Origin of the sequence: Campylobacter sp. JMF_06 NA1, assembly GCF_027737785.1 — a bacterium.
GTDB lineage: Bacteria > Campylobacterota > Campylobacteria > Campylobacterales > Campylobacteraceae > Campylobacter_B.
Genome location: NZ_JAOVUA010000007.1, coordinates 1 through 57392, shown reverse-complemented (window position 1 = coordinate 57392; position 57392 = coordinate 1). Strand labels below are relative to the sequence as shown.

Sequence of the window (57392 nt, the reverse complement as noted above, 5' to 3'; positions counted from 1 at the left end):
GAGCCTTTAAAAGCTCTCTTTTTTCATTTAAAATTTACTATTTTCAGTTAAAATCTCGCTTTTTTAAAAAGGATAATTTATGAAAAAAATATTTTTCGCACTTTGCGTGGCATTTAGCCTAAATTTCGCCGTATCACTTGATCCAAATTTAGCACTGAAATTTGACGCCAATGTCACCACAGGCACGCTAGAAAACGGCCTAAAATACTTCATACAGCAAAACCCCGTCCCCAAAAACAGCGCATATTTTTACCTAAATGTAAATGCTGGCAGTATCGACGAAAACGACGATGAGCAAGGATTTGCGCACTTTGTCGAGCACATGGCGTTTAACGGCAGCGAAAATTTCGACAAAAACGAGCTAGTCAAAAAATTAGAAAGCCTAGGCGTGAAATTTGGCGCAGATTTAAATGCCCAAACTAGCTTTCAAAACACGACCTACAATATCCAAGCAAGCGTGAGCGATGAAAATTTAAACGACATTTTCACGGTGTTTAGGGATTACGCTAGGGGCGTGAAATTCGACCCAGCCGAGGTCGAAAAAGAAAAAGGCGTGATTTTAGAAGAAGCAAAAAAGGATTATAAAACTAGATTTTACGAGCAAAGAGCCAAGTCTTTGTATCCAAACTCGATCTTTCAAAGGCGCTTCCCAATAGGCAAAAACGAAGCCATAGCGGGCGCGACGAGTGCAAGTTTGCGGGCGTTTTATGATAGAAATTATGCGCCAAATTTAATGAGCGTCATCGTCGTGGGCGATGTAAATTCGACGCAAATCGAAAATTTAATCAAAGCCAAATTTAGCGATTTAAAACCTCGCTCTAAAAAAATCGCGCGCGATACGAGCCTGCAAAAATTCGGCGCAGGTTATGCAAACATCATAGAGCCCCAGATTGGCACAAATGCCGTAAATATCGTGTTTGCCGGCGAGCACAGCCCCTTAAACAGCGTAGGCGAAATGAAAAAAGCCTGGCTTGATACCTACATCGCAAAACTTCTTAGCCTTAGCTACGATGCCCTAAACATAGGCGCGAAAATCCCCCTAAAAGCGGGATTTGATAGCGATGATTTGTTTGGTGAGCGCAGACTTTACTCGTTTGGCGCAAACATTTTTGATTTCGACGCAAATGCCACGCTGACTAGCCTATTTAGCGCGATTAAGGGCGCTAGGGAGCATGGATTTTCGGCTGGGGATTTTGAGAGTGCAAAGGCGGAATTTATCAACTCCGTCCAAACCAATCTCATCAAAAACGATACGCAAAATAAGCAAATTTATGAAATTTTGGATTTTGTAATAAACGGCAACACCAAGCTTGGCAAGCAGGATAAACACGATTTAAGCCTTGCGATTTTGGGCGAAATTTCGCTTGGCGATGTCAATGAATACTTTAAGCAAATCACGAGCGGAGCGCACTTTACGGAGATAATTTCGACGAAAGATCTAAATTTAAGCGCAGGGGAAATAGATAAAATTTATCAAAACGCAACCCCGTTTGATTTTAGCAAAAACGGCCTGGGCGAGAAAAAACTTTTAGAAAACGAGCCTTCGCCAGCCAAATTTAGCCAAAATTTCGACAGTGACAAAAACATAACCACGCTAAATTTCGATAACGGCGTCAAGGCGATTTTAAAGCGAAATTTGGGCAAAAAAAATAGCATACAAATCAGCGTGAAAAAACTAGGCGGAATTTCGAATTTTGCGAGCAAGGCTGAGGCTGAAATTTTAAGCGCATTGCTAAATTCAGGCACTATTGGCGAGTTTAACGAATACGAGGCCAGGAGGCTAACTAGCGGGTTTAACTACTCTTTGCGCTTTGGTATAAACGAGCTTTCTAGCGGGTTTAGCGGAGAGTGCGCTAGCAAGGATTTCGAGGCGATGATGAGGGAGCTGTTTGTGAAAATGAGCACGCCAAAAATCCACGCAAATTCGCTAGAAAAATACCAAAGTAGCGCCATCTCTAACCTTGCGCTCAGAGATGAGACGATAGATTTTCGCTTCAACAAACAAATCGTAAATTCGCTATTTAGCGGGGATTTGCGCTTTAAGACTCCGCTTGAAATAAGCGATGTAAAAAGCGCGAATTTAGCGCATTTTGGGGGCTTGGCAGATAAAATTTTCGCTAATGGGGGCGAGTATTTGTTTGTGATAAGTGGCGATTTTGACGAGGATAAAATCACCGAAATTTTAGCCAAATACGCAGGAAATTTAAAAGGCAAAGCTGGCAGGGGCGAAATCGCCCAAACAAAGCTTAGCGCAAACGCCGTAAAAATCGAGGAAAACTACGGCGATAGCGATAAAAGCGAGGTTAGAATGATTTATCTAAACTACGATTTGAGCGAGTTTGACATTTTAAACTCATACAAGCTCAAAGCCTTCGAAAGTGCCGTAAAAACGCAAATCACCGAAAAAATCAGAGAGGCCAAAGGGCTAATCTACTCAGCCAGCGTGAGTGCCTCATACGCGCAGTTTCCACAGATAAAATCTGGGTTAAATATCTCGTTTTCGTGCAACGAAAAGGACAAAGAAACAGTAATCGAGGGAATCAAAGAAATCGTCGCCGATATCGCGCACAACGGCACTAGCGCAGATCAGCTAGAAAATTTCAAAAAAGCGCAAATTTTATCTATGAAAAGAGCCAGCGAAAACAACGATTTTTGGCTAAGCAACATCGCTTCGCACGAGCTTTTCGGCTATCCGTTTTACGATGATGAAATTTATGCCGCGCGCATAAACGCCCTTAGCAACGAGGATGTGAAATTTGGGGCAAATTTAATCGCAAAAGAGCCGTTTATCGCGATTTTAAATCCGAAAAAGTAAGTAAATTTAGCCTTTTAACGATACTGCGCGCGCCATAAATTCGGCAATTTGCGCAGTGTCGAAATTGCTAAATTTACCATTTCCAAATAAACTCAAAGTGATTAAATATCGCTTTGGGTTACATTTATAAATATTCTTTACGAATTTTGTCTATATTTATATTTTTTCTTGTCAAAAAATATTTTTTAATTTCCAAATAATCATTTTTGTTAAAAATATAAATCGTGTAAAATTCAGAATTAAATATAGTTGCATTTAGGGCTGATTTTATATCTGGCGATTTTGGTTCATCTATAACAATATTTAAAAATGGCGTAAAACCTTTTAAATTTCCGTTAATTTTATAAAAAACTAGAATTTTTACAATCAAAATTCCAAGATAAAAACAAATAAATAGTGTGATAAAAACCACTATATATTTGCTTGTTAGCATTAAATAAATAAGAATTGCCATAAAAAAATACTTAATAACTTTTAATTCTCCTTTTAAGTGCCAATTCGTAAAAAACGGCTTACAAATATAATTTTCTACATTTGAAAGATAGGTAATACTTTTTAATTTTAATCCGTCATAAAATTCAATGGAATTATTTTTAAAATGTATCGTTGATTTGCTGTTTTCTACATATAGTATGTATGTAATGATAAATTCTGACGATAAAATAAATATCATCATAATGCCAAATGAAATAACACCGCTTATAGTTTCATATTTATCAAATAAGCTTCTAATACTAAGCGCGATAGTTAATGCAAATAAAAACGGAAATATAAATAGATTATAGACAAAAAATCTCTCATAGCTTTTGATAATTAACGGCTCTTTGTCGTAATCTCTTTGCATAAATTTATAATCTTATCGCCCTAGACATTGCGTTTAAAATCAAATTTTTATCAAATTTATTGTCATAAAAAAGATTAAACGCTAATGCGCCTTGGTTGATTAGCATTTCGCGTCCGTCTTTTGTGCGAACGCCGTGAGTGCTAGCCAAATCCAAAAACGGCGTAATCTTGCCATAAATTGCGTCAAATGCGAATTTTGCTTCTTTAAAAACAGCGTCTAAAATTTCGGCTGGGGCTGGTAAAAAATCATCTTTTAGCCCTGCACTTGTGGAATTTACGACTAAATCATAGCTTTGAAATTTGAAATTTTCATAGGTATAAAAATTCTCGCATTTAAAATTTTCTGGCTCTTTTTCGCTGCGGTTTAAAATGTCAAATTTAACGCCATTTTTCGCCAAAATATAGCCAATCGCCCGTGTCGTGCCACCAGCGCCCAAAACAAGCACGCGCTTTAAGCTTCCAAACTCCCTAATCGCCTCGTAAAATCCGGGCGCGTCAGTGTTGTATCCGTAAAATTTGGAGTTTTTTCGCACGAGAGTATTCACTGAGCCGATCTCGCGCGCCGCCTCGCTTAGCTCGTCGCTTATCCTGTGAGCTTCTAGCTTAAAAGGCACGGTGATGTTCGCGCCATTTAAACCTAAATTCAGAAATTTTTGTTTCAAATCCGTGGCTGTTTCTAACAAAACCCGCCCATAAAAGGCATCAAGGCCTAGCTCTTTAATCGCTAAATTGTGCATTAAAGGCGATATGGAGTGGGATATCGGATTGCCAAAAACGGCAAATTTGTGCATTATTTCACTCTGTAAATGTATGCGCCACTATTAACCGCACGCATGTCGCTAATAGCCTTGTTTAGCTCTTCTCCACTAAATGGACCGACCAAAATTTTAACCACATCTTTGCCATTTACTTGGGTTTTTAAACCCACTGGATTATAGCCTTTGGCTGTGATTTTGCGCACATCTGAGCTATTTGGATCGTAAGAGTTCGAAGCGAAAACTTGGATATAATTTCCAGCCCCCACGCTCGAATTCGCAGTTTTTGCCGCGGTGCCTACTTTGGCAGGTTCTTTTTTAGGCTCGATTTTTGGAGCCTCTTTTTTTACCTCGGCTTTTTTGATTTCCTCTTTTTTAGGTTCAGGTTTTTTCGCCTCTACCTTTTTAGGCTCATCTTTTTTGACCTCAGCCTTTTTCACCTCTGCTTTTTTAGGCTCGGTTTTTGTAACCTCTTTTTTAACTTCGGCTTTTGGGGCTTCTTTTTTGATTTCAACCTTTGGAGCTTGCAAGTGCTCTTTTACGGTTTTTACCTCTTCTGGTTTTGGTTCTTCTTTTTTAACCTCGATTCTTTGGACTACGACAGGCTTAGGCTCTTCTTTGACCTCGGGTTTTTTAATCTCTACCTTTGTTTGAGAGGCAGTGTTTTGTATCACTGGCTTTGGCTCATCTTTTACTTCGCTTTTGATTTCAACTTTTGAAATTTGAAGCTCGCTTGGTTTTGGCGCAGGGGCTGGCTCTACCTTTGGAGCTAGGGTTTGAGGCTGCGCGTTAGAAGTATCACTGCTAACCACATTGATCTCTGGCTCTTTTTTTACCTCTTCTTTTTTAGTAAGTTCTTCTTCGCTAGGCATTGTTAGGGCTGCGTTTGTGTCAATGTCGTTTTTGTTGATAGCTTTCATTATTATAAGAACTATCAAAAACAAAACTATAATTCCGGCCGCAATAGTCAAAAGCTTTTTTAGGCTAGCTGTGCCGTCTCCTGGCGCTCCGTTCATAGTGATATCGCTCATATCAAATTTATCTGTCATAATATCTCCTAAAAATTTATTTACCCTTTTTAAAAAATTTAACAAATCTTTTAAAAGGGGCAATAAGGCGCACGAAGCGCCTTAAAATCAATACATCGCTTTATCGTAAATGATAAATTTATGTGCCAAATCAACAATCTCTTTTTTAACTTTTGCTTGAAGTTCGGTGTTTGTTATGTCGCTAAGCACATCTGCGATTTTATTTGCAATAAACTCAAACTCAGCCTCTTTCATACCACGAGATGTCAGAGCAGGGCTTCCGATGCGAATTCCGCTTGTTACAAATGGACTGCGAATCTCGCCTGGGACTGTGTTTTTATTTACGGTAATTCCAGCGTTTCCAAGAGCTATATCGGCGTCTTTTCCGCTAAATTCTTTATTTAAAAAGCTTACTAAGATTAGGTGATTATCCGTGCCGCCGCTTACTAAATCAAATCCCCTTTTTACCAAAGTTTCGCCTAAAATTTTTGCATTTGCTTTGACCTGTTTTGCATAAACTTTCCACTCAGGGCTTAGATTGTGTTTAAAGCCAACAGCCTTTCCTGCGATGACATGCATTAAAGGACCGCCTTGAATGCCCGGGAAAATAGAGCTATTGATTTTTTTAGCGAATTCTTCATCGTTTGTCATGATGATACCGCCGCGTGGTCCGCGAAGTGTCTTGTGAGTGGTAGAGCTAACTACATGGCAGTGCGGGAACGGATGAGCGTGCTCGCCAGCTACAACTAGCCCTGCGATATGCGCAACATCGGCAAAAAGATACGCACCCACGCTATCTGCGATTTCTCTAAATTTAGCAAAATCTATCTCCCTTGTATAGGCACTTGCGCCACAAACTATCATTTTTGGTTTTACGATATTTGCTATGTCTGCTACGCGGTCGTAGTTTATGCGACCATCTAGCTCGACGCCGTATTCAAAGCTCTCGTAATACTTTCCGCTACTTGAAACCTTTGCGCCGTGTGTTAGGTGTCCGCCGTGGCTTAAAGACATGCCCAAAATTTTATCACCCGGTTTTAAAAACGCTCCATAAACGCCTTGATTTGCTTGTGAGCCTGAGTTTGGCTGAACATTTGCAAATTCGCAACCAAAAAGTTTTTTACATCGCTCAATAGCGATTGTTTCGATTTCATCGACAAATTCGCAGCCGCCATAATATCTTTTGCCGGGATAGCCCTCTGCGTATTTGTTTGATAGCACTGAGCCCATTACCTGCATAACTTCTGGATATGTAAAATTCTCGCTTGCAATCATCTCCAAATGGTCACATTGACGAGCCAACTCTTTATTCATCAAATCAAAAATTTCTTTATCAAAATCTGCCAACATTTTTACTCCTTATCTGAATTTAACGGCTTCATAGCCGGAAATAAAATAACATCGCGAATCGATTTTTTATTTAGCAAAATCATCACAAGCCTATCTATGCCTAGTCCCCAGCCAGCAGTCGGTGGCATAGCGTAAGATAGGGCACGCACATAGTCTGCATCCATTTCGTGCGCTTCGTCATCGCCTGCATTTTTAGCGTCGATTTGCGCTTTAAATCTCTCGAATTGATCAAGCGGATCGTTTAGCTCATTAAATGCGTTTGCAATCTCCTTGCCAGCGATATATAGCTCAAATCTCTCGGCGATTTTTGGATTTTCGTCGCTCCTTCTTGCAAGCGGGCTAATCTCGATAGGAAAATCCACGATAAAGGTCGGATCTATGAGCTTGGCTTCGACATAATTATCGAAAAGTTCGCTTTGCAAGTGGCCCAAATCTAGCTTTTCATTGACTTCGAATTTATCAGCTCTAAGCTTTGCTAAAATTTTGTCTTTATCATTTATAATCTCAGGATCCAATCCGCCTATTTCAACCAACGCGTCAAGGTATTTTATGCGCGCAAAAGGCTTGGTAAAGTCGATTTCAAGCTCGTCGTATTGAAGCTTTTTATCAAGCCCTAGTTTATCCATCACAGCCCAGATTAAATTTTGTGTCAGATCCATGACATCATTATAATCATGCCATGCCCAGTAAAACTCAATGCTGGTAAATTCGGGATTGTGCGTTAAATCCATGCCCTCGTTGCGGAAATTTCTATTGATTTCAAAAACAGCTTCCATACCGCCTACGATTAGACGTTTTAGATAAAGTTCAGGTGCGATTCGCAGGTATCTATCCACATCAAGAGCGTTGTGGTGCGTGATAAAAGGCTTCGCGTTTGCGCCACCTGCGATTGGGTGCATCATCGGAGTTTCGACCTCCAAAAATCCATGCGCCTCGAAAAAGTTGCGAATTTCACGGATTATGACAGAGCGTTTGATAAAATCGCTTCTAACCTCTGGGTTCATTATCATATCGAGGTAGCGTTGGCGGTATCGCATTTCGATATCTACTAGGCCGTGGAATTTCTCAGGTAGTGGAGAAATCGCTTTTGAAGCTAGTTTGATATTTGAAGCATGTATCGAAAACTCACCAGTTTGCGTGATAAAGGCGTATCCTGTAACGGTGATGATATCGCCTACTTCGAGATTTTTCTTAAATTTAGCGTAATCTTCCTCGCCGATACTGTCGCGCGAATAATAAATTTGAATATTTCCGCTTTCGTCTTCAATATTTGCAAATGTCGATTTTCCCGCAACTCTTTTTAGTTTCAAACGCCCTGCTAAAACGACAATCTCATCTGATTTTTTTTCTTCTGTATTTGCAATACTAGCGAATTTCTCACGAAATTCTACGATTTTCATATCTCGCTTTAAAAAATGAGGGTATGGATTTACCCCTAAATTTCGCAATTCGTTTGATTTATCTATTCTTTGGATTTCTAATTGTGAGTCGAACAAATTATTTCCTTTTTGCCGCGCAATCAGCGCAGATTCCGTAAAGCTGCATAATATGGCCAGTTAGGACAAAGCCATTTTCTTTGGCGATTTGGATTTGTTTTTTCTCGATACTAGCGTCGCGGAATTCGACGATTTTGTTGCAACTTTTACAGATTAGGTGATCGTGGTGTGGTTTGTTTGCAAGTTCGAATTTTTTGCCTTGCGCGCCGAAAGTAATCGATGTCGCCATGCCTGATTCTTCGAGCAAATTTAGCGTGCGATACACTGTGGCGATACCTACATTTAGCTCAGGATTTTTCGCCTTGATCTCGCTGTGCAAAGCCTCTGGCGTAAAGTGCGTATTGCTATTATAAAGCGTTCTTAGCAAAACCTCTCTTTGTTTTGTATATTTTAAGCCATTATCGCTAAGTGCTTTTTTAAATTCAAGCAAAAGCGCGTCAAATTCTAAATTTTCGATTTTAGCGTCCATTACAATCTCCCTTCACTTACATTTAAATCCAAGCTTTGATTGATATCAAAAACCTCGTTTGAAATATTGTTTTGAATTTCTGTCATATTATCTTCGCTTGGGGTTAAAATTTCACTAGCTTTTTGCTCTAAACTTTGCAAATTTTCTTTGACTACTGGGTCGTCTTTTAAATCCATAATCCACTTGCCCACGCTTAGTAGCACCGGAGCGACTGCGCTAGTTTCGAAAAATTTCTTTGTCTGCTCATTTAGCATCATAGGACCTCTTGCAAAGGTTACGATAACGGCAAAAATTAAGAAAATTTTAGCCACGCTAAATGCAAATCCACCGATTCTATCGACAAATCCTAGCCCACTCCATTTAAAGAGTTTTGAGATAATTTCGCCTAAAATCAGGCAGATAATCCACACGCCAAAAAGCACAGCCAAAAATCCGATTAAAGTCTGAGTAGTATCGCCGGAGAAAATTCCATTTGCATTTTGCAATGCAGGGACTTTGCTAGCTATCCACGCTCCCGCCATCTCTTTGTAGCGCACAGCGATCCACAAACCACCAATCAAACCTAAAATTCCAAAAATTTCCTTCATAATGCCATTTGTAAGGCCTCTTAATCCAAAAAGGATTATCAGACCCACTACAATGGCGTCAAACCAATTTATACCTTCCATGATTACGCACCCACAACGCCGATAAGCTCTTGTAAATTTGTAGAATAGCGCAATGCCGTTTCTTTGGCAATTTGATTTGCTCTGATTGCCTTAACCATAGCCTGTGTTTGCGTAATCATACCAGTGCTTTGTTGGTTAAGTTGCATTTGTGAGTAAATTTGATGAACTTTGTTTTCGCGGATTAGGTTGGCAACCGCGTTGTTGTTAATCAAAATTTCATGCACTGCGATACGACCGCCACCAAGCTTTGGAAGCAAAGATTGCGAAATAACCGCAGTTAGTGAAACCGAAAGCATGTTTCTAACTTGAAGTTGCTCGCCACCGTCGAAGCTATCGATGATACGGTTGATTGTTTGAATCGCTGAGTTTGTGTGAAGTGTGCCAAAAACCAAGTGTCCTGTCTCAGCCGCAGTAATCGCAATAGAAATCGTCTCCCTATCACGCATCTCACCGACTAGGATAATATCAGGGTCTTCACGAAGTGAGAATTTCAAAGCTTGCGCATAAGAGTGGGTATCCGTGCCGATATTTCTGTGAGAAAATAGAGATTTTTTGTTTTGATGCACGAACTCGACTGGGTCTTCAACCGTGATAATGTGCTTGCGCTCTTTTTCGTTGATTTCATTTAGCATAGCCGCCAAAGTCGTTGATTTACCAGATCCTGTCGGACCAGTGACTAAAATCATACCCTTTTCGCGTTTTACAACCTCTTTAAAAATGCTTGGGGCTTTCAAATCATCAAGGCTAGGGATATCAATAGGAATAATACGAAACGCAGCGGCCAAATCGCCGTTCATAGTGTAATAGTAGTTTCCACGAAAGCGTCCGATATTTGGCAACTCAATCGCGAAGTCAAGCTCTTTGTTTTCCTCTAAATCGCTTTTTTGTTGATCTGTAATCATCGCATAGCAAATATACTCGATATCACTTCCACTAAGGCTATCCATAGCCAAAGGACGAAGCGTTCCATCTATTCGGATTTGCGGTGCTGAGCGAGAAACTAGGTGCAAGTCAGAAGCTTTATTAAAAACAACTGTCTTTAATAAGGTTTCGATATCTACTAAATTTTTTCTTGGATCTTCCATACTTTTCCTTTCTAATCAATAATTTTAGGCACTACAAAATAATCACCCTCGCTTGAAGGTGCATGCCCTAGGATAATAGAGCGAACATCGCTAGCGCGTGGCTCATCCTCGCGAAACGGAGTTCCGCCCTTTAAAGTAGTTATAGCTACTTCCTCACCATCTAATTTTAATTCGTTTAAAATTTCGACAAAATCTACTACCTTATTTAACTGACCGATAAACTCATTTCGTTTTTCATCAGGGATTTTTAAAGCAGCTAATTTTTCGAGCCTTGATAATAAAATTTCATCTATTATCATAAATTTTCCTTTTCTGATAAATGCGACATTATATCATAAAAATTCTTGTCTTTGGGCATATTTAAATTTTTTTATGCTACAATTACCGCCAAATTTAATCACAAAAGGATACTACTTTGGCTTTAAAAGACGACATCGAAGGCGTTAAAAAAGAAATAGGCACAGAAGAGCAGTTTTTAGAAGGCGTTATCAAAAGCGAAATTTTCATTAAAAAATACAAAAAACCTTTAATCTTTTTTGCTACCCTTATAATGGTGATTTTCGTAGGATACTGGGCGAACGAATTTATCCAAAATTCTCGCATAAACAGCGCGAACGAGCTATACTCAGAGCTTTTAGAGGCGCGAGATGACGCAAAACTAGCCAAGCTAAAAGACAAAGATTTCAATCTATATGCGTTATATATGCTAAATCACGGCACAGCCGATGATTTATCGGCTCTTGGAAACGATAGCAAGGTCGATTACTTGCTAAAAGAGATTATCAGCGTGCAAAACGGCAAACAAAGCCCGCTTTTGCTTAACGATTACGACGCTATCGTCAAGGGATACGAGCTTTTGAAAACAGGTCAAATCGAGGCCGCAAACGCCGAATTTGACAAAATCGCCATAGATTCGCCAGTGCGAAATTTAGCGTTAAATTTAAAACATTACAAAGGAAATAAATAATGAAAAAATCAATCATATTCACACTTCTGCTTTCGTTTTTATTTTTCGGTTGTTCGACCAAACGCCAGTATTTCGACCCAGGCGATGACAATATCACAGGCGAAATGGCCTTTAACGGCTCGCTTCCAGCTAAGATTGTCTATGCTGCCAAAGAGGGCGCCACACTGTCAAACGGCGCAGTTATCACCAAATCAGGCGTAAATGAAAATATCAAACTTAACAAAAACGAGCGATTTTTAGGCGAGTATAATGGAAATTTCATCGTCACAGACACAAACGGCACGACTAGGGTTTTGGGTAGCGATGGTAGTGTGAAATTTGAGCGAGATCTCAAACGCTATGCCCTAAGTGGCGCGATTGATGGCGATGATTTAGCGCTTGTGATGAGCGATAATAGCGTAATGCTCTTTCGCCTAAGCTCGGGTGCTATGGTGCTAGATGATAAAATCGGCGACGCATTTGCCATAGATTCACGCACAGCCGCTCCGCTTTTTATCAACCAATTAGTAGCCTACCCAGCACTTGATGGCCTGGTAAATATCGTAGAGCGCACAGGCGGCCGCTCTGTGAGGGATTTCGTCGTATCAAATCAACCATTTTTTAACAACATAACCACGCTTCAAGCCCGTGGCGACGACCTTTATGCAGGCACAGGCACAAGGCTAGTTCTCATCAGCCCAAATGGCAACAAAACCTACAACCGCGACATTAGAAATGTCCTATTTGACGGCGATAGAATCTATCTTTTGCTAAAAGACGGCACGGTCGAGCTTTTGGATAAAAACCTAAATTTAATAAAATCTCGCAAATTTACCTTCGCTCAGCTATTAGAGGGTGTATTTAGCGGAGAATACCTTTATATCGTAGAGCGCACAGGTTTTGTTATCCGCACGGATAAAAATCTGCAAAGCGAGGCGATTTTTGAGCTAAATGATGAGATTGACTCTCGCGCATTTAGCGCAAATTCATCATTTTACTACGATGATAAAGTGCTAAATTTTGCTAAGTAAAATTTCCAATCTCATGGTTAGCCATGAAATTTTGCTTAAAAATTTCAAAACCATAGATTTGAAAATTTTCACTCGCTCCCGCGCATACAGCGCCTATTTTGGCGTGGATTTATCTGGGTTTAATACCCTGATTTTCATGCGCGAGGCATCATCTCGCTTCATTATGCGAGATAGCGAATTTTTATTAAATTTAACCGAACAAATTTGCGCAAATTTAGGCAAAACTATCAAAAAACGAGTTTTGTTTCACAACAGCCAAATTTGCTCAAAAAGTAAAAAATTTTTAGAAGAAAACGGATTTAAAACCTATGCTTTTATGTGATATCGGCAACACACATGCCAAATTTTATGATAACGGCGCAACCTTTGCTATGGGTATCGACGAGTTTTTGAACTACGAACCAATCGAGAGAGTGTATTGTATAAATGTAAATGCCAGAGTGCAACGCAAGCTAAACAATCCCCTATTTATCGACATTACGCACCATTTCCACATAAACACCACCTACCAAGGGCTAGGAATAGATAGAATCGTCGCGTGCAGTATGGTCGAAACTGGCGTCATCGTCGATGCAGGCAGCGCTATCACGGTCGATGTCATGGAAGAAGGCACCCACCTTGGCGGATTTATCCTACCTGGAATCCACGCTATGCTTCGCACTTATGGCGAAATTTCATCTGTTTTAGATGTCAATCTCTCGACGAAAATTTCCCTAGACTCGCTCCCACAAAAAACTAGCGACGCTGTGAATTACGGCATTTTCAAACCAACAATCCTAGCCATAGCCGACATTGCCGGCGACAAGCGCATACACTTTACCGGCGGGGACGGCGCGTTTTTAATGCGACATTTCAAAAACGGCGTTTATGATAGGGATTTGATTTTCCGCGCTATGAAAAATTTAATCTCACAAAAAGGACTTTTATGATTACGATTGCGCTACCAAAGGGTCGCATTGCCGATGATACACTCAAAATTTTCAAAAGCATTTTTGGGCTAGAATTTGCCTTTGAAGACCGCAAATTAATCATGCAAGAGGGTGATTTTAAATTTCTTTATGTCCGCAACCAAGACATTCCCACCTATGTCGTCGGAGGCGCAGCAGATATCGGCGTAGTGGGGCTAGATGTGCTCGAAGAGCACAAACCAGATGTTTTGCGCCTGCTAGATCTCAAAATCGGCAAATGCAGAGTCTGCGTGGGCGTGCCAAACGAAACCGAGCTTGATTACAACACCCCAGGTATCAAAATCGCAACCAAAATGCCAAATATCACGCGCGAATACTTCGCCACCAAAGCCGTCGCCACTCAGGTCATTAAACTATACGGCTCGATCGAGCTAGCTCCGATTATCGGGCTATCAGACGCTATCGTCGATGTGGTCGAAACAGGCGCTACGATGAAGCAAAACGGCCTTAAAGTCGCCGAGGTCATCATGCACAGCTCAGCGCACCTCATCGCCAACAAAAACAGCTTTGTCATCAAACGAGATGAAATTTTAGATTTACGCGACAAACTCCAAACTGCTATCGCCTGAAATTTTAATTTGCCATTGCGAGCGAGCACGCCAAATTTGTCATTATAAGACGGCAACGCCAAGGGAGCAATCCAGTAAAATTCCCTAATCCTAAATCTGTCATTGCAAGAAATGCGAAGCATTTCAATAAAATTAAATCAGCTAAATTTAAAGCGAAGCTTTAAATTTAACCACTTCTAAGGTTTTACAGGGGTGGGGTTGGTAAGGGGGAGGGTAGCGTCTCCTAAAAAGCGCGCCCTCCCCCTTACGAAAAAAACACAGCACAGGTTAAATTCAAAAAATCGTTCAATGCTAAATTTAAATAGAATTTTGAATTTAAATTTTTCTGGATTGACTTCGCCTACGGCTCGTCCAAATGCCCCTTCGCTACGCTCATTTTGCTTCGCTCGTTACACTCGCTCGCAATGACAAAATAGGCAAAATTTGCAATTTTTCCGAAAAAATTTTAAAATTAAAAACTAAAAATTTAAAAAAGGAAAAAAATGAAAAACCTAATCCTACCCTGCCTAATCGCGCTAAGCTTCACAGGTTGCGCCTTTTTCGCGCCACGCACCACGCCACTTTGCCCAGACACCACCGCCAGCAAAATGCAGATTTCTAGCTACACAAGACAGAGCAAAGTCGCATATACATATAAATTTATAAACGCCAGCGAGCAATGCAGTGCCAAATCAAATAAATACTTCGCCAACCCAGGCGATGTCGCACTTATCAGCGTTGCAAATGGCAGTGTTTCTAGCGCGCAAATACTCTCTCGCAAAATCACCCCGGGCAAGAAAGAGAGCTACACGCCGACCAAAATCATCAAAAAACAGGTCCGCAAAAACGAAAATATCAAAGCCCCAACCGAGGAAAAAATCAGTTTTTGATAACTTACGCCCGAATTTCGCCCTTTAAATTTAACGAAAAATTAACAAAAAGGGCAAATTTCGCGCCAAAAATTATAAATTTCGCATAAATTTTACGAATTTTATCAGCCAAATTTAGTTTAACTGCAAATTTTTCACTATTAAAAATAATTCTCATTTGTTGCCATATATTTACTCAAATTTAGCTACAATCACCCTATCGAAATCAAACTCCTTTCAATATTTGCGAAGTGTTAGCGCACTTCGCTTTTTTTATGCAAAATTCAGCGATTTTGGTTAATACTCGGTAACAAAATGGTTATATTTCAGTAAAATTAAGATTGTTTTAAGCAAATAATTTAGTATTTTGTGCTACTATTACGACCATAACTTTTACAAGGAGTTCAAATGAAATTATTCAAACTTAGTTTAGCAGCTGCAATCGCAGCAGGTGCATTTGCTACATCAGCAAGTGCTGTTGCATTAGAAGATGCAATCAAAGATGTAGATGTAAGCGGTTTCGCTTGGATGCGTATTGATTCTACAAAAACAGATGATGGTCTAAAAACAGAAAACGATCACAGATGGAGATTCAAAAGCGTTGTTAATACAAATGTAAAAATCGATGACAACTTCTTCTTCGTAGCTGGTATTCGCTATGCTCACGACAATGACTGGGCAGAAGGCAGAACAGCTGATGCGGTTACAACAAAATTTGATTTATACCAAGGATACCTAGGATATAAAATCGGTGGCACTACATTCCAACTAGGTCGCCAAAAACTAGGCACATTCTTCACAGATGATATGTTTGGTGATGGTTTGAAAGTCGTTAATCAAGATATCGAGGGCTTAACTCTTGCAGCTCTATATATGGATACATTAGAGAGCGATGGCGATATCGATTTAAATGCGGCAGCAGCAACTCTTGCAGCAGATGGCAAAAGACTAGATCAACACGACCTATGGGGCGTAGCTGCTATCGGTTCTTATGATCCAGTATCTTTCCAACTATGGTATGCTGGCCTAGAAGATGTTGTTGATTTATTCGCAGTTGAGGCTGGTCTAAGCTTCGATGTTACAGAGGATATCAACCTAGGCTTAACAGCTCAATATGCTTACTCAAATTTTAGCGATGAGTATGTTGCAATCGGTGCAGATGATGCTGATTTCTTTGGTGTAGAAGCTAGCACAAGCCTATTTGGATTTGATTTAACAGCTGGCTATGTTCAATACGATACAGATTCACAAGTTCATTCAAGAGTATCTTTTGAAGACCAAGGCTCTTTCATCAGCCCAGGTGAAGACCTACTTAATTACAGAGATTTCAGAGGCGACAACCACGCTTGGTTCATCACAGCTGCTTATGCTATCGCAGACACTGGTCTAACAATCGGCGATGACTTCGTTAGCGGTGAATTCAACGATGAAGACGCTTGGGAAAATGTTGTTAGAGTTAATTACAAATACAACAAAAAACTTAGCTTCACAACTTTCTGGTCACATGTTAAATATGACGGCAAAGCTGGCGTAAAAGATAGCGAAGAAGATCACATCAGATTCCAAGCTAGATACGCTTTCTAATCATTTACTCTGATTAGGTATAATCTAGGGCGAGGGCAAAACCTCGCCCTTTTTAAATTCTATCGACAAGGTATCAAATGAAGACTTTAAAACTTTCGTTTTTAGCATGTTTTTGCGCGGGTGCGCTTTTGGTGGCCAATGAGCCAGAAGAAAGCTATGTGTTTGAGGCAAAAGGCGAGTTCGCAAAAGAGCTAAAATCCCTCATCGAAAAACATTCCAAAGACGAAAATATCACAGTCAATGTCTATAAAAACGACGGCTCAAAAGGTGGCGTGTTAAATAGTATTAAGCATAACCCTGCCGCTGCCAAAGAAGAGGGATCTAAAATTTTCGCACAAAAATGCGCCTCATGCCACGGCGCAAACGGCGAAAAACGCGCTCACGGTGTCTCTAAAAAAATCAAAAATCTATCCGCAGGGGAGATTGCTATGGCTGTGAGCAACTACGGCACAGACCATGAATTTGGTGGTAAAAAAGCATATTTAATGAACTCTGTCGCACTATCTACAACCTCGACAGAGATAGGCTATATCATCGCATTTTTGAAGGGCGACACTTCGTTCTTGCCTGGTGGTTCAGGCTCTGCGCGTGGTGGCAATACCGATATTTCGACCACTCCAAGCGAGCAAGGCTCATATCTAAAATAAAGGACAAAAATGAAAGTAGCCGTTATTTTAGCTAATGGCTTCGAGGAAATCGAAGCAATAAGCGTGGTTGATTTGCTAAGACGAGCTGGGATCGACGCGAAATTTCTCGGTTTAGAGAAAAAATGCGTCACAGGCTCTCACGGCGTGGAAATCATCGCCGATGATTTACTCGTAAATTTAGACATTAACGAATACGAAATGATAGTCTTGCCAGGCGGTTTGCCGGGTGCCGAGCATTTGGCAAAAAGCGAAAAACTAGGCGAAATTTTACGCAAATTTGACAAAGCCGGCAAAAAAATCGGCGCAATCTGCGCTGCACCTTGGGCTCTTGGCACAGCCGGGGTTTTAAAGGATAGCTACACATGCTACCCAGGCTTCGAGGGCACGATCGCGCACGCTGGCTACACCGCTAGCGCAAATGTCATAATAGATAAAAATATCATTACATCTCGTGGTCCAGCCACTGCAATGGAGTTCGCACTCGCAATCGTGCGCGAACTAAAAGGCGAACAGGCTTTTAGCACACTAAAATCCGAGCTACTTTTTAACTAAAACAAATATTTTCACTAACTCTCAATGACAAATTAGGCAAAATTTACGCCTTGATTTGTCATTGCGAGGCGACGCAGTCGCCGTGGCAATCCAATAAAATTCCATTATCTATAATCTGTCATTGTGAGAAATGCGAAGCATTTCAGTTAAACAAAATCAGCTAAATTTTAAAAAGCAACGCTTTTTAAAATTTAGCCACTTCTAAGGTTTTACAGGGGTGGGGGTTGGTAAGGGGGAGGGTAGCGTCTCCTAAAAAGCGCGCCCTCCCCCTTACGAGAAAATCAAAATTTAGCCTAAAATTTACAAAATCGTTCAATGCTAAATTTAGGTTGAATTTTGCTTTAAATTTTTCTGGATTGCTTCGAAAACTTCATTTTCTCGCAATGACAGCAAATTTAGCGTTTGGTTATTTTTACTCATAGATTGCTTCGTCGCTTTGCTTCTCGCAATGACAATAGCGAGCAAAATTTGTTTAATTTGTCATTGCGAGAATTTTGCGTTAGCAAAATTCGTAGCAATCTACAAATATGAAATTTAAGCTTAGTGTTTTTGCAGAATTTATAAAATTTCGCCTAAAATTTTAGTGTTTGTTCAATGTAAAATTTAGGTTGAATTTTGCTCTGAATTTTACTGGATTGCTTCGCTTTCTGCGAAAGCTCGCAATGACAAAATTAAGCAAATTCTCCAAATTTCAAAAAGCCAAAATTTAACCCCTTTTTGCTAAAATGAGCGCAAAATCAAAGGACATTTTATGAGCGAATTCACACATTTACACCTGCATACAGAATACTCATTGCTTGACGGTGCCAACAAAGTCAGCGAACTAGCCAAAATCCTAGCCGAGCGTGGCGCCAAGGCCTGCGCAATCACAGATCACGGCAATATGTTTGGGGCGATCGATTTTTACCAAACCATGCGCAAAAACGGCATAAAGCCGATAATCGGTATCGAAGCCTATATCCACAACCACGATGATATCGGCGATAAAAGCGACAAAAATCGCTTCCACCTAATTTTGCTAGCCAAAAACGAAATCGGTTATAAAAACCTAATGTATCTTAGCTCGCAAGCCTTTTTAAACGGATTTTACTACTATCCACGCATAAACAAAAAACTACTTCGCGAACACAGCGAGGGGCTTGTTTGCTCATCTGCCTGCCTTGCGGGCGAGGTTGAGTTTCACCTAAATTTAAGCGAACGAAACCTAAAACGAGGCGCAGGCGGATACGAAGCCGCCAAAAAGGCCGCCGCAGAATACAAAGAGATTTTTGGCGATGATTTTTACCTAGAAATCATGCGACACGGTATCGGCGAGCAACTAAATGTCGAAAAAGATCTAATCCGCATAGCGCGCGAGCTTGATATCAAACTCATCGCCACCAACGACGCCCACTACGCCTACAAAGAGCGCGCCACAGCCCACGATGTGTATCAGTGCATAGCCATGGGCAAAACCATAAACGACGGAGATCGCCTAAAACATGTCGTAAGCGAATTTTATGTCAAATCAGATGAGGAAATGCAAAGGCTCTTTGCCGATATGCCAGAGGTCATCACAAATACGCAAGAAATCGTCGAAAAGTGCGATTTGCACTTTGCTTTCGAGGAAAAGGGCTACGCTCCCACGCCACCAAATTTCAAATTTACCCTCGAATACGCTAGCAAACACGGATTAAACTTGCCTGAACCAGAGGCTAGATATAGCTTTGCCAATGATGATTTTTTGTTTGATTATCTATGCCGTGAGGGTTTAAAAGAGAGATTAAAATTTATTGATGAGGCAAAACACCAAATTTACGAAGAAAGATTAAACAAAGAGCTTGAAATCATAAAAAGTATGCACTTCTCAGGCTATATGATTATCGTGCAAGACTTCATCAACTGGGCCAAAGACCACGATATCCCAGTAGGACCCGGCCGTGGCTCTGCGGCTGGCTCGATTTGTGCGTATGCGCTTCGTATCACAGACCTAGATCCGATACCTTATAATCTGCTTTTCGAGCGATTCTTAAACCCTGCTCGTATCTCTATGCCAGATATTGATGTGGATTTTTGTCAAGCAAGGCGTGGCGAAGTAATTGATTATGTCATAAAACAGTATGGCAAATACAATGTCGCCCAAGTAGCGACCTTTGGTAAATTGCTAGCCCGTGGCGTAATCCGTGATGTCGCCAGAGTCTGCGATATGCCCCTCTCACAAGCTGACAAAATGGCAAAACTTATCCCAGAAGGTCCTGGCGTAACCCTAACTGGCGTCGGCGATCCAAGTAGCGATAAATACAAACCGGGTGCTTACGAGCAAGAGCCAAAAATCGCCGAGCTTTTGCAAAGCGATCCCACAGCCGCGCAAGTATGGGAGTTCGCGCTTCAATTAGAGGGCTTAAACCGCAACGCTGGCATGCACGCAGCAGGCGTGGTTATCTCAAACGAAGAGTTATGGCACAAGGCTCCACTTTTCAAGCAAGATAAAGGCGACGATGCGCGTATCGTCACACAGTATATGAAAAACTACCTAGAAGATGTGGATCTCATCAAATTTGACTTTTTGGGGCTTAAAACTCTCGATGTCATCGATAGCGCGCTAAAACTCATAAAAAGGCGATATGATAAAGAGATAATCTGGGAAAAAATAGATTTTAACGACCCTGCGACTTATAAAACAATCCAATCAGGCAACACGCTTGGAATTTTCCAAATCGAGGGCGCTGGCATGCAAGATTTAGCCGTAAATTTAAAGCCAGATAGATTTGAGGATATCATCGCGATGATTTCGCTATATCGCCCAGGTCCAATGGATCTAATCCCGCGCTTTATCGATATCAAACACGGACGCGAGGAAGCCTCGTATATGTTCCCACAAATCAAGGAAATTTTAGAGCCGACTTACGGAATCATCGTCTATCAAGAGCAGGTCATGCAGCTAGTGCAAACTATCGGCGGATTTTCGCTTGGCGAAGCTGATTTGGTGCGTAGAGCCATGGGTAAAAAGGACGAAAAAAAGCTAGCCCACATGAGAGAGCAGTATTTGGAGGGGGCTAAGACAAACGGCTTTGATGTCGCTAAGGCAAACGAGCTATTTGATATGATTATGAAATTTGCCTCTTATGGATTTAACAAATCCCACGCGGCGGCTTATTCGATGATTACATTTCAAACAGCCTATCTTAAAACCTACTATCCAGCCGAATTTATGGCTGGTTTGCTCACATCTGAGGAGGGAAACACAGATAAAGTTGCAAAATATATCGATGAAGCAAAACGGCTTGGTATCGGCCTCAAACAGCCCTCAATCAACCAAAGCTTGCGCGGATTTAGCGTAATCGACGATGAAGCAAGCGAATCAGGGCAGTCTATCATCTACGGACTTGGTGCGATTAAGGGCGTGGGTTCGGCTGCGATTGAAAATATCTTGGAGCTTCAAAACGAAAGGCTTTTTGAAAATATCGATGATTTTGCCACCAGAGTGGATAATTTCAAGGTCAATAAAAAGGTCATCGAGTCCCTAACATACGGCGGTGCGATGGATTGCTTGGGTAAAACTAGGCTTAGTATTATCCAAAACATGGAAAATATCCTAGATGTGATGAAAAAAATCACAGAAATCAAAAAAGACGCTCAAAGCTCGCTATTTGGCGAAGATGAGGAGATGACCGAGGGGATAAAAGTAAGCTTCGTGGAAAACGCAGAAGAATTCGCGCAAAGTGAAATTTTAAAATTCGAGCAACAAACCGTGGGCGTGTATCTCTCTGGCCACCCGCTCGATGATTATAAAGAGCAAATGAGCGGTATAGATTACCTGCTCTCATCGCAATTTGGCGAGATTACAGGCGATAATGCCGAAATTTTAAGCGTTGGGCGGATCGAGGATATCACTACTCGTATCACAAAAACTGGCAAAAAAATGGGAATTTTGACTATTTTGGATTTGCACGGCTCGTATGAACTAGCCGTATTTGACAACACGCTAAAAACTATCGAAAATTTAAGCCCCGCTGAGCTTGAAAAACCATACGCTTTTATGATAAAAATCAGCAAAAGTGCCGCTGGCGAGGGAGCGTATCAGGTCTCCTTCCTTTCAATGCTAAGCCTAGAAAACGCCAAAGACGCTGGGTTTAGACCACGCTCTGGCGTATTTTTAGAGGGAAATCCACTCAAAGTTTTCGAAAGCGAAATTTCGCCTATCGCACACAGCAAATCGAGTGAATTTGATGAAATTTTGCAAAATGATGGCTCATCAATGAAGCTTTTGTGTATCGGCAAAATCGAAAGCGTAAATTCTCGCACCACAAAGTCTGGCTCGCAAATGGCGAATTTAACCATACTCGATTTATCAGGAAGCTTCGAAGTCGCGGCATTTGGCGATGTGTGCGAAAGCGTGCTGGCCCTAAGCGATAGCGACCTAGAACGCCCGCTGGCATTTTGGGTAAGGCTTGCGAAAAACACAGGAACTTACGGCGGAAAATATCAAATTTACCTAGATGAAATTTTATCGCTCGATGAGGCGCGAAATGTCGAAAACTACGCCCCTAGCGAAGCGAAGGCTTACGGCGGCTCTGCGCGCAAAGAGAGGCGAAATTTCGGCGATAATGGCTTTGAAAAGGGCGAAAACGCCGCACTTGTGGCCTTGCAACAAAGCAAAAAAGAGCGCGAAGAACAGCGCAAAAAGGCTGTGGATTTCGAGTTTGAAATAAGTGCTAGCGAGCTAAACCGCGACAAAATTCAAAAAATCTACTCCCTAGCCTTCAACGACAGAGATTTGAAAAACTCCAAACGGCTAATTTTGCGCGTGAGGTTTGAAAACGAGGTTTTGATCTATCCTACCGAATACATCGTCGGCGACGATTTTGGCGCGAAAGTGGGCGAAATTTTAGCTGCGTGAAATTTCTGAAATTTACGAATTTTAAGAATTTAAAATCTAAATTTAGCCCAAAATTTGGGCTAAATTTATTAAATTTGATTAAATTTGGCTACGAACGGGCAAATTCCACAATCGCGCGCGCAAGTTCAAGCGTAGCGTCAAGGAAAACCTTATCCGTCTCAATAAGTGGCAAAAACAGCGGGATCTCCGTGCAGCCAGCGATATAAACATCCGCGTCAATGCTATCTAGCACGCTTTTGAAAGTCTCAACATATTCTGCGGTTTTGCCAGCTTTCACACCTTTGTAAATGCAATCCATTAGCTTGGCTTGATTTTCCTCGCCAAGCTCTACGCTGATTAATCCAGCATTTTCGAGGTGCTCATCATACACCCTAGCCTTTTTTGTGCCAGAAGTAGCCAAAACTGCGATTTTTTTGGCATTTGGATAGCGGGTTTGTATCGTGCTAACTGCGTTTTTTGCGATATGGATTAGTGGCAAATCCACAGCCTCCAAAACCCTTGGCGCAAAATAATGCGCAGTGTTGCAAACCATGACAAACGCCTCACAACCTGCATTTTTAAGGCGAGTTGCGCTTTCGATTAGCTTTGGCGTAGGATCCTCGCCCTCGCCGAAAATGCACGCCGTCCTATCCTCGATTTGCGGATAGCTATCGATTAGAAGCGGAATATTTTCTTGATCGCTTCTAGCCCCCGTTAATTCTATTGTTTTTAGATATAAATCAGCACTTGCTAGCGGTCCCATACCGCCGATTACTCCGACTCTGCGCATTTAATTCTCCCATTTTGAGGTATCTAGTTTGCCCTCTGTTTTAGCCACATATAGCGAAGCTACGACATCACCTGTAACATTCATAGATGTTCGTCCCATATCTAGTATCGCGTCGATTCCTAGTATCATACCATAAGCCACTGCCACGGTTCCAGTTACGCTGATACCTACTGATTCTAATATCAAAAGTAGCATTAGCGCGCCAGCACCAGGCACGCCGGCTGTTCCGATAGCCGCTAGCATAGATGTGATGATAATCGTAAAGTAGTTTTGAGCAGTGAGATCGATACCGCACGCATTAGCGATAAAAAGCGTGCAAACGCCCAAATATACGGTCGTTCCGTTCATATTCACAGTCGCACCCACAGGCAAAACAAAGCCGTAGATTGATTTTGGAATTCCCATTTCCTCATCAGCTGTCCTCATTGTAATCGGAAGTGTGCCGTTCGAGCTTCTGGTAACAAATGCCGTAAGCATAGGCGCGCGGACTTTTTTTAAGAATTTCGCAGGATTTATGCCAATTAGCATACAAACCACGCAGTATATCGCAAACACCTGCACCGCAAGTCCCACATATAGCGCAATCGTAACGGTCAAAAGCGAACTAATCGCGCCAATTCCAGCTTTGTTAAACACAACGAACATTAGCGCAAAAACGCCGATTGGTGCGTATTGCATAACCCAGCGAATAACCTTAAACATAATCTCGCTCATACCATCAAAAAACGCATACACAGTCTCTGCACTACGCGCAATGCGCTCATCGTCGCTACTTTTGCAATACGCTAGGCCAATTCCCACAAAAATACAAAATGCGATAATAGGCAAAATTTCGCCTTTAACGATAGCCTCAAACGGATTTGTAGGGATAATATTTAGCAGAATTTGGCTCATCGCAGGAGCGTTTGCGCTCTTTTCCACAGCTTTGGCAGCATCTAGCTCCAACCCACTACCAGGGCTGAAAATCAATCCGCACGCCAAACCTATCGCGATTGCAAACAGCGTCGTAATCGCGTAGAAAATTATCGTTTTGACGCCAACTTTACCAAGGTGAGCTGGATCAATCGAACTTGTGCCAATTATCAGCGAGCAGACGATTACAGGCACCATAATCATTTTGAGCATTCGCACAAAAAGATCACCAAACGGCGTTAAAATCGATACCCAAGTGGTATCGCCAACGGTGGCATTTTGCGGTAAAATTATACCCAAAACCGAACCCAAAACAAGCGCAATCATTATGCGCCAAAGTAGGCTTGACTCAAAATACCATGCAAATATACCGCGCTTTTTAGGCGCACTAGCGTCACTTTGCGACATTTTTTCCCCTTTAAAATATAATGTTCTTACGATTTTACAATAAATTTGCATAGAACAAATTTAATTAGGGCTGAATTTATAACGAAAGGTTAAAATTTCATTTGTTTTCTAAATTTTGCGCCATAAATTTGGCGAATTTAAAATAAGATTTACTTTATCTTTAATATAAAACAATACAATATTTATCATCTTTTTTAAGGAGGAAAAAATGCAAAGACGAACCGCATTAAAAGCCATAGTTACGGCAGCCGCAGCCGTTAGCACACTAAGCGCATACGACGAAAGCCTTATCGCAAACACCGAGGATATCACGCCCGAAGATCCAAAAAATCTAAACGATTTTGAGAAAAAACACACCCCAGAAATCACTGTGCGCGACGCCGATGAAAAGGGATATTCGCTAGTAGATGTCAATATCGGACAAGGCGGAATAATCCACCCAAGCGACGCTGATCACTGGATTTATGCGATTGAGCTTTACGCAGATGATAAACTCGTAGCCAAAGCCTCGTTAGAACCAGTCGCAAGCAGAGGATTTTTGAGCGCAAGACTAAATCTAAAAGATGTCAAAACCCTCAAAGCAATCTCTCGCTGTAACCTGCACGGAAATTTTACATTTTCGATAAATTTATAACCACTAAGCCCCAAATTCGGGGCTTTGAATTTTATTTTTTAATTTTATATAATCGTTTTTAAAAAGCTTTTAAAAAAGGCTGAAATTGTGTGGTGGTGGGCTCACCAGGACTCGAACCTGGGACCATCCGGTTATGAGCCGGATGCTCTAACCAACTGAGCTATGAGCCCGATTGAATAAATTGGATAAGCTGTAATTTTACAAAAAATTTCTTAAATTTGAGTTAAAGCGCAAAATTTCGCCAAACGCCAAATTTCTTACATGCGATACGCAATCCAACCTGCGCACGCAAATTTTAGCGCCAAATCACGACACATTACAACGCAAGAACCGCGCACATTTCGGCGCAGTATAATCCACGCAATCCACGCAATCCACACTTAAAAATATCGCCCAAATTTCGGCGCAGTATTAGCCCAAACTGAATTCAAGCGCAAACCAAATTCAAAACTCAAAGCAAATTTCGGCGCAGTGTTTAAAAGCGCAAAAGTATTTGACAAAATTTAACAACAAATTTTAAGGATTAAATTTAAAAATCCCCGCTAAATTCGGCAAATTTAACAAATTTCGCAAATTCGCCAAATTTAATCAGGGAAGAAAGAATTATTTGTTTGCTTTTTCGATATATTCGCCACGCACGGTATCTACGCGGATAACCTCGCCTTCAAGCACATGAAATGGGATTTGCACGACCGCGCCAGTTTCAAGGGTCGCTGGTTTTTTGTTGCTTCCTTGTGTATCGCCACGGAAATTTGGCGCAGTTTCGACGATTTTTAGCTCGACTACTTGCGGAACTTCCACGCCAATCGCTTTGCCGTTGTAAAACATAATGCTAACCATCATGCCATCGAGCATCCATTTTTTCGCCTCGCCCACATCCTCGTCAGCGATTGCTACTTGCTCGTAGCTCTCTGTGTCCATGAATTGGCAATACTCGCCGTCATCATAAAGGTATTGCATATCTTTTTGCTCTAAATTTGGTTCCTCGCATTTATCGCCTGCGTGGAAAGTTTTTTCCAAAACCTTACCGTCGATGAAGGATTTTAGTTTCGCGCGCACGAAAGCCGCACCCTTGCCCGGTTTTACATGTTGATACTCTACGATTTTAAACGGAATTCCATCAACTTCGATTTTAAGACCTTTTTTCAAATCGCCCATTGAATAAGCCATTTTTTCTCCTTAGTTTGGTTGCATAAAACTGCGATTATACTAAATTTAGCTTTAAATTTAGCCAAATTTAATCAAAGTAAAATTTTAAAATCCTCAGTATCAAAAAGCAAAATTTTATCATTTTTGATTTTTTCTAGCTCGCCTGAGAACCCAGATTTTGAAAACAGCGCCACCATATCGGGCGCAAGCGCGGAATTTTCGCACTTTGTAAGCAGTTCGTTTAGGACATTTTTTGAGATTTTGCGCTCTTTGTATTTGCACTCGCCCACGATCAAAAACCCCTCAAATTTCGCGAAAATATCAATCTCGCTATTTTTATCCCAATAACTCGAAATTTGCGAAATGTCGATATTTAGGTAGTTTGCGAGCAGTTCGCGGCAGAGTATCTCATAGCCAAAACTGGCATAATTATCGAAATCCTCCCTAATCTCGCCGATGACTTTTTCGTATTCGCCCTGCGCCAAAATTTGCAAATTTGGCTCGATAAACCTGAACCAAAACCGCGAGAAATTATCGTTAAAATGGACTTTGTCTGTGATTTGATAGCGTCTTAAAATTCGCGGTAATTTATCATTTTTATGCAATTTTACAGGGCGTTTTTCGTGCGATTTTTCTAAATTTAAAAACCCAGCTTCTAGCAAAATTTGCGTGATTTTTTGGGCGGTGAAGCGGGGCAGTATCTTTGCGACACCGATTTTTTTGCGATCTGATTTGGCGAATTTCATCAAAGCTTGTTTTAGCTCTTTTTCATACTCGCCGCCGAAACTAAACCTCTCGCCAATCTCCCTAAAATTCGGCAAAATTTCAGCCTCTATCGCGCTAAATACATCGTCGTATTTCGCACAAATATCAAAAGCATCGAATACGAAGTGAAATTTCAAAATTTCACCCAATTCCAAATGGCTAAATTTGCTAGCCGTGTGTTTTAACCCTAGAATTTCACCCCTCCTAAAACGGCTAATTTTAGCAAGTTTAGGTATAATTTACAAAATTTTGGAGTAAAAAATGCAAATCGAAAAAATAAAAAATGATTTAATACTAAAAGAGGGGCTCAAATACTTCGATTTCGCCGCGTCTGGGCTAGCCTGCAATAGCGTCGAGCGCGAAATCGAACGGGTTTTGCGCACTTATGCCAACACACACTCTCTTGGTGGCGAAAACGCCCACACCACGAGCGAATACTACGAAAACGCGCGCGCCAAAATCAAAGAAATGCTAGGGTGCGCTGGCAGATACTACCTCATCTCGTGCGGATTTGGCGCGACAGCCGCGATTAAAAAGTTATGGGAAATTTTAGGCATTTACCTGCCACCAAATACCAAAAAACGGCTAAATTTGACAAATTTCGCCACAAATGAGCGCGCAAAATTTCCACTAATTGTGATTTCGCCTTACGAGCACCACTCGGTCGAAATCAGCCTGCGTCAGGCTCTGTGCGAACTCGTGCGCGTGCCACTGGGTGCAGACGGGCTTATGGATTTTGACAAATTAAATGAAATTTTAGGCGCAAATAAAGGGCGCGAAATTTATGGCGTATTTAGCGCGTGTTCGAACGCCACTGGGATTTTAGTCGATTATAAGCGGGTGTTTTTGGCGCTGAAAATGCACGGCGCGAAGCTTTTCATCGACGCTAGCGCGCTTGTGGCGCATGATAATGTGGATTTGGGCTTTTGCGACGGGCTGTTTTTTGGCGCACACAAACTCATCGGCGGAGTGGGCGCGTGCGGGATTTTGGCACTGAAAAAAGAGTTTTTAGAAGGCGCGGAGCCCACATTTGCGGGCGGTGGCGCGGTAAAATACGCTGATTTTAGCACGCAAAGCTTCGTCATCGACAAAGAGAGGCTAGAAGAGCCTGGCACGCCGGGAATTACGGCGCTCATTAGGGCGTATTTGGCGCTGGATTTGCGCCGTAAGGTGGGCTTTGCGGCGATAAAAGAGCGAGAAAGCGCGCTAAATGCGAAATTTATCGATGAAATTTCAAAAATCAAAGAGATTAAAATTTACGGAAATTTAAGCGTGCCAAGGGTGCCGATTTTTGCCTTTAATATGCAAAATTTAGCCTCTGACGCCCTAGCCTCCGTGCTTAGCTCAAAATTCGAAATCCAAACGCGCTCTGGGTGCGACTGCGCAGCACCGTATGGATTTGATTTGACGGGACTTGCGCCAGATCCCGTAAATCAAACAAAACCAAGCTGGGTGCGAGCAAGCTTCTCATGGGTCAATGACGAGGACGATATCGCCTATCTCGCCCACGCACTCAAAGAAATCGTCAAAATCCGCACAAAGATAAATTTCGTAAGTGGAAAGTATCGTTGCTAATCGCCCCCGCAAGGCGGAAATACTGCGCTAGGTTTAAAAAATAATGATAAATAAAGGATAAAAAAACGATGAAATTTGATAAAAATATAAAATTCGGTGGGCAAAAGGATACCCTCCCTACGGTGCTGCAATATAGGAAGGATAACCGTTGAATAATAGCATTATTAGAAATATGACAAAAAAAGAGCAACTGTTAATTAAAGTATTGCTTAAAAATAAACTAGATGATTATAAGGATATTTATTTCAAATACTCAAATAAGGTAGTTGAATGGGGCGATTGTAGTGGTAGTTTTGATTTTGTTTATGAACAAGAAATTGATCCAAAAAGCAATCGTTCATCAATAATTTCGGAAATTCGTTTTTATGATGTCGATGAAATTGTATGCGAAGCAATATTATTGGGATATATCAATAAACAGTGTTTATATTGTATTGATATAGTAAAACTAGACGAAACTGGTTTATTGATTCAATTACCAACAAATGAAAACGAATTTTTCATACCAGAATAGGATTTAAATATGATTACTGAAATTTATGTAAAAATTTTAAATGAAGATTTGTTGGTTTGGCGACCAGTTAAAGCCAAGCTTATAAAAGAAAATATTTTTAAAATAATTGACAAAAGAGATTTTGTAAATGATTTTGATGAAAAATTAGAATTTATTTTTGACGATACAGTTGAGTGCTATTGTAAAAATGGGGAATATTATGCAAATAAACGCTTTTTATTATCCGAATAATTTTGTATTTCTAAGAACCAGTATCGTAGGGTAGGCATCTTTGCCCACCACAATCATAAATAAAGAATAAAAAATGATAAAATTCTCGGCGCAGTATCCCAAAATTTGCGAAGCGAAATTTAAATGGCAAAATTTCACGCAAAAGCGAAATTTGGCGAAATTTAAATCACAAAATCACAACCAAAAACAAAATTCCTACGATAATGCGATAAATTCCAAACGGGATAAAGTCAAATTTGCTAACAAAGCTCAAAAATAGCTTGATTGCGATAAGCGCGACCACGAAGGCAACCACACCACCAAGCAGAAAAATCCAAATATTTTGCGAATTTTGAGCAAAGGTGTCAAGGTTTTTGTAAGTATCATACAAAGTCGCCGCAAACATCGTAGGAATCGCAAGCAAAAAGCTAAAACGGGCTGCTAAATTTCGGCTAAGCCCACAAAGAAGCCCAGCGATAATAGTCGCTCCCGATCTAGAAGTGCCAGGCACCATAGCAAAACACTGCGAAAGCCCGATTATAAAGGCTTGTTTGTATGAAATTTCACTGAAATGCTCACTTTCACTCACAGGCGGATTTTTCTTGCGAAGTAGCTCGACCACGATAAAAATCACGCCCCAAATGACAAGCATATACGCAGTCGTTGCAGGCGAAAATAGCGATTTTATCGTCTTATACATCAAAAATCCGATGATTGCTGTGGGGAAAAATCCGACCATTAGTTTCACCCAAAGCGAAAAATCCTGTTTAAGCCTCTCAAAAAACATAAAAACTACCGCTAAAATCGAGCCTAGCTGGATTACGACCTCGAAGCATTTAAGCGCGTCTGTCTGCTCCAAGCCCAAAAAATGCGACGCCAAAATCATGTGTCCGGTCGAGCTTACAGGCAAAAACTCGGTCAGCCCCTCGACAACGCCTAAAATTATCGCACTAATTATATCCATTGATTATGCCTTGTAAATTTTTTATGTTTTGCGAAATGCTATTTGGTCTGTAAATCGCACTCACAAGCGCGATATAATCGGGATTTAACGCCAAAATTTGAGCTAAATTTTGCTCGCTAATCCCGCCAATTATCGCAACTGGGATTTCAAGCTCACGCTTTGCCATTTGCACGATTTCGTGCGGGCAGAGTGGGGCCTCTTTTTTGGTGGAGCTAGCAAACATTGCCCCAAACGCAGCGTAACTCGCACCGCAGCTTTGGGCGATTTTGGCCCTTTTTATATCGCTATAACATGTTACGCCAATGATTGAGTCTGCGCCCAAAAATTCGCGCACATTTTTTATTTCGCCGTCGTCTTTGCCAATATGCACGCCGTGAGCGCGGAGTTTTTTCGCCAAAGCGACATTATCATTTATGATTAGCTTCGCGCCGTAATCCTCGCAAAGCGAGATTAGCGAGGCGATGAGAGTTTCGTCTTGGCGTGGGAGTTTGGAGCGATACTGCACGAGTTTGACGCCACTATCTAAAATTTCACGCACCTGCGAAAAAACGCTAGAATTTGGCGTCAAAACATCATCGGTAAGGGCGTAAATTTCACTCATTGATTGACATTTCTATCGTTGGTTTGTTTGAGGTTTGCTCTTCTGTTTTAGGCGCAGGTTGCTCTGCACTAGGCTCTTTTTTAGGCTCAGAAGGCTTTGATTTTGGCTCATCTTTTATGCCAAAGGCACATTTGCTTACCTTTGAATATTTTTTGCCAAAAAACCCTTTTTCGCCCTCTATCGCCAAAACGCTAGCCTTCACAAACGCCTCTTTATCGTCATTTTTAGACATAGCAAGGCCAGCCCTTACCAAATCTAGCCCCAAATTTGACTTTTCGGTGCTGATATCGCAAATCAGCTCGTTTTTGCCCTCGGCTCTGATTTTTATGAAATATCGCTGGGTTGGGACGAGAAATTTTTCGATCATATTTTTTTGATCTTTTTTGAAAGTTTTTAAATCTTTTTTGTCTTTGATACATTTAGCGACTTGCTTTTCGCTAATTAGCGTAACTTCGCTAAATTTGCATAATAGCTTTGTCTTGCCCCGCTTAAAAAGCAATCTATCCTCGTCTTGGACGAAGCCTAGGAATTTCGCCACGATAAAATCGTCATTTCTCGCACACGCACTCGTAACCAAAAGCGATAAAAATATAAAAATCAGTTTTTTCATAAAAGCCCTTTAAATAGAAAAAAGCGCAAAATTTAAAAGGCTAAATTTTGCGCCAAATTTGGATTATTTTAGGTTGTATTTTTCTAAAAGTTTGTCGTATGAGCCGTCTTTTTTCATCTCATCGATTGCTTTGTTGAATTTCTCCACAAGCTCAGGATATTTGCCCTTATCGAAAGCAAAGGCAAATCCGTCGCTTCCGTCAGACTCTCTCATAAACTCCACGATATCGTCGTTTTTCTTCAAATACTCCACGCCCACAGATGAATCCACGCAAAGCGCATCAACCTTTTTGTTTTTTACTAGTAACACGCCAGCAAACACAGTTTCTGCTGGATTGACATCTGCGCTAGGAATTTCGCGGATTGCGTTTTCTTGGATTGTGCCAAGTTGCGCTGTTAGGCGTTTGCCTTTAAGGTCGTCTTTGGTTTTTAGGCTATCGTCGTCTTTGTGTTTGATATATAAATTTTCGACCTCATAGTATGGGTTTGTGAAATCCACAGCGTTTCTTCTCTCTGCTGTCGCGCTCATACCTGATCCTGCTAAATCGATTTTGCCGCTTTTTAGCGCTGGGATTAAGCCGTCAAAGCTCATATTTAAAATTTCGATTTTCAAATCTGCTCTTTTTGAAATTTCATTTACCAAATCAATATCAAATCCAGTGATAGTTGAGTTTTCATCTACGAACTCAAATGGCGGATATTCGGCGTTTGTGCCCATTACATAGACATCTTTTGCACAAGCAATTGAGCCAACCAAGCTAGCTGCCAACATAAATTTAAGAAATTTTTTCATTTCTGCTCCTTTTAATGGTTTAAAATTTTATTTAAAAAGTCTTTTAAGCGTGGATTTTGCGGATTTTCAAAAACATTTTTAGGCGTATCATCGACCAAAATATTTCCGCCGTCCATAAAAAATATTCTATTTGCCACATTGCGCGCAAAGCCCATTTCATGGGTTACGACAAGCATTGTAATGCCCTCTTTGGCAACCTCTTTCATAAGAGCCAAAACCTCGCCTATCATCTCAGGATCTAGCGCGCTTGTAGGCTCGTCGAAAAGTATCACATCTGGGTTCATCGCTAGACTTCTAGCGATTGCGATGCGCTGTTTTTGACCGCCTGAGAGTTTGTGCGGGAAAGCCTCCGCCTTGCTTTCCAAACCCACTTTTCGCAAAAGCTCCATAGCCTTTTCTTTGGCTTTTTCTGGGGTATAAATTCCAGCTTTTACCGGGGCTAGGGTTAAATTTTGCAAAACATTTTTATTCGCAAAAAGGTTAAAATGCTGAAAAACCATGCTGACTTTTTGGCGAATTTTATTGATATCGGTTTTTTTATCGGTAATGTCAGCACCAGCGATTTTGATACTGCCCTCGCTTGGGGTTTCGAGCAAATTTAAACATCTCAAAAATGTCGATTTTCCACTACCGCTTGGTCCGATGATTGCGACAATATCGCCTTTGTTTATAGTTTTTGAAATGTTTTTCAAAACACAAAGCTCGCCATAATTTTTGCTTAAATTTGAAATTTCAATCATGTCTATTTAGCCTTGATTCTAAAATTTTAACCAAAAGCGAGAAAAATTTCACACTCGCATAATAAATCACACCTGCGAAAAGTATCGGCTGAACCGTATATAGCGAGGCTTGCAGGCTTTTTGAATAAAATGTCAAATCAGTAATCGCCACAAGTCCCACGACCGAAGTTTCTTTAAAAAGGCTGATAAATTCGTTCGCCAAAGCTGGCAAGATATTTTTTATCGCTTGCGGGAAAACAATGACTTTCATCGCTGTCGAATACGATAATCCCATAGCGCGCGCAGCCTCCATTTGACCGCGATCGACGCTGTTTATTCCGCTACGGACGATCTCACAAACATAGGCTGAGCTGTTAAGACCTAGCGCTACGATTGCAGCGAAAATATTGTTTTGCCAAGTCGCAAAAACAACAAAAACAAAAATCATAAGCTGTATGATTATCGGCGTGCCACGGATGATATCGACATACTCGTCGATAATAAAATTTAAAATTTTATTATCCAAAAATTTCAAAAACGCCAAAATAAATCCCAAAACTATACCAAGCGCGATACCGCCACTTGTGAGTATCAGCGTAACACCATAAGCATTTACAAGCGCCATTTTGCGCGCGTCTGTTAAGTTATCTGGATAGCAAAAATAAATTCCTGCGCAGATGATAATCAACGAAAAAACAATCTTTAAAATTCTCTCGTTCAATCCCCAGCCTTTAAATTAAAATTTAGCCTAAAAGCATACTAAAATTTTGATAAATTTCAAGTAAATTTTGATAAAATCGCACCTTTTAAGGAGTGGAAAATGAATTATTGGATCTATGCCTCGATCGCTATGTATTTCCTAGCCCTCGTCATCATCGGCAGACACTACTACGACAAAAACGCAAGCCTAAGCGAATACCTCATCGATAATCGCAGATTAAATCCCTTTGTAACAGCTCTTAGCGCGGGTGCTAGCGATATGAGTGGTTGGATGCTTCTAGGGCTTCCTGGGGCGTTTTTTGCTACTGGAATTAGCACGGTTTGGATTGCAATCGGGCTTTGTATCGGTGCGTGGTGCGCGTATAAATTTCTCGCAAAAAGGCTTAGAATTTACACCGAAGTCGCAAGCGATAGCATTACAATCCCTGATTTTTTGGAAAATCGTTTTAAGGACAAAACAAAATCCTTGCGCATAATCTCTGGGCTTTTGATTATCGTATTTTTCACGCTATATGTTTCTAGCGGAATCATCGCGGGCGGAAAGAGCTTTGAGACATTTTTCGGGCTAAATTTCGCTTACGGCGCGATTGCGACGATTTGTATCGTTGTGTTTTATACATTTTTTGGCGGATTTAAGGCTGTGGCGATAACAGACGCATTTCAAGGCGCGTTAATGTTTATCGTGCTGATTATGATTCCAGCCTTTTCGTTTAATGCGCTACAAATCCCAGATAGTTCGAGCTTTTGGGGCGAGGTATCAAAAATCAGTCCGTCGCATTTGGATTTGTTTGAGGGGCAAACTTTTCTTGGAATTTTGGGGCTTTTGTCATGGGGGTTTGGCTATTTCGGACAGCCTCATATCATCGTGCGATTTATGGCGATTAGAAATTCAGCCGAGATGAGCTCTGCGCGCAGAATTGGCATTTCGTGGATGGTTTTTGGACTGCTTGGGGCGATGGCTAGCGGACTAATCGGCCTAGTGTATTTTCACCAAAACTCCCTTAGTATCAGCGATCCAGAGAAAATTTTCCTAGAACTTGGCAAAATTTTCTTCCACCCATTTATCCTTGGCGTGATTATTTCAGCCGTGTTAGCTGCGATTATGAGCACGATTTCTAGCCAGCTTTTGGTCAGTGCTAGCTCGGTTACGAAAGACTTCATTTTCGCATTTTATAAAAAAGAGGTCTCATCAGCCACGCAAACCCTAGTCTCCCGCCTCGCTGTCGTTTTCATCGCGGTGCTAGCTACGATTGCGGCATTTTTGTGGGACGATAGCGTCTTAAATGTCGTCGGACACGCTTGGGCGGGCTTTGGCGCGAGTTTTGGCGCGGTACTGCTTTTTAGCCTGTATTCTAAGCACATGAGCGCTTTAAGCGCGCTGTGTGGCATGCTAGTGGGCGGAATCACCGTCATAATCTGGATAATTGCCGATTTATCGGGCTATATTTATTCGCTACTGCCTGGATTTACATTTTCGATGATTGCCATAATGCTAGTCAATAAATACAACTCCGTGCTAGATAAAATGGCGGACGAGCCGAATTTAAGCGAAATTTCAATCGAATTTGAAAAAATGAAAGCACGAAACGAAAGCGAGAAAAAATAATGTTAAATTTGAAAATGGCAAAAGATTTAATCTCAGGCGCAATTTCACAGCCAAATTTAATCGCGCATTGCGAAAATGTAATGGCCGCAATGGGGGCTATGGCGGAGCATTTCGGCGAGGATAAAGAATACTGGCAAGCGATCGGCTATCTACACGATTTCGACTATGAAAAATTCCCAGACGAGCACCTAGCGCACACAGCTGTGCCACTTTTGGGCGCTAGCGTAGATGAAGCTAGCGTGCGGGCGATACTCAGCCACGGATACGGCATTTGCACTGATATCGAGCCGATTTCAAATTTAGAAAAAAGCCTATTTTGCGTCGATGAGCTAACAGGCATAATCGATGCTTGCGCCAAAATGCGCCCAAACGGTTTTGCGGATTTAGGCGCTAGCAGTGTAATGAAAAAATTTAAAGATAAAAAATTTGCCGCCAAATGCGATAGAAGCGTGATTTTAAAGGGTTGCGAAATGCTTGGCATGGATATCAAAGAGATCGTAGAAATCTGCATAAAAGGCATGAGAGAACTGCACCAGGCCTGACACAGCAGTGAAATTTTAAATTTCAAATTTCTGCAAAATACTGCCCCGAAATTTTAAATTCATAGATTGACACGAATTTTGCTTGCTATTGTCATTGCGAGGAGCAAAGCGACGAATCAAAATATGCAATTACGGCTTTGTGCTTAAAATGAAAGGATAAAAGGTAAATTATGGATAACTACGGGGCTTGGATAGTTGGACTTGCGACAATACTTCTTTTTAAAATTTTTAAATTTTGCTTTAAAAATTTATACTCAAATTTAATCGAAATTTACACAAAAGACTTTTGGGAATCATCTAATCTTATCCAAATTTTAGTCGTCTGTGGGATACCTGTATTTATGCTATTTTATGGCTATTTTGTCTTTACCATCTACGAGCAAATCGCTAATAGATATATTGATTCGTATGAGCGAGTGGGCGATGTCGTATCTTATGAACGCCCAAATGTCTTCATTAGACAGAGAACACACATGGAGTGCAATGTAGAGCTTATGCAAAATGGCAAAATGCAGTATTTAACACTCATGGATGAGAAAATTTGCTCTCGTATCGACCAGATACACCAAAACAGCCAAGATAAATGCGTAAAAATTCTATATGGCGGTAGCGGTAGAGAGCATACTTTACAAGATTGTAACAAAAACGAGCTATATCGGAATTATTATATTACCCAATATAGTAGTCATTACAAAGAGAGTGCGGTTTTATTTGTGATTTTTATACTAATTACTTTGACGATAAAATTTTTAAGACAAAGGAGACAAAATGAGCTTAGCGGTGGCGTGCGAAGCACGACAGGTTTGGACGAGCCGTAGGCGAAGTCAATCTACGAGCATAAAATTTAATGTGCGTAAATTCGCTGTCATTGCGAGAAAACGAAGTTTTCGAAGCAATCCAGTGAAATTCAGATAAATTTCAATTCAAATTTCTAACACTCCCTAAATTTTACTGGATTGCTTCGCTTTGCTCGCAATGACAGATTATATAAAATTTACAAATTTCGGGGCAGTGTTTAAAAAGTTGCGCTAGCGAGTTATGCTAAATTTAAAATTCTATCAAATTTCGCTTCAAAAGCCTGGCTAAATTTCGCCCAAGCCTCTCGTAACCCCCAGCTTCTAGGTGGATTTCATCGGGTCGGATTAGCCCCATTTTGCGCCAGCCCTCCCAGCCTCCGTCCTCGCTCATCGCCATGTCAAAATCATAAAACATAAGCCCCATATCGCTGGCTAGGTGCCTTATCACGGCCGCTGCGCGAGGGGCATTTGGCACTTTGGGGCTACGAGGCGGGGCAATGAGCAGGATTTTTGCTCTGCGCGAGCCTTTGCGAAGCGAGCGCACCAGCCCCCGCAGAGTCGCGTAAAATTTCGCCTCGTCAAAATTGCTATCAAGGGCGTCGTTTGTGCCATAAGCGATGATAAAAAGCTCGTAATCAAGTCGCGCCAAATCCCTAATAAAGGCGTTTTTACCCCATTTTTGATACACGCTCGAATACGCGCCATTGCTAGCGCAACTATCGGCGAAACTGCCATTTTTGCGGTAAATTTTATACCCGCCAAGCTCCGCACCCTCGCGCAAAGAGCGGATTTGCACCGGAAAAGCGAGCGTAAAGCGAGTGTATTCCCAAGAATTTCGCAAAAGATGATTTATGCGAAATTTCCGCCCGCTAGCGTCGATAATCTCGAAAATTTCGCCATTTCCGCCCACTCTGTGAAGCACTTCGACCTCAAATTCGCCACTTAGCTTTTTAAGCTCGATTTGCAAGCTCGCCCCATTTCTCGCCCTTGCGATGACCCCACATAGCGGGAAATCCGGGTCTGTATCCCTGCGCGATGAGATAATCTCAAAGCCCTCGTTTTTAAATTTCACCGCCTCACTAGCGTGGAATTTAGGCATTAGCGGGGCGATAAAGCCCACGCTATCGTCGCCTCCACCAAAAAATTCATCTCTAAATGCCTGTATTAGCGCGTCGCTTCCAAGGTGTGAATCGCCCAAAAACTTCACCCCAAAGCCCTGCGCTAGCGCGCCACTAATGCAGAGCAAAACCGCGAAAAGCGCGCGCACAAGGCTATTCAACGCTAATCCTTGCTAAGATTTTTTGGGTTATGATTTCACAGCCTTTTTTACTGATGTGGATTCCGTCGTCTTGGCGGACGCGAATTTGGCTTTTGCCATTTTTGAGATAGACCTTGTATGCGCCATTTTCACACACAAATGGGCTTGTAGGCATGTAAATTTCGCCAAATTCTTTATTCACACTTTTATAGACTTTGTTAATCGCCTCGGTTTTTTGCTCAAATTTCGCTTCGTTCATGCACGGAAGCCCCAGCCACAGCACCTTTGCGCCGTATTTTTCGGCAGTATCGTAAATCTCCCTGACCCTGCTAGCATAAAATTCGCTCCAAACCTCGCTCCCTACGCTTCGCACAGCTCCATTAATCTTGCGCGGGTGAGTATCGTTCGCACCCAAAAACACCACCACTAGCCCGATATTTTCGTTATTTGCCAAATTTTCGGATAAAACCTGTTGCCAGTTGTGCCCCTTTTTATCGACTAGGCCGGTTGATTGCTTGCTAAGATCTAGCACTTTTAGCCCTGATTTTGGGAAAAATTTCTTAGCGCTCATACCCACATACTGCATTAGGCTATCGCCGATAAATAGCACGGTTTGACCGGCTTTAAGCGCGATTTTTTCATTAGATTTTTTCGCAATTTTTGGCTTGGAAACTGGCGCGGTTTCGTTCGCCTCGCTAGGCTTTGGCACGCTTAAATTCGCGCTTTTGTTATTATCAATTTTAGGCAAAGTTGTATCGGTTAGCTTGACTGCTTCGATTTTTTTGAGCTCGCGCTCGATGATTGCATCTTTATCGCTTGGAGCGATAACGGGCGCAGTGTTACTAGCAAGCGTGTAAGTGGCTGTTTGCGGGGAGAAGCTTGCGAATTTCGCCTTTAAATTTGGCGTGACATTTTGGATTTTTTGGCTAATGTTTGATTGCAATTCGCCCCCAAATCTCAAAGGCGAATTCGCCAAATACTCTTCCAAACCAAAATTCGAGCCAAAGCGCGAATTCGCGTAATAAATCAATGAATTTTGCGCAAAAAAAGCCAAAATCAAAAACGCCACAACCAACGAAAACAAAAATTTAATCATCTAAAAACTCGCATAAATAAAATTTGGAATTCCACTTGGCATCAAAAGATAAATCGCGCAAAAAACCACGCCCAAAACTACCCCTTTTAACCAAAATGGCAATCTCTTTAAAAAGCCCTCAATTAGGCGGTTTGTAACCAAAAATTTAGGATAAATCAAAACAAAAATCAAAACAGCCAAAACTAGCAAAATTTCAAATTTGCTCTGATAAAGTGGAGATGAAATAAGAGCCGAGAAAATCGCGCCAATCTCGCTAAAATCAGTGTTTGCGAAAAACACCCACGCAAAACTGACATAGATAAATGTAATTAACCTAGAAAAGTGCAAATTTAGCGGCTTTACTTTGCAAGCGCGTAGGCATTTTAACCACACGCATGCTAAGCCATGCAACGCCCCCCAAATGGCGAAATTTAGCCCCACTCCATGCCAAATTCCAGAGAGCAAAAATGCTAGCATTATATTAAAATTCATGCGCCAAAACTTCCACGCACCGCGCACTTCGACAAATTCGATTATCTCTTTTTTAGCTTTTTTCTTTTTCTTTTTCTTTGCGCCGATTTTGAGCTTTACTGGCAGTTTTTTGCCCCAGCCACAATTCCCGCCAAGCGGGATATAGATGTAATCGCGGATAAAGGTAGAAAGGCTGATATGCCACCTATCCCAAAACTGATCGATATTTCGCGCAGTATATGGCATGTGAAAGTTGCGTGGCAAAGCAAATCCAAGTGCGAGTGCTAGGGCGCGCGCAATGTCGATAAATCCGCTAAAATTCGTATAAATCACAAAAGAATAAAGCAAAATCGCCAACACAATTTTTAGCGCGCTAACCTCGCTAAAATCGTAAATATTGCTAAAAATCTCACCCACAAACGGCGTAAGATGACCACAAATGACAAGAACTTTAAAAGCGCCGATGATAAAAAGCGCGAGAATTTTATCGCCGTTTTTAAAGCTCTTTTTTTGGTTAAATTGTGGCAAAACTGGATAAATTTTAGTGTATCCTTTGGAGTTTTTATGTGCGGCTGCCCTGCCTATGGGACCCATTACCACACTTGGGAAAAACGCCAGGTAACAAAGCAAGCTCAAAAAATCCGCCCCCTCGCACTGCTTTTTACCCACAGCCACGAGATAGGTTATCGACATAAAAGTATAGTATGAAATGCCCAGTGGCAGGGCGATTGACTCGATTGGGGAAAGTCCAAAAAAATTTGTAACAATGGCGAAAAATTCTCTAATATGGCTAAAATATTTGAAAAAACACAAAAAACAAATAGAGCCAAAAACTGCCGATAAAATGGCAGAGTTGCTGGAATTTCGCCTCAAAAATTTCCCAGCAAAATAGACAAAGCACGAGTAAGCAAACAAAATCGCGCCAAATTTTGGGCTTACAGAGCAGACGAAGCCGTAACTTGCAGCCAAAATTAGGATTTTTTGGATAAAGACGCTGTCTTTTTGCGACCAATACAGGGCAAAAAACACCGTAAAAAGCAAAATAAACTCGGGCGAAAAAAATGTCATTTTGATTGATTATGAAGCGCGCAGGGCCTTGCACCGCCCTGCTCGCGCCGCACTACTCCTATCCTCTTACGATTTTCACAGCTTCTACCATATTTTTTAAGCTTGGTCTCACCTCTTCCCATTTGCGAGTTTTAAGCCCACAATCAGGATTTATCCAAAGCTGAGATTTTGGCAAAACTTCCAAAAGCGCATTGATTTGTTTTACCATTTCATCTACGCTTGGCACGCGAGGACTGTGTATATCATACACACCCGGACCAACTTCTTGTTTATAGCCGACCGATTTAAAAATTTTAAGTAACTCGTTGCCAGAACGAGCCGTTTCTATGCTGATAACATCGGCGTCCATTGCTTCAATCGTTTTAATAATATCGTTAAATTCAGAATAGCACATGTGAGTGTGAATTTGCGTCTTAGCGTCTGCGCTTGAAACTGCGAGCTTAAACGCTCCGACTGAAAATTTTTCATACTCGCCGATATTTTCCTTACGAAGTGGATAACCCTCTTTAAAGGCTGCTTCATCGACCTGGATTATCTTAATACCTGCAACTTGTAAATCAGAAATTTCATCACTAATTGCCAAAGCTAGTTGCTTGACAACCTCGCTTCTAGGCTTATCATCACGCACAAACGACCAATTCATAATAGTTACAGGTCCAGTTAGCATACCCTTCATAATCTTGCTTGTTTTGCCTTGCGCGTATTTTATCCACTCCACGGTCATCGCCTTTGGACGGCTAACATCGCCAAATAAAAGTGGCGGTTTTACGCAGCGACTGCCGTAGCTTTGCACCCAGCCGTTTGCGCTAAATGCGTAGCCTTTGAGCTGTTCGCCAAAATACTCAACCATGTCGTTTCGCTCAGGCTCACCATGGACTAAAATATCAAGCCCAATCTCTTCTTGAAACGCCACACACTCATCGATATAGGCTTTTATGTCTTTTTCGTAGGCTTCCTTGCTAATTAGACCCTTTTTATAGGCGTTGCGGACTTGGCGAAGTTCAGTTGTTTGTGGGAAAGAGCCTATCGTCGTGGTCGGCAAATCGCCGTAAGCAAGGGCTTCGCGCTGAATTTTAATGCGGTCTTCAAATTTATCACTTCGCTCAAATTTGGTTAAATTTTTCACGCGATTTTGCACCGCTATATCGTGGATTAACGGCGAATTTAAGCGTGTTTTGGCAGATTTTTGATTTTCTTCATATTTTTTGATACCGCTGTCGCAGATTGGAATTTTAAAGAAAAGGTGCGTTAAAATGCAGACTTCTTCTAGTTTTTCACACGCAAAACTTAGCCACAATTTAATCTCAGGGTTTAGTTTTTCTTCATATTTTAGCGTAAATGGCACATGCAAAAGCGAACACGAAGTTCCCACATAAAGGCGATCTTTGCTGACATACTGCGCGACGAATTCCAAAAATTCTAGTTTTTTATCAATGTCGCTTTTCCATATATTTCGTCCATCAATAACCCCTGCAAATAGCGTAGTTTTCGCATTTTTTAGGATTTCAAGCTCGGCTTTGATATTTTCTTTACTCGCATAGACGAAATCTAACCCCACAGCCCAAATGTCCGTTTTAACGACTTCTTTTAACGCTTCTGTGGCGTGTTCGAAATATGTCATAAATACGATTTTAATGTTTGAAGCGACCGAATTTAGCTTGTTATAAACAGGTGCGATTTTTCCCGTTAGCTCCACGCCCCTATCGGTTACGAAAATCGGCTCGTCTATTTGAACGACGACTTCGTTATCAAGGGCTGAAATCTCGCCTAGAAGCTCGGCGTATTTTTCTACTAGCTCATCAAGTTTAGCTAGTGGTTCGCTTCCGTCCGTGCTTTTTGAAAGTGCTAGATAAGTTATCGGTCCGATTAAATTTATCTTCAACGCGCAACTATCCTTAAAATCGTTATTTTTAGCTGCTTTGTATTCGTTTAGAATTTTGTCTGCGTTTAGGCTAAATTTTGTATTTTTGCTGATTTCAGGCACGATGTAGTGGTAGTTTGTGTTAAACCACTTTGTCATTTCCATTGCCACGGCGTCTTTGTTTCCACGCGCCATCGCAAAATACTGCTCCGCTCCACTCAAAGGCGCAAATCTCTCAGGCACTGCGCCAAAAAGCACGCTATTATCGAGCATTAAATCATAAAATGAGAAATCATTTACGCTAATTAAGCCAGTCCATGCCTCTAACTGGTATTTTATGTGACGATCTTTTAACTCGTCTGCTACCTTTTCTAGTGCGCCAAGTTCGCACTTTCCTGCCCAAAAACTCTCTAATGCTTTTTTTAATTCTCGTTGCTCGCCAATGCGCGGAAAACCTGTGATATAACTTTTCATTTTTATCCTTTTTGTTTTAAAATTTTATAAATTGTATTGAGAAAAAGTCTGAATTTTGCGCCGCTAGCGCGGCATGAATATGCGTGAATAAATGATTAGCCCTAGAAAAACACCGATAATATCAAGTCGCCATGGGACAACGCATTTATTGCTTCCTTTAAATTTCAAATTAATCTGAGCATTTTAGCCTTATTTTGCTTTGATATAGATAAAATTTTGAAATTTTAATTTCCACAAACACTGCCCCGGAATTTTACTTTGCAATTGCACAGAAATGCGAAGCATTTCAGTAAAATAAAATCAGCTAAATTTAGAAAAACGAAGTTTTTCTAAATTTAGCCACCTTGTAAAGCGTCGTCGAGGGTTGGGGGATTGTAAGGGGGAAGGGGCGCGACCTCGCAAAATGAGCGTAGCGACGGCGACAGCCGGCATTTCTTGCGAGCGAAGCGAAGCAGAGTAATTCAAGCCCCCTTCCCCCTTACGGAGAATTTCAAAATTTAGCCTAAAATTCAAAAATCGTTCAATGCTAAATTTAGGTTGAATTTCGAATTTAAATTTCCTGGATTGCTTCGAAAACTTCGTTTTCTCGCAATGACAGCAAATTTGGCGGTATGAATTTTTAAATCGTAGATTGCCACGCAAGCAAGACTTGCTCGCAATGACAATAGCTAGCGTTGCAAATTTAAAATTTTACTCAATAAACCCGCTGGCTAGCACGCGGTCCTCTTCGTCGTAAAAAACCGCCAGCTGTCCCCCAGCTACGCCATTTGCCGGCTGAGAGAGCGTGCCACTAACCCCGCCACGCTCATTTAGCGCAATTTTTACAGGGATTTTCGTGCTTCGGTATCTAAGTTTCACGCCCAAATTTGGCGCATTTAAAATTTCATCTACGCTCACAAATGCGTTTAAATTTCGCGTCGAAAACTCGTAAGTATCGAGCTCATCGCGCCCGCCGACGATGATTTCATTATTTTGTGCGTCGATTTTGAGCACGAAATGTGGCTCATGCGCGCCGTCAATGCGAAACCCGCGCCTTTTGCCGATTGTATAATGCATATAACCCTCGTGAGTGCCGATGATTTCGCCATTTGCGTTTTTTACCACGCCCGGGGTTTTGGTATTTGTGTGGCGCTGTAAAATTTCGATATAGGTATTTTCCACGAAGCAAATCTCGCTACTTTCGCTTTGCGAAGCAATTTCGATGAGCTCTGGATACGCGCTAGCCTTGGCTTTGACCTCGCTTTTAAGCATTTCGCCAAGCGGGAAAATCATAGATTTTAAGGCACTTGGATTAACATTTGCCAAAAAATAGCTTTGATCTTTGCTCTCATCGCGCGCCTTTTTTAAAAGTCCGTTTTCCACGCGCACATAATGCCCAGTGGCTAGGCGTTCGCAGCCGTTTGCAAAGGCAAATTCCAAAAGCTTGCCAAGCTTGATTGTGCGGTTACACAGCGCGCAGGGATTGGGCGTAAGGCCGTTTTGGTATGTGCGCACAAATGGCTCATAAACCTCGCGCCTAAACTCATCTTGCAAATCCAAAATATGCGTTTTTATCCCCAAAAACTCCCCTACTTTGCGCACTTTTTCGATATTTTTCTCGTGATAGCCCGGCTTTTCGTGTAGCTTCATATAGCAGCCCTCGATCTCGTGCCCAGCGTCCTTTAAAAGCTTCGCGCTCATCGAGCTATCCACGCCCCCGCTTAGGGCGACCATGATTTTCAAATTTTCTCCTTTTTGATATGCTCTATTATCTCTTCTACGCTAGAACACAGCCTAAATCCCGCCAAATCGCCCTTATCAATCGTCCCCAAAGCCAACATTGAGGTTTTGAAAAACTCCACCAAAGGGGCGTAAAATTTGGCGTCGTATAGGTAAATTTGGGCTGTTTTAAAGCCTGTTTGCTTGAGGGTTAATACCTCAAACAGCTCGTCCATCGTCCCAAATCCGCCCGGGAAAATGACGAAAATTTCACTATTTGCGATGAGTGCGCCTTTTCTAGGGGCAAAGGTTTTAAAATGCACATCGTGAGTCAAAAACGCATTGCTTTTTTGCTCGAAAGGAAGCTTTATGTTAAAGCCCACGCTTGGGGCTTTTGCGCGAGCAAATGCGCCTTTGTTTGCCCCGCGCATTATCCCGCCTCCTCCGCCTGTGATGACCGCATATCCCATATCAGCGAGCGCCGCGCAGAGTTTTTCTGCGTCTTTGACATATTGATTGCTCGCATTTAGCCTCGCTGAGCCAAAAATCGTAACGCCTGGTTCTATGAAATTTAGGCTATTTTTCGCCGTTCTGATATCTTGTAAAATTTCTCGTATTTGCATTGTGTGATTAAAATTTAGATTAAATTACTAAGCTTTCCTAGAAAGCCACCGAAAGCGCCGCGCTTTGGCAAAGCTTCAAGCCCAAGTGCCACCAGCGTCCTGCTTACGCTATCACGAAGCGCGATACTAGCCTTGCAAAACGGGCGCGAAATGCTAAAAAGCTCCCTGTTTTGGGCGTTTATAAAGACATATTTATCATAAGGCATGAAGCCAACTAGCCCAAATTTCACCTCGCCCAAATTCTTTTGCGCCACGGATTTTAGATTTTCGAATATCCCCACAGCCTCGTCCTCGCAAGAGGCGAAATTCATCAAAAACAAAATCTCTTTTTGTGGCAAATTTAGCGATTTCAAAAACGCGTAAGTGTTGCTGATAGCGCAGGGTTCGTTCGCGCACACCACAATCGGCTCAGTGTCAAATTCTACTAGTTTTTTCGCATAATCTAGCGAAGCGTCGATTAAGATGAAATCAAACATATCCGCGCCAAGCGTTGCGCCCAAAAAGCTCTCTATCGCGCCATCTTCGCTTAAAAACACGCCGTCATTTGGCGCAATCAGCGTCAAATTTGGCAAAATTTTAAGCCCTTTGGCCTGAGAGTTTGCGAAAACAAAAATTTGGTTTTTGTCGATTTTAGCGTTTAAGATTATCTCTTGGTTATTGAAATTTGGCACTTCTAGCACAGCCACAGCGTATCCTGCGTTAGCTAAAATTTGAGCGAAATTCGCCACAATCTGGCTCTTGCCAACTCCCCCTTTTGCGCTTAGAAATGTTAGAATTTTATTTTTCATACCAAACCTTTTTCAATCATACTTCCAAGTGGATAAATCACGCTTATGCGCTCTGCTGCGCCCCTGTGCGGCACGATTAAGCGCTCGTTTCGCCTAACTTTCGCGCTAGAATACAAAATATCAATATCTAGCGTGCGCGGAGCGTTTTTGAAGCTTCGTTTGCGCCCAAATTTAAGCTCGATTTTTTGCATAGTTTTTAGCATTAAATTCGGTGCGAGCGAGCTTTGCACGCATAGTGTAGCGTTTAAAAAATTGCTTTGCTCTAAAAATCCAAATGGCTTGTTTTCTAAAATTTGCGACGAAGCGCAAACGAAAAAATTCGGATTTTTTTGTAGCAGGTGATACACACGCTCAAAGCGCGCCCTGCTGTCACCGATGTTTCCGCCAAGCCCTAAAATATAGCAAAATTTAAAATTTTCTTTTTTGGCGAATTTGCGCGGGAAATTCCGGCTTTTTATAACCCTCACAGCCTCATTTAGCCTTAAAAATCCGTTTTTTTGCGCTAGAATTTGCATTATTCGCTCATAACCTCGCAACCATTTTTTGTCACGATTACGGTATCTTCGATCCTCACGCCAAACTCGCCTTGCAAATAAATCCCAGGCTCTATGCTAAAAATCATGCCTTCCTCTAAAATAGCCTTCGAGCGCGGGCTAATAATCGGCAGTTCGTGGATATCCACGCCCACGCCGTGCCCCGTAGAGTGCAAAAACTGCGCCCCAAAGCCCTCGCTTGCGATATAATCTCGCGCGATTTTATCTATTTCGCGCGCAGCAACACCGGGTTTTACGGCGTTTATGGCGCGTTTTTGGGCTTCTTTGACAATGGCGTAAATTTTATCTTTTTTCGTATCGCCAAAATTTTGATTTTTGCTAAAATTTATGCCGTTTTGTGCGCTAAATTTCGCCGTTCTTGTGCGATCCGAGCAGTAGTTTTTATACCTCACCCCAGCGTCCAATAAAAGCAAATCGCCGTCTTTTAAACGCTCATCGCTAGGCAGAGCGTGAGCCTTGGCGGCGTTTTGGTTAATCGCCACAATCGGCTCGAAGCTAAGGGCTAAATTTCCGCTATCTTTGAAAATCAAAGTCGCGTTATAAAACAGCTCTTTTTCGCTCATACCAAGCCCATTTTCGCTCACAAATTTGGCAAATTCATCAAATTTGCTAGCGCCGATTTTAGCCGCAGTGCGCAAGATTTCAAGCTCATTTTCGCTTTTTATCGTGCGACGAATTTGGCTAAAATTTGGCTTTGGGATAAAGCGCGTTTTTAAATTTTTACTTAGTGCGTTAAATGCGCCAAAACTAAAATCATTAGGATCAAAAATCACAGCTCGCACCTTATAAGAGCGCAAAATTTTACGCGCAGAAAGGGTTAAATCCGAGCTTTGCACGATTTGCGCATTTTTGGCTAACTCGCTAGCTTCGAGGCTGTATCTAGCGTCTGTGATAAAAAACCGCGCGCCATTAAGAGCTAGAAATATGCAGTTATCGCACGCATATCCGCACTCCCAAAATACGGCGTTAGTATCCCTTAAAATGTAGTTCATCTGCTTTGATTACGCCTCTTTTTTCGCCTCTTTTGCAGCCTTGATTTGCTCGAAAATTTGAAGCATACCAATCATCGCCAAATGATATCCCACAGGGCCAAAGCCGATGATTTGACCAGCTGTAACAGGGGCTATCATTGATTTTTCGCGGAATTCCTCTCTGCGATTGATGTTTGAGATATGCACCTCGATCGTAGGCAACGCCACAGCCATAAGCGCGTCTCTCATAGCGATTGATGAGTGAGTGTAAGCGGCTGGGTTGATGATGATTCCATCGCATGTGCCGTAGCACTCTTGGATTTTATCGACTAGCTCGCCCTCGAAATTGCTTTGGAAAAACTCGATTTCTACGCCACTTTGCTCTGCTACGACTTGCATTTGTCTGTGGATATCTTCCATTTTCATACGGCCGTAAATCCCTGGCTCGCGTAGTCCTAGAAGGTTGATATTTGGTCCTTGGATTACCATAATTTTCATTTTTTGTCCTTTTTAAAAAAATTTAATCGCTCATTATAGCCAAATATTGCTTATTTTTGACTATCTTAAATTTTTACTAATTTGTTGTAAAATATTTCATCACAAATCACAAGGATTAATTATGAAAATTTTAAAGGCGAAGTGGATTTTAACCTGCGATGAAAAATTTAAAATTCACCGCGATAAAGCCGTAGTTTTCGACGAAAAAATAGAAGAAATTTTAAAACCAAATGAAGCTAGGGAAAAATACCCCGAGGCTGAATTTATCGATTGCGGGGACGATATCGCTATGCCAGCATTTATCAACACTCACACGCATTTAGAATTTAGCGCGAACCGCACACACCTGATTTATGGCGATTTCGTAAAATGGGTCGCCTCTATCGTAAATGCCAGAGAAGAACTCTCCAAACAGGCCTTAGAAACGATAATCGAAAAAGAAATTTTAACCATGATGAAATCAGGCGTGGCTACAATCGGCGAAATTTCTAGCTTTGGCACAGAGGCTCAAATTTGCGCCAAATCGCCTGCGCGCTTCGTGTTTTTCAACGAAATTTTAGGCGCAGATAAAAACACAATCGACGCAAATATAGATAAATTTAGCGAGCGCTTCACAAGGTCCGCTGAGCTTGTAAGCGATCTGTTTATCCCGGCAGTCTCCGTGCATGCGCCATACTCCACGCACCCAGAAATCACGAAATTTGCCACTGATTTTGCCCGCGATAACGAGCTTTTGATGAGTTCGCATTTCATGGAGAGCAACCACGAGCGCGACTGGATCAAACACGGCAAGGGCGCGTTTAAAGAGTGGCTTGGGGCGTTTTTGCCAAACCCAAAACCATTTTATTCACCAAAAAGCTATATCGAGTATTTCAAGGGCGTGCGCACGCTCTTTACGCACTGCGTCTTTGCAGATCTCAAACTTTTTGATAAAAAACTCCACTCTATCACGCACTGCGCGGTCTCAAACCGTCTTTTAGGCAGAGATAGATTAAAGCTAACTAGCGTTATCAAAAACGGCTATTTATTTTCTATCGGCACAGACGGGCTAAGCTCGAATATCAGCCTAAATTTTCTCGATGAGCTTAGGGCAAATCTCTTTGTGCATGATGGATTGGAGCTTAGCAAGCTTGCGCGCGAACTTTTGCTAGGTGCGACAAACCGCGCGGCAAAATCGCTGGATTTAAATTTAGGCGAACTAAGCAGTGGCAAAATCGCAGATATCGCCGTATTTGAGGGATTTGAATGCGATGAGAGCCAGCTAGCGTTACAGCTGATTTTACAGAGTAAAAACGCGAAATCACTATATATCAAAGGCAAAAAATGCAATTTCTAAAAAACCTTTTTACGCCCATTTTAGCGGTGCTTGGCTTTATAAATAAATATTTTAAATCAATGATATTTTTGCTCATTGTGTTTTTGATTTTTAGCGGGGATAAGAGCGCGCAAAGTCCAAATGCAAATTTAGCCACGATAAATTTGACCGGCGCGATTATGGACGATAGCCAAATTTTAGAAAAAATCAAAGAAATCGAAAACAACGGCGCAATCAAGGGCGTTTTGCTCATCATTGATAGCCCAGGCGGAGCTCTAAGCCCAAGCGTAGAAATCTCACAAGCGATAAAATCCCTAAACACCAAAAAGCCAGTCGTAGCATACGCCAAAGGCACAATGGCGAGTGGAAGCTATCTTAGTGGCGTGTGGGCTAGTAAAATTTACGCAAACCCAGGCTCGTTTATTGGCTCAATCGGCGTGATTATGCAAGGGCTTGATGTTTCGAATTTAACCGAAAAAATCGGCATTAGCGAGCAGGTCGTAAAGGCTGGGGAATTTAAAGAGGCAGGAACCATGATGAGGCCGTGGAGCGAGGCTGAGAGAGAAAGTCTGCAAAGCCTAGTAAATCAAAGCTACGAGCTATTTGCACGCGAAGTGGCAAGTGCGAGAAAGCTTAAATTCGACGAGCGCGAAATTTGGGCGAACGCTAGGGTGTTTTTAAGCGCGCAGGCCAAAAAACTAGGCCTAATCGACGAGGTCGGCTCACTGCAAAGCGCCAAAACAGCGTGCGAAAAGCTAAGTGGCGTATCAAATCCAATCTGGCTAGAACCAAGCCCGTATGAAAAAATGCTAAACAAACTCGCCACGCAGGGCTCTGCGATGGTTTATAATCTTGCGGGCGCGCGTTTAATGGCGTTTTAAGGGCTTTTTGCTCATGCTGATAATTCGCAAGATAATTTTCGCGGTTTTGATTTTTATGGCTATCGTTACGACCGCGGTGTTTTCGATGTTTGTTTATAATGTCTTTTTCTCTGACGAGAAAAGCCCTAGCGAAATTTTATTTGAAAAAAAAGAAATCAAACGACTTTAAAGGAGAAAAAATGCCACTGCTTGATAGTTTTTTAGTAGATCATACCAAGATGAAAGCCCCTGGCGTGCGACTCGCCAAAAAAATGACCACAAAGGGCGGAGATAAGATTTGCGTTTTTGATTTGCGATTTTGCAGGCCAAATTTAGAGATTATGAGCGAGCGCGCCACTCACACGCTCGAACACCTTTTTGCGGGCTTTATGAGAGCGCATTTAAACAGCACCGATGTCGAAATCATCGACATTTCGCCAATGGGGTGCAGGACTGGATTTTATATGAGTTTAATCGGCGAACCGCGCGAAGAGGAGATAATTCACGCGTGGAAGAGCTCTATGCGCGATGTGCTAGCGGTAAAATGCCAAAGCGACATACCAGAGCTAAATAAATTTCAGTGTGGCACCTGCGAAATGCACTCTTTGCAAGGCGCCAAGCAAATCGCACAAAATGTGCTAAACAAGGGCATTTGCGTCATCAAAAACGACGAAATCAAACTTGATTTATCTTTGGTGAAGTAAATTTCACTCGCAATGACGATAAATTTGCTCAATCTGTCATTGCGAGGATTTGCCTAGTAAAATTTTAAATTCCCATATCCTCTGCCATTTTTTTCACAGCTTTAAAATCCACCTTGCCACTGCCTAAAATCGGTATTTCGCCCACTTTTTTTACCACGCTTGGCTGCATTATCGGGGCTAAATTTGCGCCCTTTATCATCTGCGAAATTTCATCTTCGCCAAATTCGGCGCTGTATAGTAGCGCGATTTTCTCGCCCTTTTTCTCATCGGCCAAATTTACGCACGAAAAGCTAACCGTAGAGCCTAAAATTTCGCCTATCGCCCCCTCTACTGCGCCCAGACTTATCATCTCGCCACCGATTTTTGCGAAGCGCGAAAGGCGGTCTGTGATAAACAAAAACCCGTCATCGTCGCAGTATCCGATATCGCCGCTGTTATAATACCTCACGCCATCGATTTCGATAATCGCGCGCGCCGTGCGCTCTGGCTCGTCGTAGTAGCATTTCATCACCTGCGCCCCGCCGATTAGGATTAGCCCTGCTTCGCCGTTTCCAAGCTCGGTGAAATTCGCGGGATCGACGATTTTTATTATCGTGCCAGCTAGTGGCAAACCCACGCTTTTTTCGCGGTTGAAGGCAAGTTCTTTGAAAAAATCAGGCTCTAAAATATTTGGCGTATTTACGCTCACCACAGGGGCAGTTTCTGTGGTGCCGTATCCTTCGTAGATATCCACGCCAAATTTGACCTTAAAGTCCTTTTTCACGCTCTCGCTCAGTTTTTCAGCACCTGCGATTGCAAGGCGCAAATTTCGCAACATTAGCGGATTTAGGCGTTTGTTTTTGGCATAAAGTCTAAAAAATGTCGAGGTTCCAAACATAATCGACGCGCCGTATTTCGCGCTCATTTTGCCCACACAAAACGCGTCTGTCGGATCTGGGACATGTATGCTCAAAAGTCCGTCATTTAGCGGAAATAGCGTCGTAACGGTTAGTCCAAAGCAGTGAAAAATCGGCAAAGACGCCAAAAGCGCGTCTTCGCCCGTGGCATTTACGAGTTCGGAAATTTGGCGCACATTTGCCATTATATTTTTGTGCGTGAGCACCACGCCTTTTGGGCGCCCCTCGCTTCCACTGCTAAATAAAATCGTAGCCTCATCGTCGATTGCGTGTGGCGCGATATACAAAACCTCGAATAAAAATTTTGGCATCAAAAGAGCCTTTATCGCCGTGCTTATGCGCTCTTTGCGCGTGATATCTGCGCCGATATCCTCTAAATACACTAATCTCTCGCCAAGGCTACTTTCTAGCTCAAATCCGCGCGATTTTAGCTTTTCGACAAATTTTTTCGAGCTGATTATGGTGCGCAGATTCGCCTTTGTGGCGCAATACACGAGATTTTCTTCGCTTAGAGTGTAGTTGAGATTTACGCTGATTTTTCCCATGGCTAAAATCGTCAAATTTATCGCACTTGCAATCACGGAGCTAGGCAGGATTATGCCTATGTTTTTTTCATTTCCTATGCGCGGCGCTAGGCGCTTTTGAAACATTATTAGCGCGCTCATCATCGCTAAATTTGTAAATTTCACCCCTGTGCTATCGACCGCGGTAGTTTTAAATGGCGAAATTTTCGCCTGATTTAGCCAGTTATATGCGAGTGGATCGAGCGAGCTAAGGTATTTTTCCCAGCTAAAAAACGATAGCTCTCTCACGGCCTTTTTGACCTCGTGCGCTTTGGCGTTTATATCCAAAGCCGTGCCGAAACTCACCCTCAAAGCGTGCGTGCCAAGCTTGGAGATTGTTTTTTTATAATGTTCGCTAGCCCTCGAAAATGTCGAACCCCAAAGCCCACGGATATAAAACGGCACTATCACGGCATTTGCGCCCCGTGCAGCGTGCTCAAATCCAGCTTGAAACTCATCAATTCTGCCGTTATAGCTAATGTGCCCTTCTGGGAAAAGCCCCACCACTTCGCCAGCGTTTAAGGCTTCTTTTATCGCGCCAAGCGCACTTTTACTGACCCCTGCGCCGATCGGAATTACGCCAAAAATTTTCAAAAACCACTTCAAATACCACAGCTCATAATAGCTTCTGTGCATTACAAAGCGCACAGCGCGCGGGCAGGCAAGCTGCACGACCGCCCAATCAATCCAGCTAATGTGATTGCCAAGTAGCAAAACTCCGCCACTTTGCGGGATATTTTCTAGCCCATCGACGCGGACTTTATATCCAAATTTCAAAAACGGCAAAAGCAAAATTCGCATGAAAAGGTGCGGCAGGTATCTGGCGCTAAAAATTCCGCAAATTAGCACGCACAGCGCGCACATTACAAAGATTTCGCCACTATACACGGCAAAATTTACTAGAATTATGGCGATTATCAAAAACAGCACCATAAAGATATTTTGGATAAAATTTGACCCCGCTAGCACGCGCCCCATGCGCTCATCGCGGGTAAAAAACTGAATATTCGCATTAAGTGGCACGATGAAAATTCCACCGCTAAATCCGAAAAATAGCGACGCCAAAGATAGCGTAAATGCTGAGTGCGCGTTTGCTAAAATCATCAGCGCAAGTCCTAGTCCAAACGCGCCAAATGGCACGATTCCTAGCTCGATATGTTTTTTGCAGTAGCTTCCTGCAAACACCGCTCCCAGCGCAATTCCGATTGCGCTTAGTGCTAAAATGACTTGGATAATCATCACATTATCATTTCCGCTAATAGCCTTGAAATGCGCCGGAAATGTCGCAATTACGAGCTGTGAAACAGCCCAAAACATCGAAAGTCCAAGCGTGCAGAGCAAGATATTTTTATCCGAGGTTACGAATTTTAAATTTTGCCTTAGATACTCGAATTTTGCGAATTTGGCAAATTCAAATTTCGCCTCAGGTTCGCTAGCGTCAAAATATGGAATTTTATAGGCAAAATACGCCTCCACCATAGAGCCAGCCACGAGCAAAAGCCCGATAAACCACACCGAGCGCAAAAGCTCGCCAGCACCTGCGCCTTGCTTTGCAAAACTTTCGAAAATCACAGAAAACACAAGCGATGAGAGCAAAATCGCGATTATGGTTAGAGCCTGCACTGCGCCGTTTGCCGCGCCTAAATTTTTCGCTCCGACGATTTTTTTGATTAATCCGTATTTCGCGGGCGAGTATATCGCGCTTTGCGCAGCCAAAAGAATCGTCATAAAAAATGCGAAATAAAACCACCCGCAAATGTATCCAAGCGTGATTAGCGCGCACAAAGCCACGCCAAGCAGGGCGCAAGCGCGAGTGATTTTCGTGCGCGAGAATTTGTCGTTTAAAAAGCCAGAAGTGCTAAATAAAAAAATATATGGAAGCAAGATTAGCATATTTACAAGCGCGGTCAGGGCAATGAGCGTGTCGCCCGAAAAGCTCTTGACTAGGACATTTTGGATAGTGATTTTGTGCGCGAGATCTACGCTAGCGTTGATAAACATTATTATCATAAAGGGTAAAAAACCGCTGATTTTGAGTAAATTTTTCATAATTTTTCCTTGAATTTGCGCGAATTTTAGCCTTTTAAATTTAACATAGAAAATTTAAGCCGAATTTGATAAAATGCGCCAAATTTTATCAAGGAAAATTATGCAAGTAACTATCACCGAGCGCGATGTGAGCGCACTTAACAAATTTATGCTTCTTCACAGCAAAAAAGCAAAAAAACAAAAAATCGTCAGCACCTATGCGATCGCCTTTGAGTTTTTGATCTTTGGTATCATCATCGACGGACTTTTTAAAACAGCCCCGATTGCAAGCGTCGCTTCGCTAATCATGGGCGCGCTATGGCTGGTGTTTTTCCCTAAATTTTATCGCAAAATGCTTCGCAAACATATCGCAAACACCGAAAATATCGAGCCTTCAAGTGTGCAGATGAATTTTTTATGGAGCGAGAGTGAGATTAGCTTCGCTAATGGAGAGGCGAGTGCGAGCGAGAAGTTCGCTACTAGCGATTTAAACCGCATAGCCAGGAGTGGCGAAAACTATTTTTTAGGCTTTGAGCGTGGATTTCATATAGTTTTGCCTTGCACTGGCGATACTGCGCGCGAAGTGGAAAATTTGGCTAAATTTAGAAATTTAGCAATCGAAAGCGTGGATTTAAATCAGAAAATTTGATTTTGCGTTGTCAGCGCTTCGCTTCCTTGCAATGGCAATAGCGAGCGAAATTTGTTTAATTTGTCATTGCGAGAATTTGCACTTAATCCGCGCCCAAAAACGCCTAATTTGTCAAATTTTTAAAAAAATGCAAATATTCCCATAAATTCTTTAAATTTTACCGCTTTTTTCTGTAATTTAAGTTATAATTTCAGCTATTTATAAAATTTCAAAGGAGTTTGAGATGAAAGCATTAAATCAAAGCAGAGGAAGCATTGTCTTAGCTACAATTTTGTTTGCCGTAGGCGGAGTTAGCTTTGTAAATGCAGCAGGAGATTATTTTATAACTGGTGCGACAAAAAATGGCAATACCTATGACGGCTCAAAGGGAAATAGCGGCAATACCGTTGAAATTTCCGAAAAGGACACTAGTGGAAGCACAAAATTTGTCGTAAATACAACTGGCTGGGCAAATGGCGGTAACGGCAGTAATAACGAAGAAAATGTAATAAATAATACTTTAAAAGTTACAAATGTAAAGCATGATAACTACCCTGCTTATCGTGGCGGATACATTACTGGCGGTAGCGGTAGTGTTTTAAACAACTCTATAATAATAGACAAGAGCTATTTTCGTGGTGTTTATGGTGGTTTAATATCGCTAAATTCATATGGCGCTACCGGCAATGCTAATTACAATACGGTAAAAATAACAGACAGCATGGTAGATTCAAAAAATAACTCTGATGCAAATTTCCGTGCAGGTTCGATAGAAAGAGGCAGTGGAGATGTCCAATACAATACACTAGAAATTAGCGGTTCAACGATAAAAGCTCCGGTAGCTCAACAAGGAACTCAACAAGTAACTAAACAAGTAAATATAAGTTCTGGTCTTTTACAAAACGGTAGCGGAAATTCAAGGTATAATCAAGTCATTATAAGCGGAGCAAAAACTACTATTACTAGAAGTATAGATAGCGATCAACACAATGTAATATTTGGCGGTAGAATTATAAATCCAAACGGAACTAGCCAAGAAATAGTAGGCAATCGTGCGTATATACAAAATTTAGACTATGCAAACGGAAACATAGTAGCAGGCGGTAGTGCGAACAACAGTAGCGGTGGTTCTGGCGTAACTACTTTAAAAGATAATATAGCGGTTATTAGCGGCGATACAAAGATAAAAAATGCTTATGGTTCTTGGGTAAAAGGGCTAAATAATGCAAATTTATCAAACAATCTTATTATCGTAAATTTAACTCCAAATGAAAGCTTTGCGAAAATTTCAGGCAATGTCTATGGTAGTTTAAACGAAGCAAACGGCGGAACAAGCGAAAATAGTGCTGTTTATTTTATGAACGGTGTTGTCGGCGGGATTGTCGGCGGCGGAAAACTAGCAAACACAGGTAACACACTAATCTTAGGCGGAGATACTAAAAATTTTGGTTTGCGACAGGCAGGGACAATAGAAAATTTTGCAAATTTACAATTTAATACACTCAAAGAAGCAACCGATACCAAGAAAAATGCCGTTTTAGAACTAACAGATGCTCAAATTCAAGCTGATTTAGACGGCGTTACAATAAATTTCTTAAACGAAAACGCTACTAACGGAGCTGTCGAAGTCGTCGTAGGCGGAAATAGTGGAACAGGTGTAAATGAAAAACGAAATAACGGCGGTGGCGCAAATGCTATAAGAGATTTGACCGCAAATGCTAAAAAATATAGTCCAAATTTAGATACAATCGCCGTTGTAAACAGTGGAGCAAATGCAAATAATGATATATATGAACACGATCAAGCACCTTCTTACGGCATAGGTGATACATTTAATTACGCATACGAAAAAATCTATTTGACAAAAGCAGGAAAATACTATTTGATAAATTCAGAAAGCGAAATTTTAAATTATAAAAGTGTTGATATTGATGATAAATTAAATGCCGATAAAACACTAAAAGATACCAATATCGAAGTAATAACCGCAATCCAACCAGATCAAATTTATAAAATTATAGATAAAGATACATATACACGAAATTTGCGTGGCATGTTTGCTGAAAATAAAAAAGCAATATACATTACAGGCACAAATAAATTCGAAGAAACTTGGGAAAACAGCGACAATGAATTCAACACCAATGAATTTACCAAATTTGGCATGAAAAGTGAGAGCGGTAACAAAATCACTATCGCAAAAGACGCTGGGGACTTGGAAGGCAAGACAATCTATGGC

The 57392-nt window shown here is 41.7% G+C and carries 57 protein-coding genes and 1 tRNA gene; 25 read left to right on the top strand and 33 right to left on the bottom strand.

Annotated features, from left to right (window positions below):
* Window positions 1–79 precede the first annotated feature (79 nt).
* Window positions 80–2815: a M16 family metallopeptidase gene (locus OFO07_RS07490; protein ID WP_270871510.1), complete on the top strand. Its 2736-nt coding sequence runs from the start codon at window positions 80–82 to the stop codon at window positions 2813–2815.
* Between the two features lie 124 nt (window positions 2816–2939).
* Here the strand turns inward: OFO07_RS07490 and OFO07_RS07485 are convergent, their stop codons facing one another.
* A complete protein-coding gene (locus OFO07_RS07485; protein ID WP_270871509.1) occupies window positions 2940–3269 on the bottom strand; it encodes a hypothetical protein in 330 nt (109 codons plus the stop codon).
* A 127-nt stretch (window positions 3270–3396) separates the two neighbouring features.
* On the opposite strand from OFO07_RS07485, the gene OFO07_RS07480 reads away from it, so the two are divergent.
* Window positions 3397–3600: a hypothetical protein gene (locus tag OFO07_RS07480; RefSeq protein ID WP_270871508.1), complete on the top strand. Its 204-nt coding sequence runs from the start codon at window positions 3397–3399 to the stop codon at window positions 3598–3600.
* A gap of 63 nt (window positions 3601–3663) precedes the next feature.
* Here the strand turns inward: OFO07_RS07480 and OFO07_RS07475 are convergent, their stop codons facing one another.
* From OFO07_RS07475 to gatC, 8 genes are all read right to left on the bottom strand, one after another.
* Window positions 3664–4449 (bottom strand): shikimate dehydrogenase, encoded by a 786-nt coding sequence (locus tag OFO07_RS07475; protein WP_270871507.1) that lies wholly within the window; start codon window positions 4447–4449, stop codon window positions 3664–3666.
* Entirely contained in the window at window positions 4449–5462 is a 1014-nt protein-coding gene (locus OFO07_RS07470; RefSeq protein WP_270871506.1) for an SPOR domain-containing protein, read from the bottom strand. Before OFO07_RS07470 ends, OFO07_RS07475 begins: the two co-directional genes overlap by 1 nt.
* Window positions 5463–5549: 87 nt before the next feature.
* Window positions 5550–6791 (bottom strand): serine hydroxymethyltransferase, encoded by a 1242-nt coding sequence (locus OFO07_RS07465; RefSeq protein ID WP_270871505.1) that lies wholly within the window; start codon window positions 6789–6791, stop codon window positions 5550–5552.
* A 2-nt stretch (window positions 6792–6793) separates the two neighbouring features.
* Window positions 6794–8287, bottom strand: coding sequence for a lysine--tRNA ligase (gene lysS, locus OFO07_RS07460; protein WP_270871504.1), 1494 nt, complete (start codon window positions 8285–8287; stop codon window positions 6794–6796).
* A gap of 1 nt (window position 8288) precedes the next feature.
* Window positions 8289–8756 (bottom strand): Fur family transcriptional regulator, encoded by a 468-nt coding sequence (locus tag OFO07_RS07455; RefSeq protein WP_270865390.1) that lies wholly within the window; start codon window positions 8754–8756, stop codon window positions 8289–8291.
* Window positions 8756–9424: a CvpA family protein gene (locus OFO07_RS07450; RefSeq protein ID WP_270871503.1), complete on the bottom strand. Its 669-nt coding sequence runs from the start codon at window positions 9422–9424 to the stop codon at window positions 8756–8758. Before OFO07_RS07450 ends, OFO07_RS07455 begins: the two co-directional genes overlap by 1 nt.
* Before the next feature lie 2 nt (window positions 9425–9426).
* Window positions 9427–10509 (bottom strand): type IV pilus twitching motility protein PilT, encoded by a 1083-nt coding sequence (locus OFO07_RS07445; protein ID WP_270859742.1) that lies wholly within the window; start codon window positions 10507–10509, stop codon window positions 9427–9429.
* Window positions 10510–10520: 11 nt separating this feature from the next.
* Entirely contained in the window at window positions 10521–10808 is a 288-nt protein-coding gene (gene gatC, locus OFO07_RS07440; protein WP_270859743.1) for an Asp-tRNA(Asn)/Glu-tRNA(Gln) amidotransferase subunit GatC, read from the bottom strand.
* A 116-nt stretch (window positions 10809–10924) separates the two neighbouring features.
* On the opposite strand from gatC, the gene OFO07_RS07435 reads away from it, so the two are divergent.
* The 6 genes from OFO07_RS07435 to OFO07_RS07410 all read left to right on the top strand — a co-directional run bounded on the left by OFO07_RS07435 (window position 10925) and on the right by OFO07_RS07410 (window position 14892).
* Complete coding sequence (locus tag OFO07_RS07435) at window positions 10925–11476, top strand: hypothetical protein (RefSeq protein ID WP_270871502.1); 552 nt, start codon at window positions 10925–10927, stop codon at window positions 11474–11476.
* Window positions 11476–12486, top strand: a complete 1011-nt coding sequence (locus tag OFO07_RS07430; RefSeq protein WP_270871501.1) for an L-seryl-tRNA selenium transferase — start codon at window positions 11476–11478, stop codon at window positions 12484–12486. The genes OFO07_RS07435 and OFO07_RS07430 overlap by 1 nt, the downstream gene beginning before the upstream one ends.
* A gap of 13 nt (window positions 12487–12499) precedes the next feature.
* Window positions 12500–12808 carry a hypothetical protein gene (locus OFO07_RS07425; protein ID WP_270871500.1) on the top strand — a complete coding sequence of 103 codons (309 nt, stop codon included), beginning with the start codon at window positions 12500–12502 and terminating at the stop codon, window positions 12806–12808.
* On the top strand, window positions 12795–13415 hold the full coding sequence (locus OFO07_RS07420) for a type III pantothenate kinase (protein ID WP_270859747.1): 621 nt from the start codon (window positions 12795–12797) through the stop codon (window positions 13413–13415). The genes OFO07_RS07425 and OFO07_RS07420 overlap by 14 nt, the downstream gene beginning before the upstream one ends.
* A complete protein-coding gene (hisG, locus tag OFO07_RS07415) occupies window positions 13412–14023 on the top strand; it encodes an ATP phosphoribosyltransferase (protein WP_270866573.1) in 612 nt (203 codons plus the stop codon). Before OFO07_RS07420 ends, hisG begins: the two co-directional genes overlap by 4 nt.
* A 482-nt stretch (window positions 14024–14505) precedes the next feature.
* A complete protein-coding gene (locus OFO07_RS07410) occupies window positions 14506–14892 on the top strand; it encodes a hypothetical protein (RefSeq protein WP_270871499.1) in 387 nt (128 codons plus the stop codon).
* 4 nt (window positions 14893–14896) lie between these two features.
* Here OFO07_RS07410 and OFO07_RS07405 read toward each other — a convergent pair whose 3' ends face one another.
* On the bottom strand, window positions 14897–15049 hold the full coding sequence (locus OFO07_RS07405) for a hypothetical protein (RefSeq protein ID WP_270865383.1): 153 nt from the start codon (window positions 15047–15049) through the stop codon (window positions 14897–14899).
* Window positions 15050–15279: 230 nt separating this feature from the next.
* On the opposite strand from OFO07_RS07405, the gene OFO07_RS07400 reads away from it, so the two are divergent.
* The 4 genes from OFO07_RS07400 (at window position 15280) to dnaE (ending at window position 22533) form a co-directional block, all read left to right on the top strand.
* The gene (locus OFO07_RS07400) at window positions 15280–16455 is read left to right on the top strand and encodes an OprD family outer membrane porin (protein WP_270871498.1); all 1176 of its coding nucleotides are present in this window, start codon (window positions 15280–15282) and stop codon (window positions 16453–16455) included.
* 77 nt (window positions 16456–16532) lie between these two features.
* Window positions 16533–17102, top strand: a complete 570-nt coding sequence (locus OFO07_RS07395; protein ID WP_270859752.1) for a c-type cytochrome — start codon at window positions 16533–16535, stop codon at window positions 17100–17102.
* A gap of 9 nt (window positions 17103–17111) precedes the next feature.
* Window positions 17112–17654: a DJ-1 family glyoxalase III gene (locus OFO07_RS07390; protein ID WP_270871497.1), complete on the top strand. Its 543-nt coding sequence runs from the start codon at window positions 17112–17114 to the stop codon at window positions 17652–17654.
* Window positions 17655–18405: 751 nt separating this feature from the next.
* On the top strand, window positions 18406–22533 hold the full coding sequence (gene dnaE, locus OFO07_RS07385) for a DNA polymerase III subunit alpha (RefSeq protein ID WP_270871496.1): 4128 nt from the start codon (window positions 18406–18408) through the stop codon (window positions 22531–22533).
* Window positions 22534–22621: 88 nt separating this feature from the next.
* Here dnaE and OFO07_RS07380 read toward each other — a convergent pair whose 3' ends face one another.
* Window positions 22622–23302: an aspartate/glutamate racemase family protein gene (locus tag OFO07_RS07380; RefSeq protein ID WP_270868881.1), complete on the bottom strand. Its 681-nt coding sequence runs from the start codon at window positions 23300–23302 to the stop codon at window positions 22622–22624.
* Window positions 23303–24622, bottom strand: a complete 1320-nt coding sequence (locus OFO07_RS07375; protein WP_270871495.1) for a dicarboxylate/amino acid:cation symporter — start codon at window positions 24620–24622, stop codon at window positions 23303–23305.
* 208 nt (window positions 24623–24830) lie between these two features.
* On the opposite strand from OFO07_RS07375, the gene OFO07_RS07370 reads away from it, so the two are divergent.
* Window positions 24831–25256 (top strand): desulfoferrodoxin family protein, encoded by a 426-nt coding sequence (locus tag OFO07_RS07370; protein ID WP_270862763.1) that lies wholly within the window; start codon window positions 24831–24833, stop codon window positions 25254–25256.
* Window positions 25257–25349: 93 nt separating this feature from the next.
* Here OFO07_RS07370 and OFO07_RS07365 read toward each other — a convergent pair.
* A tRNA-Ile gene (locus tag OFO07_RS07365) sits at window positions 25350–25426 on the bottom strand.
* 91 nt (window positions 25427–25517) lie between these two features.
* Here OFO07_RS07365 and OFO07_RS07360 point away from each other — a divergent pair.
* Complete coding sequence (locus tag OFO07_RS07360; protein WP_270871494.1) at window positions 25518–25640, top strand: hypothetical protein; 123 nt, start codon at window positions 25518–25520, stop codon at window positions 25638–25640.
* Between the two features lie 219 nt (window positions 25641–25859).
* Here OFO07_RS07360 and efp read toward each other — a convergent pair whose 3' ends face one another.
* Both efp and OFO07_RS07350 read right to left on the bottom strand, forming a co-directional pair.
* Window positions 25860–26426 carry an elongation factor P gene (gene efp / locus OFO07_RS07355; protein WP_270859759.1) on the bottom strand — a complete coding sequence of 189 codons (567 nt, stop codon included), beginning with the start codon at window positions 26424–26426 and terminating at the stop codon, window positions 25860–25862.
* Between the two features lie 71 nt (window positions 26427–26497).
* On the bottom strand, window positions 26498–27325 hold the full coding sequence (locus tag OFO07_RS07350) for a DUF234 domain-containing protein (RefSeq protein WP_333720490.1): 828 nt from the start codon (window positions 27323–27325) through the stop codon (window positions 26498–26500).
* A 106-nt stretch (window positions 27326–27431) separates the two neighbouring features.
* Between OFO07_RS07350 and OFO07_RS07345 the strand changes: the two genes are divergently transcribed.
* The 3 genes from OFO07_RS07345 (at window position 27432) to OFO07_RS07335 (ending at window position 29490) form a co-directional block, all read left to right on the top strand.
* Window positions 27432–28745: an aminotransferase class V-fold PLP-dependent enzyme gene (locus tag OFO07_RS07345; protein WP_270871493.1), complete on the top strand. Its 1314-nt coding sequence runs from the start codon at window positions 27432–27434 to the stop codon at window positions 28743–28745.
* Window positions 28746–28893: 148 nt separating this feature from the next.
* Window positions 28894–29259 (top strand): DUF6984 family protein, encoded by a 366-nt coding sequence (locus tag OFO07_RS07340; protein ID WP_270871492.1) that lies wholly within the window; start codon window positions 28894–28896, stop codon window positions 29257–29259.
* 9 nt (window positions 29260–29268) lie between these two features.
* Complete coding sequence (locus tag OFO07_RS07335) at window positions 29269–29490, top strand: hypothetical protein (RefSeq protein ID WP_270871491.1); 222 nt, start codon at window positions 29269–29271, stop codon at window positions 29488–29490.
* On the opposite strand, the gene OFO07_RS07330 is transcribed toward OFO07_RS07335, so the two are convergent.
* The 7 genes from OFO07_RS07330 to OFO07_RS07300 all read right to left on the bottom strand — a co-directional run bounded on the left by OFO07_RS07330 (window position 29479) and on the right by OFO07_RS07300 (window position 33876).
* The gene (locus tag OFO07_RS07330) at window positions 29479–29628 is read right to left on the bottom strand and encodes a hypothetical protein (RefSeq protein WP_270871490.1); all 150 of its coding nucleotides are present in this window, start codon (window positions 29626–29628) and stop codon (window positions 29479–29481) included. The genes OFO07_RS07335 and OFO07_RS07330 overlap by 12 nt on opposite strands.
* A 28-nt stretch (window positions 29629–29656) precedes the next feature.
* Entirely contained in the window at window positions 29657–30433 is a 777-nt protein-coding gene (locus OFO07_RS07325) for an undecaprenyl-diphosphate phosphatase (RefSeq protein ID WP_270871489.1), read from the bottom strand.
* The gene (gene thiE / locus OFO07_RS07320) at window positions 30420–31034 is read right to left on the bottom strand and encodes a thiamine phosphate synthase (RefSeq protein ID WP_270871488.1); all 615 of its coding nucleotides are present in this window, start codon (window positions 31032–31034) and stop codon (window positions 30420–30422) included. The genes OFO07_RS07325 and thiE overlap by 14 nt, the downstream gene beginning before the upstream one ends.
* The gene (locus OFO07_RS07315; RefSeq protein ID WP_270871487.1) at window positions 31027–31644 is read right to left on the bottom strand and encodes a hypothetical protein; all 618 of its coding nucleotides are present in this window, start codon (window positions 31642–31644) and stop codon (window positions 31027–31029) included. Before OFO07_RS07315 ends, thiE begins: the two co-directional genes overlap by 8 nt.
* A 63-nt stretch (window positions 31645–31707) precedes the next feature.
* Complete coding sequence (locus tag OFO07_RS07310) at window positions 31708–32436, bottom strand: basic amino acid ABC transporter substrate-binding protein (RefSeq protein WP_270871486.1); 729 nt, start codon at window positions 32434–32436, stop codon at window positions 31708–31710.
* Between the two features lie 11 nt (window positions 32437–32447).
* The gene (locus OFO07_RS07305) at window positions 32448–33176 is read right to left on the bottom strand and encodes an amino acid ABC transporter ATP-binding protein (RefSeq protein ID WP_270871485.1); all 729 of its coding nucleotides are present in this window, start codon (window positions 33174–33176) and stop codon (window positions 32448–32450) included.
* Complete coding sequence (locus tag OFO07_RS07300; RefSeq protein WP_270859767.1) at window positions 33169–33876, bottom strand: amino acid ABC transporter permease; 708 nt, start codon at window positions 33874–33876, stop codon at window positions 33169–33171. The genes OFO07_RS07305 and OFO07_RS07300 overlap by 8 nt, the downstream gene beginning before the upstream one ends.
* Window positions 33877–33975: 99 nt before the next feature.
* Between OFO07_RS07300 and putP the strand changes: the two genes are divergently transcribed.
* The 3 genes from putP to OFO07_RS07285 all read left to right on the top strand — a co-directional run bounded on the left by putP (window position 33976) and on the right by OFO07_RS07285 (window position 36841).
* The gene (putP, locus tag OFO07_RS07295; protein ID WP_270871484.1) at window positions 33976–35481 is read left to right on the top strand and encodes a sodium/proline symporter PutP; all 1506 of its coding nucleotides are present in this window, start codon (window positions 33976–33978) and stop codon (window positions 35479–35481) included.
* Window positions 35482–35495: 14 nt separating this feature from the next.
* A complete protein-coding gene (locus OFO07_RS07290; RefSeq protein ID WP_270871483.1) occupies window positions 35496–36023 on the top strand; it encodes an HD domain-containing protein in 528 nt (175 codons plus the stop codon).
* 170 nt (window positions 36024–36193) lie between these two features.
* The gene (locus OFO07_RS07285) at window positions 36194–36841 is read left to right on the top strand and encodes a hypothetical protein (RefSeq protein ID WP_270871482.1); all 648 of its coding nucleotides are present in this window, start codon (window positions 36194–36196) and stop codon (window positions 36839–36841) included.
* Window positions 36842–37070: 229 nt separating this feature from the next.
* On the opposite strand, the gene OFO07_RS07280 is transcribed toward OFO07_RS07285, so the two are convergent.
* From OFO07_RS07280 to aroQ, 10 genes are all read right to left on the bottom strand, one after another.
* Complete coding sequence (locus OFO07_RS07280; RefSeq protein ID WP_270871481.1) at window positions 37071–38099, bottom strand: GDSL-type esterase/lipase family protein; 1029 nt, start codon at window positions 38097–38099, stop codon at window positions 37071–37073.
* Window positions 38092–39174 carry an SGNH/GDSL hydrolase family protein gene (locus tag OFO07_RS07275; RefSeq protein WP_270871480.1) on the bottom strand — a complete coding sequence of 361 codons (1083 nt, stop codon included), beginning with the start codon at window positions 39172–39174 and terminating at the stop codon, window positions 38092–38094. The genes OFO07_RS07280 and OFO07_RS07275 overlap by 8 nt, the downstream gene beginning before the upstream one ends.
* Entirely contained in the window at window positions 39175–40692 is a 1518-nt protein-coding gene (locus OFO07_RS07270; protein WP_270871479.1) for an MBOAT family O-acyltransferase, read from the bottom strand. It lies immediately after the preceding gene.
* Window positions 40693–40750: 58 nt separating this feature from the next.
* Complete coding sequence (metE, locus tag OFO07_RS07265; protein ID WP_270871478.1) at window positions 40751–43027, bottom strand: 5-methyltetrahydropteroyltriglutamate--homocysteine S-methyltransferase; 2277 nt, start codon at window positions 43025–43027, stop codon at window positions 40751–40753.
* A 690-nt stretch (window positions 43028–43717) separates the two neighbouring features.
* Window positions 43718–44749: a tRNA 2-thiouridine(34) synthase MnmA gene (gene mnmA, locus OFO07_RS07260; RefSeq protein WP_270871477.1), complete on the bottom strand. Its 1032-nt coding sequence runs from the start codon at window positions 44747–44749 to the stop codon at window positions 43718–43720.
* Window positions 44746–45348 (bottom strand): TIGR00730 family Rossman fold protein, encoded by a 603-nt coding sequence (locus OFO07_RS07255; protein ID WP_270871476.1) that lies wholly within the window; start codon window positions 45346–45348, stop codon window positions 44746–44748. Before OFO07_RS07255 ends, mnmA begins: the two co-directional genes overlap by 4 nt.
* A 14-nt stretch (window positions 45349–45362) precedes the next feature.
* Window positions 45363–46136, bottom strand: a complete 774-nt coding sequence (locus OFO07_RS07250) for a nucleotide-binding protein (protein WP_270859777.1) — start codon at window positions 46134–46136, stop codon at window positions 45363–45365.
* Complete coding sequence (gene folK / locus OFO07_RS07245; protein ID WP_270871475.1) at window positions 46133–46651, bottom strand: 2-amino-4-hydroxy-6-hydroxymethyldihydropteridine diphosphokinase; 519 nt, start codon at window positions 46649–46651, stop codon at window positions 46133–46135. The genes OFO07_RS07250 and folK overlap by 4 nt, the downstream gene beginning before the upstream one ends.
* The gene (locus OFO07_RS07240; RefSeq protein WP_270871474.1) at window positions 46651–47682 is read right to left on the bottom strand and encodes a M24 family metallopeptidase; all 1032 of its coding nucleotides are present in this window, start codon (window positions 47680–47682) and stop codon (window positions 46651–46653) included. Before OFO07_RS07240 ends, folK begins: the two co-directional genes overlap by 1 nt.
* 9 nt (window positions 47683–47691) lie before the next feature.
* Window positions 47692–48159 carry a type II 3-dehydroquinate dehydratase gene (gene aroQ, locus OFO07_RS07235; protein WP_270859780.1) on the bottom strand — a complete coding sequence of 156 codons (468 nt, stop codon included), beginning with the start codon at window positions 48157–48159 and terminating at the stop codon, window positions 47692–47694.
* A 121-nt stretch (window positions 48160–48280) separates the two neighbouring features.
* On the opposite strand from aroQ, the gene mqnF reads away from it, so the two are divergent.
* The 3 genes from mqnF (at window position 48281) to luxS (ending at window position 51038) form a co-directional block, all read left to right on the top strand.
* A complete protein-coding gene (gene mqnF / locus OFO07_RS07230; RefSeq protein WP_270871473.1) occupies window positions 48281–49495 on the top strand; it encodes an aminofutalosine deaminase family hydrolase in 1215 nt (404 codons plus the stop codon).
* On the top strand, window positions 49483–50355 hold the full coding sequence (gene sppA, locus OFO07_RS07225; protein WP_270871472.1) for a signal peptide peptidase SppA: 873 nt from the start codon (window positions 49483–49485) through the stop codon (window positions 50353–50355). The genes mqnF and sppA overlap by 13 nt, the downstream gene beginning before the upstream one ends.
* A gap of 179 nt (window positions 50356–50534) precedes the next feature.
* On the top strand, window positions 50535–51038 hold the full coding sequence (gene luxS, locus OFO07_RS07220; protein WP_270871471.1) for an S-ribosylhomocysteine lyase: 504 nt from the start codon (window positions 50535–50537) through the stop codon (window positions 51036–51038).
* A gap of 64 nt (window positions 51039–51102) precedes the next feature.
* Here luxS and OFO07_RS07215 read toward each other — a convergent pair whose 3' ends face one another.
* Window positions 51103–54546, bottom strand: coding sequence for an acyl-[ACP]--phospholipid O-acyltransferase (locus OFO07_RS07215; RefSeq protein ID WP_270871470.1), 3444 nt, complete (start codon window positions 54544–54546; stop codon window positions 51103–51105).
* A 100-nt stretch (window positions 54547–54646) separates the two neighbouring features.
* On the opposite strand from OFO07_RS07215, the gene OFO07_RS07210 reads away from it, so the two are divergent.
* On the top strand, window positions 54647–55174 hold the full coding sequence (locus OFO07_RS07210; protein ID WP_270871469.1) for a hypothetical protein: 528 nt from the start codon (window positions 54647–54649) through the stop codon (window positions 55172–55174).
* Between the two features lie 223 nt (window positions 55175–55397).
* Window positions 55398–57392: hypothetical protein (locus tag OFO07_RS07205; RefSeq protein WP_270871468.1), on the top strand; the 1995-nt coding region annotated here is incomplete at its 3' end.

What these genes read in the sequence shown, in the direction of transcription:
- OFO07_RS07325 (WP_270871489.1), bottom strand. Translation starts at nt 30,433, where the DNA reads ATGGATATAATTAGTGCGATAATTTTAGGCGTTGTCGAGGGGCTGACC.
- OFO07_RS07410 (WP_270871499.1), top strand. Translation starts at nt 14,506, where the DNA reads ATGAAAAACCTAATCCTACCCTGCCTAATCGCGCTAAGCTTCACAGGT.
- OFO07_RS07370 (WP_270862763.1), top strand. Translation starts at nt 24,831, where the DNA reads ATGCAAAGACGAACCGCATTAAAAGCCATAGTTACGGCAGCCGCAGCC.
- thiE (WP_270871488.1), bottom strand. Translation starts at nt 31,034, where the DNA reads ATGAGTGAAATTTACGCCCTTACCGATGATGTTTTGACGCCAAATTCT.
- OFO07_RS07360 (WP_270871494.1), top strand. Translation starts at nt 25,518, where the DNA reads ATGCGATACGCAATCCAACCTGCGCACGCAAATTTTAGCGCCAAATCA.
- OFO07_RS07405 (WP_270865383.1), bottom strand. Translation starts at nt 15,049, where the DNA reads ATGAGAATTATTTTTAATAGTGAAAAATTTGCAGTTAAACTAAATTTG.
- OFO07_RS07285 (WP_270871482.1), top strand. Translation starts at nt 36,194, where the DNA reads ATGGATAACTACGGGGCTTGGATAGTTGGACTTGCGACAATACTTCTT.
- OFO07_RS07490 (WP_270871510.1), top strand. Translation starts at nt 80, where the DNA reads ATGAAAAAAATATTTTTCGCACTTTGCGTGGCATTTAGCCTAAATTTC.
- OFO07_RS07380 (WP_270868881.1), bottom strand. Translation starts at nt 23,302, where the DNA reads ATGCGCAGAGTCGGAGTAATCGGCGGTATGGGACCGCTAGCAAGTGCT.
- dnaE (WP_270871496.1), top strand. Translation starts at nt 18,406, where the DNA reads ATGAGCGAATTCACACATTTACACCTGCATACAGAATACTCATTGCTT.
- OFO07_RS07400 (WP_270871498.1), top strand. Translation starts at nt 15,280, where the DNA reads ATGAAATTATTCAAACTTAGTTTAGCAGCTGCAATCGCAGCAGGTGCA.
- OFO07_RS07470 (WP_270871506.1), bottom strand. Translation starts at nt 5,462, where the DNA reads ATGACAGATAAATTTGATATGAGCGATATCACTATGAACGGAGCGCCA.
- OFO07_RS07455 (WP_270865390.1), bottom strand. Translation starts at nt 8,756, where the DNA reads ATGGACGCTAAAATCGAAAATTTAGAATTTGACGCGCTTTTGCTTGAA.
- OFO07_RS07290 (WP_270871483.1), top strand. Translation starts at nt 35,496, where the DNA reads ATGGCAAAAGATTTAATCTCAGGCGCAATTTCACAGCCAAATTTAATC.
- sppA (WP_270871472.1), top strand. Translation starts at nt 49,483, where the DNA reads ATGCAATTTCTAAAAAACCTTTTTACGCCCATTTTAGCGGTGCTTGGC.
- OFO07_RS07390 (WP_270871497.1), top strand. Translation starts at nt 17,112, where the DNA reads ATGAAAGTAGCCGTTATTTTAGCTAATGGCTTCGAGGAAATCGAAGCA.
- OFO07_RS07375 (WP_270871495.1), bottom strand. Translation starts at nt 24,622, where the DNA reads ATGTCGCAAAGTGACGCTAGTGCGCCTAAAAAGCGCGGTATATTTGCA.
- OFO07_RS07430 (WP_270871501.1), top strand. Translation starts at nt 11,476, where the DNA reads ATGAAAAAATCAATCATATTCACACTTCTGCTTTCGTTTTTATTTTTC.
- OFO07_RS07240 (WP_270871474.1), bottom strand. Translation starts at nt 47,682, where the DNA reads ATGAACTACATTTTAAGGGATACTAACGCCGTATTTTGGGAGTGCGGA.
- OFO07_RS07345 (WP_270871493.1), top strand. Translation starts at nt 27,432, where the DNA reads ATGCAAATCGAAAAAATAAAAAATGATTTAATACTAAAAGAGGGGCTC.
- OFO07_RS07480 (WP_270871508.1), top strand. Translation starts at nt 3,397, where the DNA reads ATGGAATTATTTTTAAAATGTATCGTTGATTTGCTGTTTTCTACATAT.
- metE (WP_270871478.1), bottom strand. Translation starts at nt 43,027, where the DNA reads ATGAAAAGTTATATCACAGGTTTTCCGCGCATTGGCGAGCAACGAGAA.
- mqnF (WP_270871473.1), top strand. Translation starts at nt 48,281, where the DNA reads ATGAAAATTTTAAAGGCGAAGTGGATTTTAACCTGCGATGAAAAATTT.
- OFO07_RS07395 (WP_270859752.1), top strand. Translation starts at nt 16,533, where the DNA reads ATGAAGACTTTAAAACTTTCGTTTTTAGCATGTTTTTGCGCGGGTGCG.
- OFO07_RS07305 (WP_270871485.1), bottom strand. Translation starts at nt 33,176, where the DNA reads ATGATTGAAATTTCAAATTTAAGCAAAAATTATGGCGAGCTTTGTGTT.
- OFO07_RS07485 (WP_270871509.1), bottom strand. Translation starts at nt 3,269, where the DNA reads ATGGCAATTCTTATTTATTTAATGCTAACAAGCAAATATATAGTGGTT.
- OFO07_RS07450 (WP_270871503.1), bottom strand. Translation starts at nt 9,424, where the DNA reads ATGGAAGGTATAAATTGGTTTGACGCCATTGTAGTGGGTCTGATAATC.
- OFO07_RS07215 (WP_270871470.1), bottom strand. Translation starts at nt 54,546, where the DNA reads ATGAAAAATTTACTCAAAATCAGCGGTTTTTTACCCTTTATGATAATA.
- OFO07_RS07445 (WP_270859742.1), bottom strand. Translation starts at nt 10,509, where the DNA reads ATGGAAGATCCAAGAAAAAATTTAGTAGATATCGAAACCTTATTAAAG.
- putP (WP_270871484.1), top strand. Translation starts at nt 33,976, where the DNA reads ATGAATTATTGGATCTATGCCTCGATCGCTATGTATTTCCTAGCCCTC.
- OFO07_RS07310 (WP_270871486.1), bottom strand. Translation starts at nt 32,436, where the DNA reads ATGAAAAAATTTCTTAAATTTATGTTGGCAGCTAGCTTGGTTGGCTCA.
- OFO07_RS07465 (WP_270871505.1), bottom strand. Translation starts at nt 6,791, where the DNA reads ATGTTGGCAGATTTTGATAAAGAAATTTTTGATTTGATGAATAAAGAG.
- OFO07_RS07475 (WP_270871507.1), bottom strand. Translation starts at nt 4,449, where the DNA reads ATGCACAAATTTGCCGTTTTTGGCAATCCGATATCCCACTCCATATCG.
- OFO07_RS07335 (WP_270871491.1), top strand. Translation starts at nt 29,269, where the DNA reads ATGATTACTGAAATTTATGTAAAAATTTTAAATGAAGATTTGTTGGTT.
- OFO07_RS07425 (WP_270871500.1), top strand. Translation starts at nt 12,500, where the DNA reads ATGGTTAGCCATGAAATTTTGCTTAAAAATTTCAAAACCATAGATTTG.
- efp (WP_270859759.1), bottom strand. Translation starts at nt 26,426, where the DNA reads ATGGCTTATTCAATGGGCGATTTGAAAAAAGGTCTTAAAATCGAAGTT.
- gatC (WP_270859743.1), bottom strand. Translation starts at nt 10,808, where the DNA reads ATGATAATAGATGAAATTTTATTATCAAGGCTCGAAAAATTAGCTGCT.
- luxS (WP_270871471.1), top strand. Translation starts at nt 50,535, where the DNA reads ATGCCACTGCTTGATAGTTTTTTAGTAGATCATACCAAGATGAAAGCC.
- OFO07_RS07210 (WP_270871469.1), top strand. Translation starts at nt 54,647, where the DNA reads ATGCAAGTAACTATCACCGAGCGCGATGTGAGCGCACTTAACAAATTT.
- OFO07_RS07420 (WP_270859747.1), top strand. Translation starts at nt 12,795, where the DNA reads ATGCTTTTATGTGATATCGGCAACACACATGCCAAATTTTATGATAAC.
- OFO07_RS07270 (WP_270871479.1), bottom strand. Translation starts at nt 40,692, where the DNA reads ATGACATTTTTTTCGCCCGAGTTTATTTTGCTTTTTACGGTGTTTTTT.
- OFO07_RS07250 (WP_270859777.1), bottom strand. Translation starts at nt 46,136, where the DNA reads ATGAAAAATAAAATTCTAACATTTCTAAGCGCAAAAGGGGGAGTTGGC.
- OFO07_RS07255 (WP_270871476.1), bottom strand. Translation starts at nt 45,348, where the DNA reads ATGCAAATACGAGAAATTTTACAAGATATCAGAACGGCGAAAAATAGC.
- OFO07_RS07275 (WP_270871480.1), bottom strand. Translation starts at nt 39,174, where the DNA reads ATGATTAAATTTTTGTTTTCGTTGGTTGTGGCGTTTTTGATTTTGGCT.
- OFO07_RS07315 (WP_270871487.1), bottom strand. Translation starts at nt 31,644, where the DNA reads ATGAAAAAACTGATTTTTATATTTTTATCGCTTTTGGTTACGAGTGCG.
- hisG (WP_270866573.1), top strand. Translation starts at nt 13,412, where the DNA reads ATGATTACGATTGCGCTACCAAAGGGTCGCATTGCCGATGATACACTC.
- aroQ (WP_270859780.1), bottom strand. Translation starts at nt 48,159, where the DNA reads ATGAAAATTATGGTAATCCAAGGACCAAATATCAACCTTCTAGGACTA.
- folK (WP_270871475.1), bottom strand. Translation starts at nt 46,651, where the DNA reads ATGCAAATTCTAGCGCAAAAAAACGGATTTTTAAGGCTAAATGAGGCT.